The following is a 55,623-nucleotide window of genomic DNA, read 5'->3' on the forward strand; positions in this document are numbered from 1 at the left end:
TTACTATAAACTCGTTTTTTCATGTTTCTAAGATATTTGTTTTGTAACAAACAGTCTTAAATTTTATGTCCGAATAAAGGTAACAACTCCATTATCAATGACTTCCTTTAATTGACCATTTGATTGATAAGAATATTGCAGATCCCCCAGTAAGATCCAGGGCCCATTGGGATAATTCCATGCATAATGACTTTCTAAACTTAACTTATCATTATCGTAGAGATATTCAGTACGCGCATTATTTACCAAACTTCCTCCATTTCGTTTAGTTTCATCCTTTAACAATCCATTGGGGTAGTAAGTATAGTCGGTAGTAGATTGAGGAGTTACGGCCCAGTGGGTATCCTCCCAATTAAAATCTTCCTGTTTGATGATCCAATTTTCAGAGTTGTAATTTTTTTCAATTTTTTTAAATTCTTTCCAAGTATCATCCCATTCATAGGTGATAACCTCTGTATTCAACCCATTGTCATAAAGCAATACATCCTGCCAATCTTTAGTCCAATCACCAATGCTATTAATGCTATAATGGGTAACTTTGATATTCTTTCCATGTGAATCGTACTCATATTCTGTCTTATAATTAGGTTTTGCATCATCACTAAAAAAAATACCATGATCTTGTAATATCTCTGTATTAAGTGTCTTATCTTCATTGTAAGTTCTTATTATTTGATGCCATGGTCGCCAGACTAGTTCATTGTCAATCTCAAGGTATATCTCAGATAAAGAATTCGTAAAATCGGCACCTGGATCATCATAGGTGTATTGAGTCCTGTATTCTAAAAACCAATTAGGGTCTTCCCATAAGTATCCCTCAGTTCGGTCTAATTGATACTCTGGTTGGGCAACTACATTTTGGGGAGACAAAAGCAATACAATAACTGCTGTCCAAAATAAAAATGTAATATTTTTCATGATTCAAAATATTTAAATTAACAACCTAGATTTTTTTTGAACTTTAATATAAAAGTAACTTTAAGTTATAGGATTTACTTTGGTAAGAATCTCAACAGTACATGTATAATTTTTTTAATGATTTAAATTAATTATTGATACAATATCAGTGTATTATTCATGCACATAATATTTTATACTGTTTCAGTAAAACCAGCTCCTGCTAGCGGAGCTGGAATTATTTTATTGTTATATTTCCTAGTTTGCATTAATAGGTTATCTCTCCTTCTCCGGACATAGTCCATGTCCAGTTTTCAAAATCAATGGTTCCTAGCATATAAATGTCACCATAAACATCAGCAAATTGCCCCGTGCCATCGTATATAACATAGTGGTAAGTCCATATGCCGGTAATCTGGTCTTGAACAGCTGATGCTACATAGGTGTATAATTTATCGCCATTGGCAGCAGTTATTATTCCTAACATTGGACTCACACCATCATAGCACCCATGATTCTCTACAGTGTAATAACCTATATGGGAAGCATTTCCTTTTCCAGAAATCGTTAGATAAGGGGCCGGAGCGCATCCATCAACATTAAAATCAAACTCAAAAGGACCTGTTGCATCAAAGAATTTGATAGTTTTTGTGACGTCTTTACCTGGTTTTATTAGTGTTTTACCAAGAGGGTTGCCAATGAAACTATAGTTGGCCAAGGGGGACTGGATTACATCCTGCTGTACATCGCTTTTTACATCGTAGTCTTTGCTACAATTTATCATGATCAATGCCAATACACCAATAAAGGCAATACTTAATAATTTTGTTTTCATGATTCAGAATATTTAAATTAAAAATCTTATTATCTAAAATGTTTCTTTAAAATTAAATCTCTGTAATGAGATTTACTTTGGTGAGAATCTCAAATATTTTGGTAATCTTCTCAAAAGAAAATATATTCTTTACTTAAAGAAGTTCACTTGGAGAGTAGCCAAATTCTTCCCTGAAACTGGTGCTGAAATGAGATAGGTTTTTAAAGCCAGAATCCATAGCTGCTTCTGTTACATTTTTGGTCTGACTTTCTATCATTGCTTTTGCTCTGTGTAAGCGATAAGACCTAATATATTTACCGATAGAATTGTTTGTTAATGCAGAAAATTTTCTATAAAGTTGAGGTCTGCTCATATTGAGGTGTAAGCATATATCTTTAATTCCTAAATTTTCATTCTGTAATTTTTCATCGAGAAGGGTATTGATTTTAGACATAAATAACATCTCCTGCTTGTAATGCATGTTACCCTGTCGGAAAAGGGATTTTATTGAGCCAAGCTTTTTTTGCATTTTACGTCTTGCCTCAAGAAGGTTATTCAGTTTCAGTAATAGTTCTTTTTCGCTAAATGGTTTTATGAGATAGTGATCGGCACCTATTTGAAGTCCTGAAAGTTTTGATTGAAAGTCTCCCTTTGCAGTAAGTACTACAATCGGTATATGGTCTGTCCTGATATCATTTTTGAGATGTCTGGTCATTTCGAAGCCATCCATTTCTGGCATCATGATATCTGTAAGAATTAAATCGGGAATGATTTCTAGTGCTTTTTCAAGTCCATCTTTACCATTAAAAGCGACCTCTAGTATGTAATGATCTCCAAGGATAGTAATGAGGTATTCTACAACATCTTTATTGTCTTCAACAATTAAAAGGATTGGGTTTTCTAAAGATAACTGCGGATTAATTTTTAAGTCTTTGTTTTCGTTATGTGTCGGAATAATGGAATGAATAGTATCCGAGTTGACCATTGAGACTCCGTGGTCCTTTTCCATTCTGGCTTCTTTGTTGACGGGCAAGGTAACGACAAACTCTGACCCTATTCCCACCTTACTTTTGACATTAATATCTCCTTTCATTAATTTTACAAGTTCTTTAGTTAGGGCCAAACCCAAACCGGTGCCTTGTATCTGATCGTATTTGTCAGGAACTTGGTAAAAGCGGTCAAATATATAATTAATAGACTCCTTTGGAATTCCTCTTCCACTATCCCTTACAGAAATGTACAGAATTTCTTGACCTCTTAGGTTATCTCCATAAACACTAACATCAATCTTTCCTCCTCGAGAGGTAAATTTTATTGAGTTCGATAATAGATTTCCAAATACATGCATTAGTTTTTCAGGATCGTAGTCAGCATAAAGAGGCTCATTGTTAATATTGATATGCAGTTCAATATGTTTGTATTCGGCAAGGCTGCTGAAAGTTCCAATAACATATTGTGCAAATTTCTTAATGTCCCCATGAATTAAGTTTAAATGCATGCTTCCAGCTTCTATTTTGGAAATGTCCAACATCTGGTTTACCAATCTTAGTAGTATCTGGCTTTGAACTTTAATTTTATAGGGCCCATTTTGTGGCCACTTATCTTTATTTTGATCCATTTGATCTGCAACACCTGAAATGATTGTTAATGGGGTTCGAAATTCATGGGAAACATTAGTATAAAGTTGGGTTTTCACTTCATCTATTTTCCTGAGTTTTTCTGCTTCAGATTTTTCATATCGGCTTTTGTCTTTCATGAACAATATTACCAAGAAAAGTACACAGGCATTAACCCATACGGCATCAGTTACAAAATAAAACGAATTGACTTCAGGAGTTATATAATCAGGGGTTACTAGATAGGGTTGGAGTACGCCTAAAAGTATGATTGTGGTACAATACAAAACAAACATTCCAATTGTCCAACGTAAATTGCCAGCCAAAACAGATCCCATGGCACAATTTATCCCGATAAAAACAAAGCCCATTGAAGTTGTGAGGCCACCAGTTTGCAACATAACGGCAAACGCTAGAATAACAATAATGCCATAGCTTATGTTTAGAACAAGGTCAAACCGTTTTGAAACACGAAATAGGGGGATAGCTACAATTTGGGTAATAATTAAAGCATAGCCAAACCAAAGGATTGGATATATTTCCCACACATATCCAAGACCAGTCATACATGTTAAACCAATAAAGTTAACTAGCATGTATAACCAAGTCCATCGCTTACGAAGAAGAGCTTCAGGTTCCAGTCGTGGATCAGCCAAGTGACGGTCAATCCAAGCAATTACCTTTTTACTTGTTGTATTTTTCATGCTTTACAGTTTAAAAAATAATGATCCAGGCAATCTTGTATTCTTGTTCTAGTGCTAACATGATTATTTTGAATATCTCAAGGCTAATATTATTTAACAATGTAACTTTATCGAAACACATAAATAATGGATAAACCCAGTAAGATAAACCATTAAAGATATACCAACTATTTATGCTAAGGAATGATAAAAATCAGTTAAGAAAAGAGGTAATTATTTAGGTGTAATGAATTTAATAAACATCAAAAATTTAATTTTTAATATGTCTATAGGGTCCCACCAGACTGTAAGATTACAGAGAGAACTCTAAACAAGTTGATTTTTTTAGCTAAAAACAGTTGTGTTATTTGGTAAATATCCAGTTTTTAACAAAGGTTAAATAGTCTTTTTTATGTTTTTTAAATTACAGTGTATTCAAAATAGATGTGATTAATTGTAAAGGAAAAGGATGAATTTGAAAATGAATATACTTTAAGGTGACCGTTAATCCAATAATTAGGTTTCTTAACTAAAAAAATTATTTTAATTGGTTAAACAGGTTTATATTTCACCCACCATAACATAAGTAGGTTAAGTTCATGGTAGATTTGGGGCAAAAAAGGTGAATTATGTAATTCACCTTTTTTATTTAATTTCAGAACTACCCCAAAAATTAAAGCTTGCCGGTTTCCAACCAGGAATGTACATTGTTTTCATATTAATAATCTTAAAGCCGTTATTTTTTATTAAAGAAGGAATATCTTTATTAAGTGTACATCCTCCACCTAACTTTTTCCAAATTGGATTAATGTAGTTTTGCCATTTTTGAACAGATTTATCTGGAGCTTTACCATGTTCACAAAAGAGTAATTTTCCATTAGGCTTAATTACCCTCCTAATTTCATTGAATGCCTTGGAGACATCAGGGATGCTACATAATGTATATGTAATTACTACGTAATCAAAACTATTATTATCAACTGGAATATTCTCAGCTATCGCCTTAATAAAATTAAACTCAAAAGGGAAGCTTTTTACATCAAATTTGTTCTGATTCCAGATTTCAATCGAAGGGTCAATTGCAGTAAGGTGTTTTACATTGGTTTTGTTATAAAACGGTAAATTTAAGCCTGAACCTATACCTATTTCTAATACATTCCCATGGGCAAGGGGTATTATTTTTTCTCTTTGTTTTCTTGTCGGCTTTTGCCTGCAAGCCCAATCAACTACCTTAGGAAGTATGTGTTTATCATATAGTCCCATTTTATTAAAATACAAAAACATTACTTCATGGGCAAGAGTGTTATTAGAAATGAATTGTTTTATAAGATTATAAATTAAAGATATGTCCTGCCCCGAACCATTGATGGAGAATTGTCAAGGCACTTATATTTGCTAAAGTAGTTTAGAAATAGACTCGATATAAGATTTTCCTAATTAAGGGAACCTTTTGTTATGTTCAAATTTCATAAGATATTTTATACTAGCCATTCAAATTAATGACATGATTAATATCATTTTAAGAAATAAATTAAATGGTTAAATTTTTAGTTTAAAATAGCAAACTTTAGAAACAATGCCTATTAGTTAATGAAAAACTTACGGCAATAAGTCTAAGATTGTATTGTTTAAAAATGTATTAAATAATAACCACTAGGGGATGGAAAAGTCACATTGCATATTCATAATAATCATCATGGTATGTCTAGCTTCCTGGGCTCAACCAGTAAATACCAGTGATCAAATGAAAAGTATTGAAATCAAATTATTTAAAGCCAGTGTTGTTAATGGTCAGGTTAAGAAGGGTGAACCCATTTATAAAATCAAGCCTAGGTACCCCATTAGTGGTGATTTTAATACTGGTAAGATTGAATATGATAGAAATGGACTTATAAAAGACATATATTATCCAAATAATAAAGGGGAATATCATTTAAGGGAAAACTATGACTACAATGAAAATAATCAGGTAGTTAAAGCCAAGATGACGATGCTTGAATTAAATGATAGTATTGTATTAAGAATATCATACGATTCTTTGGGTAGAATTGAAAAAACAAGATGGAATAAACATGCTGTGCCATTAAAAGGGTGGTTGAATAATTTGTTTTATAAATATTGGAGTAAGGATCTTACTGATGAAGATTATCAGAGATACTATCTTTCCAATAATGACAGCCTTAATCATACAATAGAAACTGAATTTGAGGATATAGCTCCATTAAACAATCATCATTTCGAATTACTGGATACAGAGGGTAATGTATTAAAAGAAAAGTATATGTATATAGATACCACCCAATTAGGGCCTTTACATCCAAAAACTATTGATACAATAACGATACAATGGGAATATCAATATATAGACAATGGTCTTTTAAGCGAGGAAAAAAAGAGTATTGAGAAAAAGTCTTTAGAAAAAGGTTTGCCTCCTATTAGATCCTATGACAAAAGGATTATTACTTTGAATTACAAGTATATTGATGACAACAAAGTTAAAGAGGAAATAAAGACGGTTGAACAGATGCCGAGTAAAACAGGATTCTTGAAAATTAAAGGGAGTGTTAAAACCTTTAAAAGAGTACATGATTATTTGGACAATAGTAAAAAACACATGATTTATACATATGATGATAAGGGTGATGTGGAGTATACCATTACAGAAGTTTATAGTATGGATGAAAAATTAGTAGAATATACCAAAGATTGGGGAAAGCGAAAATCAATAGATATGTATAATGAAAAAGGGAATCATACGGTCCATACAGTATATAGAAAAAACAAAAAGATATCAGAATCAACGGCCAAATATACTTATAATGAACATGGGGATTGGGTAGAGTGTGTTCTTTTTGATAGCCAAAAGAATGACCCCTTATATATTATTGCTGAAAGGACCATAGAGTATTATAATTAGAGTTTAGTACCTTATTATCTGAGGTCTACATAGGACTTAACCTTTACATTAAAATGTGTTTTAGACCTCGATGGATATTTTGCTTTAATGCATTATACCCATTATTAACTTCAATCACTTCTTGCATGTCATTGAAGAGATTTTCTAGCTCATTGTTTGAATAATTATATTCATCAATTGAATCTTTTATTTTTTGAATTATTTGATAATCATTATACTTATTCATTTCGCAATTAATTTTATCTAAACTTTCAATTTTAGTTTTATGTTTAATAAATTCTGCTTCTTGATTTGAAAGTTTAAAATCTCCCTTAGCACAATAGGTTAATATATATGCATTTAGCTGATTCTTATTCAATGCATTTTTAAAAGTTTTCATGATGTATTGTCTTAGTTGTTTTATTAATTGAATATAGCCAGGCATAAAATAATTTCTCGGCTCGCTGTTCTTTTTTTATTTCTTTGATAAGGTCTTGTCTTGAGCCTTTTTTTCTATGATAGACAATTTGTTGGTTAGCTGAGTCAAAAATAAAAATGTGTTTGCTGTCTAAGTAGTTACGTATCTTATCTGATAAGTTATAATTCTTACATTCCCTCGCCTCTTCACGTATTGCAATAAGTTCATCTATATATCTATTTTCAAAATCCATAATTTAATTAGTTAGATTATTTAAGAGTTAATTATGCGTTCACCAGTAAAAGCATATTGTTCCCATTTAGGTAAAGGATGAAAAGGGGAAGCTTGTACATCCCTAAACAAACGTTCCAGGATATTAGATCTGTAGAAACTTTGTCCACCTATGGCTTCCATGGCATACGCCACAGTTTTCTTGGTATTTTCACCTACATTGGTTTTATGAGAGAGCATATCAATGGTGATGGCCTCACTAGGGGTAAAATTTAATCCGTTTGCTAGGTAATACATTGCTTTCCATTCGGTTTGAGCACTTAACAGCACATTATTTAGTCTACCAATAAGTGTAGCTATATGCTTTTGGTTTCTATGGTAAGTTTTGCCTTTTGTAATAGCAATTACCTTTGCTTTTTCGGCTATACCTATGTAGGTAGACATTATTAATGGTAATGCTACTGTAAGTACAACGTTCCAAACAGGGTGAAATTCGTTTTTAGGTCTGGATAAGGTTATTGCGGAGTCGGGTATAAATACGTCCTCAAACAAAATGGAATTGGATCCTGTTCCGCGCATTCCCATAACATTCCAATTATCTAATATTGAAACTCCATTTGAGGTCATGGGAACGGTAAAGTGAAGGACGTCCCATGAATTATTTTTGTTTAAGTACGTCCCACTGGTTACCACAATATCACCGCCGGCAGATTGACTGGCAAAATGCTTGGTTCCAGAAAATAAGTATCCTCCGCTGGTTTTTTTTAGGTCACCATTAGAGCTAAGCCAGTCCCTTGCGCCAGTGCTTATGAGTACGAGTTCGTTTTCAGCAACATGACGTAAAAAATCTTGCCCTACACCTTTGTACTTGTATTTCCAGACAGCCGCCGATATTAAGTGTTGATGCATGGAGAAAGCCAAAGCCGTAGAACTGCAATAATATGCTATTGTCTTAATAATTTCGCACATTTCTTTATGTGCTACTCCAGCGCCTCCAAACTCAAAGGGAATTGCAGCAGAAAAGAATTTTAATTCCTTAAGTTTTAAATAGTTGTCTTGAACAAATGTGCCGTCAATATCATGTTTTAAGGCATTACGGGCAAATTCTTCTCCAATCTCATGGATTTTTGTTGTCCAACTTGTTGATCTTAGCGTTGTTTTCATAATACTTTATTATTAATTTGTTAGTATTACAAAGTACGCACATAACAAAAGCCTAAACTTTGCTTAAAAGTTTAAAAAATGGTTTAAGAAGTTCAGAAGGTTAGGAAGTCATATTTTTAGAAAATGAGCTTGGTGTCACGCCGAACTTTGTTTTAAACACCCTACTAAAATGAGAGACATCTTCAAATCCACTTTCAAAAGCGATTTGTGTAATATTTAATGTGTTTTTTAAAATGAGATTTGCAGCGTGTTCAAGCCTCTTGTTTAGCAACCATTTTCCTGGTGTCGTATTATAATGATTAAAAAAATCTCGTTTAAATGTAGATAAACTTCTGTGACATAATTTGGCGTACTCCTCCAGTTTGAGATTAAATGAAAAATTGGTCTCCATTATATGGGTTAATGAAGGTTCCGAATTTAAGGTGACTGTTTTCAAATAAGAAACGAGCAGGTCATTTTCAGAGTGGTATATTATGTTTATAAGAAGCTCTTTAAGCTTTAATCTTAGTATTGGCTCTGGAGGGTCTTTTCTGTCTTTGAAGTAGGGAAACATAGATTGAATAAAGTTTTCTATGTAATCTTTTGAAGGCAGCTTAGTGGCAGTAAATTGATGTACATCCATTGTGTTGCCATTTGGGATGCGATTTATGGTTTCCTCCAGTGAATTTCTAATAATGTCATCAGGTAAAAAGAAGCCTAGCATACAAAAGTCATCTTCAAAATATTGGGTAACAATAGCGGCTCCTTTTTTAACAAATAAGGTTTGGCCGGCCTCCATAACCCATTCGCCTTCAATTGTTTTCCATGTTTTTTTTCCACTTAAAACATGTATTAAATAATCAGATTGTGTATAAACCCCAACATGCTCATCTTCAACCGGGCAAGAGTATTCCACACAAATCAATTCATCTATCATAAATTTATTGAATACTAAACTGTCCCTTATATTTTCAAATAAATTATGCATGGATTTTTATATGATATGAACTTGCATTTTAATATGCCCCTCTAACAAATTTAAATATTATATTTTTAATAGTTAAAAATAGAGGTGTATATGTTAGAGAGGCATAGTCATAAAAAAATCAAAAAATCAAATTAATTATTTATTTCATATCAGTTTCCAGATTTTATATAGCCCCAGCCCTCATTCTGTTTTTTTACAATGTCATCTACTGCATTAGCCACAGTTTTTACACCTTCTAATAGTTGTTCTCTTTTAATATTGAATAATGACATGCTAACTTCACAAGCTGTAAAATTTATATTTTGATTTTCTATATACTTTAATATTTCGTCTGCCACAACAGATTGGTTTTTCATCATCATAGGTACAGCTTCTCCATAGGCTATTATATCAAAGTGGGTGTTTGGATGGCTTTTTGTCATGATTTTAAGTGTTAGAAGTACAGATTGATATACCTTAAAGTTAGTGCTTGTAACATCAATAATTATTTTACTACTTGGTTCTTGTGCAGAAACATTAAATAAAGAAAATATAAATGCTAGACTTAATAATATTTTTTGCATGATTTTAAAGTTTAGATTATTTGAAGCAAAGAAAAATTATAAATAAATGTCAAGTTTTGCTTAAAAGTTCAAAAAATAATCTATGAAGTCCATGTTAAAAAGCGGAGATCAATTGCAGTGCTATTTTTATTAAAAGGCTTGAGTAGTTAAGCCTATGAAAAGCTTTTTTCTTTATAGAAAAATGAGGTGCTTTTTTATGGGTCCTTTTTGCTTAGGAATTTACTTCTTTATTGGATTTAATAATTTGAATAAACTTAATGATAAAAATTATTTTAAGCGTTATTCCAGAAATTATCAAATAGATTGGTTTGATTACAGTTTGATTAGTATTTTTAAGGTATATTCCAGAAAAAAACAGTAATAACCCTATTGCCAAAAACAATATTTCTTTTCCAGGTTTATATTCACCGCTTTTAACTTTGATAATAATATATAAGAATTTAAATGTAACTCCTATTATAATTAAAATTAATCCAAAAGCTTCCACTTGAATTATTTTTTTCAGCAAAATACCTGTAACCAAAAAGATGATTCCAATGAATAATAAGATTTTAGATCGCATAAGTTTAATTTGAATGTAAATATAAATATAAAGTATTTAAGCTTGATAAGCTTTCCATATTTTTGGATAAGTTAAATGTGACTCTATCTTTAACTAATAATTAAATTAGTTTTAATATATAAAAGATATTAAAATGATCATATCTTAATTTTTTATGTAACTTTTGTTACATAAAAAAGTTTTATTAATTATAAATTGTCAGCTAAATTCTCTCCAAGATTTTAATAATGATTAATAGCTAGTGGCATGTGCAATTTGTATGTGCCTTTTTTTTTGTCTTTAAAACGGACTAATCTATAAAATAAAGAGTTTTTTTTAAATGTATTGTACAACATGTATTTTTGCTAAATTGCAGAGAATATACTAATCCTTTATAAATGGTTACTTTAAAACAGTTGGCAAAAGAGTTAAATGTCTCTATTTCTACAGTTTCCAAAGCTTTAAATAATAGTGAGGAGATAGGAGAGGAAACAGTAAGGCGTGTTAAGGAACTTGCCGAATTGTATAATTATTCACCAAACAAAGTAGCATTAAGTTTAAAACAAAATAGGACTAAAACAATAGGGGTTATTATTCCAGATATCCTTAATTATTTTTTGGCAAAAGTATTATTTGGTATAGAACGGGAGGCTACCCAAAGAGGTTATAATATTATGACCTGTATTTCTAACGAATCATTAGAAAAAGAGAAAAAGGCGTTAGAAGTTTTAGCTAATGGAAGTGTAGATGGTTTTATTTTGTGTGTTGCTGAAGAAACACAGATAAAAAATGAAATTAACCATTTTAAAAAAACTATTAACCAAGGATTACCCATTGTCATGTTCGACAGGGTAGCATACGATGTGTTTTGTGACAAAGTAATTGCCGATGATTTTGACGCCACTTATAATGCAACCAAAAATTTGATTTCTGAAAACAGGAAAAAAATAGCTTTTTTTAGTGGAATAGATGATTTAAGTGTTGGTAAGCTTAGGCAACATGGATATAAAAAGGCTATTCTAGAGCAGGGTACCCAAGAAGTATTGGAACTTAAGTTAAAGAAGGAAGACGACTATCAGCATAAAATAATGTCCTTCTTTAAAGAAAACCAAAATGTAGATGGTGTTTTGGCAGCTGATAGCGCTTCTGGTGTTATTGCTATTAATGTGGCTTTATATTTGGGATTACAGGTACCAAAAGATATATCGGTTATTGGTTTTTCAAGTCAATCGGTGTCACAACATTCTATTCCTAAGCTTACTACAATTAGACAACATGCCAAACAGATAGGAGCTAATGCGGCTGACCTGTTGATCAAACGACTAGAGAAAAAGCACGATGAAGTTTTGGAATATAAAACAACCATTGTTAAAACGAGCTTAGTTAATAACCAATCTACTTTAAACAGATAATAGTACAGGATCCTTTTATCGATTAAATGCACTTCATCGATAAAAAATGTATTTCATCGAAAACATTATCAATAAAGAGACTCTTTAACCTATTTTAGTAACGTCTTAACGATGAAAGTGCAATCCCCTCAGTGCTGTTAAGATAAATTAATCCATTTTGACCCTAAGGTCTTTTTCCCTCAAAATTTAAGTAAATGAAATCTGAGCGCTTTTTTGTGTTCGATTTTGAAGTTAATTATTCCATTTTTCCCTCGTTAAAGATTTTGGTTCGCCAAAGGCTTTATCAAGTTTAGTATTTAAAGTTTTTAAATCAATAGAAAAAAGAGTTTAACCTTAAAATCGAATATTTATGAAAGCCCTAAAACTTATATTGTTAGTTACTGTGTTTTTTACAGCACTTACATCTTGTACCAAGCAAGATTTAAACGAGGACGACGTATTAAAATCTCCAGAGACTTTTGATGTTCCATATACTGGAGGTCAAGGAAGTGATTAAGAAAAAATATACAAGTCATAAAATTGAATCCCATGCAATAAAGCGTGGGATTTTTTTGTAATTAAAATAGCTATAGCAATAAATTAAAAAATTATGCTACATTTGATAGTAGTGGTAAATGGCTATAATTATTGAAATATAAAATATTCTATATAACAGTTTTTTTCGGTTTCTTTTTTATAAGTGCCCAGACGGAACGTAATATACTACAAATAGATTCCATCCTAAATCATTTAGACAAAAACAAATCTTTTGACTCAATTTTTATTGCAAGAGAATATTATAAAGTTGGAGAATTATATAGAAAATCGTTGTTGGTAGATACTGCATATTATTATTATCAAACAGCCGAAAAGATTTTTAGAAAAAACAATTACAAGTATGAAACAGCCATAACACTTTATGGTATTGGTGTTTGCCAGTCCAATAATAAAGATTATACAGGTAGTGAGGTTACTTTAATAGAATCCTTAACTATTTTGAATGAATTGCCAATAGATAAAAATGTTATTGAATATAGAGCCTACAATTATAATCAATTAGGAATTGTATTTAATGAACTTGGTCAGTTTGAAGAATCTATAAAGTACCACAATATGGCTTTAGATATTAAGAAAGAACTGGATGGCGATTTCCAAAGAAGTATTGGATTATCAGAAAACAATATAGGTTATGTTTATAAGGAAGCTGGAAAATATGTGTTGGCTAAAGAAGCATTCAATAGAATTTTAGAGGACGAAAGTCTAATTGCCAACCATACAGATATATACGTTTTAGCTTTAGGAAATTATTCCCATACATTATATTTGTTAAAAGAGTTAGATAAATTACCTGATTTATATCTTAAGGCTTTAAAAATTTGTGATAGCACAGGTTTAGAATATAACTCCATTATAATTCATCAGCATTTGGCAGAATACTATAACTATAAAGGTCTAAAAGATTCTGCTTTATATTATGCATACAAGGCTAAAGAAATTTCGGAAAAATATAACAATGATGATTTATTAAAGTCATTATTGATTTTATCGGAAACTGAGGAAAAAGATAAAGCTATCAAATTTTTAAAGGATTATGTTTCACTTAGTGATAGTATACAAAAAGCCGAACGTGCCATTCGTGACAAATTTGCCAGAATACGTTTTGAAACTCAGAAGATAGAACAAGAAAATATACAAATAGCTAAAGAACGTATGTGGCTGTTAATCATATCGGTAGTTGTTATTCTAGCTTCATTATTACTTTATTTGGTGATTCACCAGAGAAATAAAAATAAAGAATTGAGGTTTGTTCAGCAACAACAAGAAGCAAACGAAGAGATATATAACCTCATGCTTTCACAAAATGAAAGTATAGAAGAAGCAAGAACCCAAGAAAAGAAACGGATCTCCGAAGAACTCCATGATGGTGTATTAGGGCGACTGTTTGGCACAAGGTTAAGCCTTGATAGTTTAAATATGGCCACCAGTACGGAAGCTATTAAAAGTAGAGGGCAATATATTGAAGAATTAAAAACCATAGAACAGGATATTAGAAAAGTGTCCCATGAATTGAACACCGATTTTGTGGCAGGTAGCGGTTTTATGGATATTTTAAAAACATTGGTAGAGACACAATGCTTGGCCTACGATGTAGAGTATAAATTGGATTACGATGAAGTAATAAATTGGGATGAAGTGTCTAATATAAAGAAAATCCACATTTATAGAATTGTACAGGAGGCATTACATAATATATATAAACATGCCAATGCTAAACATGTAAAAATTAGCTTTAAATTAAAAAATAATGTAATTTGCTTAGCTGTTGAAGATGATGGTAAAGGGTTTGATGTTAACAAAGCAAAGTCTGGTATAGGTCTTAAAAATATACATTCCAGAATTAAAGGCATTAATGGAAAAATAAAAATCAATTCTGAAATAGCCAAAGGAACCAAAGTAAGTATAGAAGTCCCTATACCCTAACGACAATTATGACCGAAAGAATAAAAATATTAATGATAGATGACCATCCAATGATTATTGAAGGTTATCAAAATACCCTACAGTTTACAAAAACTGAAAATCAAGAATTACGTATAGATATTGCTAACAATTGTGATGAAGCACTGAGGTTTATGGATAAATCCGTAGCCCAAAACGATCCCTACAATGTATTATTTGTTGATATAAGTTTACCACCATCATCCGATGGGACTATGAATTCTGGTGAAGATCTAGCAGAACATGCGCGAAAGATTTTGCCCAGAGCAAAGATCATTATTCTTACTATGTTTAATGAGTCATTTAGAATCCATAACATCATTAAAACTATTGATCCGGAAGGATTTCTTATTAAAAGTGATTTAACTTCTAGTGAATTGGCAAGTGCATTTCAAGCAGTCCTTTACAATCCGCCTTTTTATAGTGGTACGGTAAATAGCCATATTAGAAAAACGATAACCAGTGATATTGTAATTGACGAAAAAAATAGAAAGATTCTACACCTATTATCACAAGGGGTTAAAACCAAAAGCCTAGCCTCGCATTTAGATATGTCCTTGAGTGCTGTTGAAAAAAGAAAGCGACAACTTAAAGATTTGTTTTGTGTTGAAGACGGTCAAGATGAAACCTTGTTAAATGAGGCTAGAAAGCAAGGGTTTGTATAATTTTTTTATTAAGAAACACCTTATTATTACTAGAACTTACAATTATACCGTAATGTGCTTACGGTTTTTCCGCAGCAAAAAGTTAAAACTAATGTTTAGGTTTGTAATATCAACACTACAATTTAATTAATCCCTCAAATTTATTGTTGATAATAGCAATTTACATAGGCCCTGTGGAGGTGAGAGACCCATAGGGCTTCTTCTTTTCTTAGGGATTGATGTATAAGTTAAACAAGAATGGCTATAAAAAGACCTAAGTAAATTATAGCCACAATAAACTTAATGAATGTTGAGGTTAGAAAACCAATAAAAGATCCAAAAGCAGCCTTAAATGCAATTTTGGAATCGTTCCTGTTTATAAGTTCCCCGACAAGAGCGCCTAAAAATGGACCAATGATAATACCACCAGGAATTGGAGCGAACAGCCCAATAATGAGGCCTAGAGTTGTGCCAATCATGCCCAATCTACTACCGCCAAAGCGTTTGGTGCCTATGGCGGGGATTATATAGTCCAATACCCAAATTAGTAATGCAGTAATTAGCGTGATAACCAAAAAAGAGGTATTCATAGGAATACCTTCTGTAAAATGAACAATTAACAATCCCACCCAGCTGGTTAATGGGCCTGGCAAAATGGGAAGAAAACTTCCAATAATTCCAAGAACCATAAATAACGAGGCAACAAAAATTAAAAAAATATCCATAAACAGATTTAAGTTTTACAATGAATAAGACGTTTTTGAATACTAAATGTTACATTTTTAAACTAAAAAATTAGTTTAAACTAATTTTTTAGTTATATTTGTTTAACTAAATGTTTAGTTCAATATTTAAAAAATAAAAAATCATGTTACAACTTACCAAGGCAGAAGAGGAGATCATGCAAATACTTTGGCAGCTAGGCAAAGGCAATGTTAAAGCGATAATAGGGTGCTTACCAGAGCCGAAACCAGCGTACAATACCGTGTCTACCATAGTGAGGATATTGGAAAGTAAAGGTTTTGTCGATCATGAAAAAGAGGGAAAAGGCCATGTATATTTTCCAATAATTAAGCAGCAGGATTACAGTAATCAGTCCTTAAACAAATTAGTGGATAATTACTTTCAAGGCTCTTTTAAGAGTATGGTGTCCTTTTTTGTCAAGAAAAATGATGTTAGCTTAAAAGAATTGGAATCTATTTTAAAAGAAATCAATAAAGAGCAGTAGTCATGGCACATTACATTATTGAAACCATAGCCTTTCAGGTATTTTTCTTGTTGATATACGACCTGTTTTTAAAAGGGGAGACCTTTTTTAATTGGAATAGGTTTTATCTAATTACAACTGCTATTTTGTCTGTTGCGCTGCCGTTTATAAAAGTTGAGAGCTTTAAGAAAATAGTACCCCAAGAGTATGTTATTTCACTTCCGGAAGTTATCTTGGGGTCATCGGCAGCAAATACCAATGCTCCCATTGCGTTGGATGCCGTGGTGATTCAAAATAATGAATACATGTCTTTTTGGGAGATTGTATTTTATGCGGGTATGGGCTTAGCGGCTTTGGTTTTTCTAATAAAGGTTATTAGGATTTTGCTATTAATCCTGAAAAATTCCAAGGTCAATTTTGGTAGGTTAACCCTAGTTAAACTTTTAAATAGTAGTGCTGCTTTTTCCTTTTTTAGATATGTGTTTTTAGGGGAACTATTAAATGAAGACGAAAAGCAATCCATATTAAAGCACGAGGTGGTACATGTGAAACAAATGCACAGTTTGGATCTTTTGTTTTTTGAACTGTTCCGAATTTTGTTTTGGTTTAATCCATTGGTATACATGTACCAAAACAGAGTTACTGCGCTACATGAGTTTATAGCGGATGCCGAAGCGGTAAAGCATGAAAGCAAATCGAAATACTATCAAAACCTCTTGACACAAGTTTTTGAAACGAAAAAAATATCATTCATCAATCCATTTTTTCAACAATCATTAATCAAAAAACGAATCGTTATGTTACAAAAATCAAAATCAAAACAAATTAATCTTTTAAAGTATGCCTTATTGATTCCTATGGTGGCAGGGATACTTGTTTATACGTCCTCTGAAGCTCAAAATAAATCAGTTCGTATTAAACCAGATTTAAGTGAATATACTTATACAGTCAATGTAAACAAAGTCAATTTAGATAAGGCGGCACTTACAAAATCTATAGATTCAAAACAAAAACAGGTGGATTTTTTAAAGTCAAATCCAAATTATGTTGTTTGGGTTGATGAGAATCCAACAATTGGTGAATTCACATATACTTTACACAGTGAAAGTGAACAGGCTCCAAAAGATTATGTGCTGTTAAAAGCATATTCAGATGGGGGTTATAAGTACAAAATGGTTGCTCACAAAAAGTTTCAGTCAAAATTGGAAAAAAAGAATTTAAATGAAAAAGATGTTCCCTTCGCAGTCCTAGATCAAGTTCCTGTGTTTCCTGAATGTGAAAACCTGTCAAAAGAGGAACAAAAAGCATGTGTAACGAATGGGATTGCTAATCACGTGAATAGAAACTTTAATACAGCCTTAGCTATGCAATTAGGTTTAACAGGCAGGCAGCGTATTGACGTCATATTTAAAATAGATACAGAAGGTCATGTTACAGGTATTCGATCAAAGGCTCCCCATCCCAAATTGGAGGAAGAAGCTATTAGGGTCATAAAAACACTGCCTCAAATGACTCCAGGAAAACAAAAAGGAAAAGCAGTTATTGTACCTTATTCATTACCCATTATCTTTCAAGTTCAAGACCAATCGGTTGCTGATGAAACAGTGGTGATTGCTTATGGTCAAACCCCTTCAAAAAATGAGTCCTCTGAAGATATTGAAGTTCCATTTGCTGTAATAGAAGATGTGCCTATTTTTCCTGGCTGTGAAAACTTAGTTACAAATGTGGAGAAAAGACAGTGTATGTCTGAGAAAATCCAAGAATTTGTAGCAAGAAAGTTTAATACAGAATTGGCCAACGATTTAGGCTTAAAGGGTAGACAAAGAATAAACGTTGTATTTAAAATAGATAGATTTGGAGTAGTCAATTTGAATGAAATTAGAGCTAGGGCTCCACACAAAGATTTGGAAGAAGAAGCCATTCGGGTTATTAATGCCTTGCCAAAAATGATTCCTGGAAATCAAAAGGGCAAAGAGGTGACCGTACCCTATTCATTGCCCATTATTTTTGAAGTTGAAGACGACACGCAAATACTGGATGAAGTATCTGTTGTTGGCTATGCCGATGATACTTTGGGAGGTTTGGCTGTACCTTTTGCTATTTTAGATAAGGTACCTACATTTGCAGGTTGTGAAAGCCTATCTCAAGACGAACAAAGAAAGTGCGTATCTAATGAAATTCAGAAGCATGTCAATCGAAATTTCAATACAAATTTAACTAAAAGCTTAGGTTTAAAGGGGCAACAAAGGATCAATGTTGTTTTTAAGATTACAAAGAAAGGTAGTATAGAAATTGAAAAATCAAGAGCTCCTCATCAAGTATTGGAAGAGGAAGCAGTCAGGGTAATAAAAACATTGCCAAAAATGACGCCTGGCGAACATAAAGGTAAAAGAGTAGATGTGCTTTATTCTTTGCCTATCATCTTTCAGGTGCAAGATTAAATATGTTTATTAACTTTAATTTTTTAGATACTGAATTATTTAAAACCGAAGTTCCAACTTCGGTTTTTCTTTTAAATAGGTATTAAAAACCAAAAAAATCGTATTTTTCGGGTATAGATTAATCCATGAAAAAAATCTGTATTTTTTTGGTCTGTCTTGCATGCTTTTCGTGCGAGCGTTTCAAAGTAAAAAAAACAACACCCGAAGCCATTTTAAAGGAAGAATTAAAAACCTTTAATTGGGATGAGGTAGATGCCTATCCTAGTTTTAAAGTTTGTGATTCATCCTTAATAAAGCAGGAACAAAAGCAATGTTTTGAACGTGTATTGCGGGAGCATATTATGACTGTTTTACAAAAGGAGATTATAGTGGTCACCCAAGATATTAATGATACGGTTAGCCTTGATTTTAAGGTGTCTGAAAAAGGCGATTTACAGCTTAATGACATTCAACTGGATTCTATTACCGAAAAGGAAATTCCCAATATAAAAATCTTGCTCCATAAAAGTTTAGACTCCTTGCCAGACATTTTTCCGGCAGTAAAACGTGGACAGCATGTTAAGACCGAATTCAAACTCCCAATTATTATAAATGTTAATTAAGCTATAAATTAAACTTGTAGCCAATTGAGAAATTTATTGGAAAATGCCCGTTGTTTTTTACAAAAACGGAAACAATTTCATTATAAATTAGGGTGATGAAACCCCTCTCTGAAACCTTAATATCACTGCCAATGCCAAAAATAAAAGGCACTCTAAAGGCATTATTTTTTACGGTCATTTCTTCAAGTGTCATGTTTTCATTTTCAACGAGTACCACATGTTTTGAAAATGTGTAGGTCGCTAATTGAAGGTTTATATAAGTGTTAAAAATAGAACAATTGATAAACCGAAATCGATAACCCAAATTTATTATGGTAGATGTATAATTAAAACCATCACTTTTTAAGGTTTTTTCTAGACCAATAAAACCCGATTGTCTAGAATGTTCTTTTTTTTCAAATAGTTCTACTTCTGTGCCAAAACACACCGTTTTAGTATTGTTGATGTTTTCAACTAGAGGATGGTTTGTTAAGCCACCAAAAACGCCTAACCTAATTTGGGTTTCTACTTTGTCTTCGGTATAGGCATAACGTCTTGTTCCCTTTTTATTGTATGCTTTAATGAATTGTTTAAGGCCATATTTGCTGAATGCCACTTGCTCGGTAGACATGTTGGAGTCTTTGGTCAATTCGGTTAATGTATGTCTAAATTCATTAAAATAGGTGCTATCTATATCTCTAGTGTTAATAAGCTCTTGTATGTTATTGTTGCTATCCCTTACAAAAAATCGATAACCTTTATCCAATTTTAAGGTCAACAAATCTAAATCACCTTCAACCTCGGTATTTAAAATTAAAGTTTCACCGTTTATGGTATAATGTTCTTGAGCAATAGAGTAAAAAGTAGGGATTAATAAAAAAATGAGTAAAAGGAAAAGCGTTTTCATTTAAAAGGGCTGTTGGACTCCAATAAAAATAATAAAAATAAACGAGAAAAAGTTATGTTTTAAACGTTCTGTCTTTCCACTTATAAGGTCTAAATAAAGCACTGAATACAATATAAGTACTTATGAACGGATAGATTATAAAGCTTATAAAATAGTTTTTTAAGCAGTCTTTTTGATCGAAAAAGGAAGCCGTTTTATAAATTAAACATAAGTCTATACTAAACTTAATAATAATAAGATATAGTAATGGTTTAAAGCTTAAGTATCCTGCCAGGGAAAGTATTAATAAACTGGGAATCACTATATTCATTAAAAAGACTAGTAGGCCAGTAAGTTTAGCAAAACTATTTCTGTAATGCCTTGTTTTTGAACCCCATCTGATTCGTTGTTCTATATAGCTTTTCCATGATATTTCTGAAAGGGTAGTTACAACAGCTTCTTCACATTTTAAATAATTAACTTTTTTTGGTGAATGCTTCAATGCCTTTTCTAAAAAGAAAATATCATCGCCACTGGCAATATGGGTGTTTCCCTCAAACCCATGAAGCTCATAAAACAATGTCTTTTCATATCCTAAATTAGCTCCATTGCACAAGAATGGTTTTTCAATGCCAAATCCACCTAAAGTGGCACCCTGTAAGCTAAGCATATCCAAAACTTGAAATTGATTTAAAAATGTTCGCCCCAATACCAATTTAACTGGAGCAACAATACATTTACTTTTAGTGTCTTGGATAAATGTATCAAAACTATTCAGCCAATATTTGGGTATCGTGCAATCGGCATCTGTTGTGATAATCCAATCGTGTTTTGAAGCTTCTATGGCTGTTGTAATAGCATCTTTTTTAGGTGATTTCGAAATTCTTTTATTTTTAATAATTGAAATGTTGTAGCAATTGTTTAAGTATTCCTCTATGATTTTAACAGAAGCATCGGTAGAGTCATCATCAACAAAAATAATCTCAAACAGGTGATTTGGATAGGCTAAGGCTTTAATCGACTGTAACAAATAGGGCAAATTATTAGCTTCGTTCCTAAACGGTATAACTACAGTAAAGCTGGTTTTAGGTTCTATGTCTGGCAGGTGAAAGGTGTTTATTTTGTCATGCCCCCAAATAAAAAGTCCAATAAGAATAAGATAGATAATGGTTATGAACAATGCAATATATATCATGATTCCATGTCAATTTTGGGAAGTTTAAATAGAACGATATAATAACAACCAACAACACTTGGCAATGCAAAATTAAGGATCCACATGAGGGATGTTATCGATAAAATAGTTAGACTGTCAACATTCAAAAATGAAAACAGGTAAACGGCAATGCTGCCTTTAATTACAGCATCAAATATAGAAATAGTAGGTATAATAGATGCTAAAAGGTATGTGGATGAAACAATGATCATACACTCTAAATACAAAATATCAATCCCAAAAAGCAATAACAAGGCATAAAATTGAAACGAAAAGATACCATAGCGCATTATGGCATATAAGCCGCCTCTTACCAATACGTCTCTTGGAAAATAGAAAATATAATGTTTAACTTTACTTAGAGGAATACCTCTAATTTTAATAGAGTTCTGTTTAATCCATAAAAATATAAGAACTACTGTTATGCTAATAGAAAAGAAAAGGATTATAAGTTTGAAATAGTTTATTGGTGGATTATACCGATTAATAAAAAATAAGAATCCAATAATGCCAAAAATCAAAGTAGTGCACATTTGTAGCATATTGCTTATAAAGTTAATGAGCATTACGCGCTTTCGTTTATTTTTACTGTAGTAAATCGATTTTATACCATATTCTCCTACTCTATTAGGTGTGAATAGAGAAGCAGTTAATGAACTTAAGCTTTGTTTTAATGCCTCATAGAATGTTATTTTTTGCACATACGACACCAAATTTTGCCATTTTAAAATTTCAAAAAACCAGTTAAAGCTGCTCAAAAGAAATAAAAGAAGACCGTTTTTCAATGAGAGCATCTTGTTCTTGGTTAAAGATTCAATAAAATTTACAAAATCCAATTGATTGTTAGATATTAATTTTTTGTAGATAAAGTAAAATGCAAACAATACAATGCCTAATTTAATGAGCACAAAAAAGAATTGTTTAGCTTTGTAGGGTAGCGTATCCATCGTGTGATGCAAAATAAACTAATATTGTTTTATGACCTCAAATTTTAAGTCTTTCAAACTACAATTATTTTTGTTTGTATTTATTATGGTAGGGTTTAATGGAGGTGCCCAAGATACAAGTACATTTAAGGCGCAAATAGCTTTGGGTGTAAATAACCCTTCTAAAGAAGGGTTCATACAAGGCTTCGAAGCAAAGTCCTATAATTTTCCAACCGTTAATTTAGGTTTGCAATACATGTTTAAGCCAAGGTGGGGCGCTAAGTTGGATTATGGCTTTAGTAGAATGTCAAATGAGGAAAGTGCTCAGGAATTCAAGCTAAACTTTTCTCGAATCAATATACAATTGGTGTATGATGCTTCACGAATTTTTAGTTTTTTACCCTCAGGTATGGGGACTTTTATCCATGCAGGCCCTGGATTTTCTATGGTTAAACCATTAGGTAATTATACTCAAAATGATACGTCTTATTTTAATGTTATGGCAGGGATGGAATTCCATTACGGATTGTCTGATAAGTTGTCTTTGTTTTTGGATGCGTCTTATATTAATGGATTTTGTAAAGATTTTGATCCCATTTCAAATGGTTTCGGATCGTTTAATGGGAATGTGTTAACTCTAACCGTTGGCGCTTCCATTTCATTGAGTGGGTGTTATTATTGTGAATAAAATGGCTAAAGAGCGTATTATTTTAGGAATCGATCCAGGGACGACCATTATGGGGTTTGGACTCATAAAAGTAGATGGAAAAACCATGCGATTTATGCAGCTGAATGAGCTCGATTTAAAAAAATACGACGATCACTATTTGAAGCTTAAGTTGATTTTTGAACGTACCATTGAGCTCATTGAAACCCATCATCCCGATGAAATTGCTATTGAAGCTCCTTTTTATGGAAAAAATGTACAGAGTATGCTCAAGTTGGGACGTGCCCAAGGTGTAGCTATGGCTGCTGGACTTAGCCGACAAGTCCCTATTACCGAGTATTCACCAAAAAAAATAAAAATGGCCATTACTGGCAATGGTAATGCGAGCAAGGAGCAGGTGGCCAAAATGCTACAAAGCTTACTAGGGTTACAAACCCTCCCTAATAATTTGGATGCAACCGATGGTCTGGCCGCTGCGGTTTGCCATTTTTACAATTCAGGGAAGGTTAGTTTGGGTAAAAGTTATTCAGGTTGGGCTGCTTTTGTGAAGCAGAATCCCAAAAAAATTGGTTGAGTCGTTTTTTGTTTAGTGGTTTAACTGTCATTCCTGCAGAAACAGGAATCTATTTATAGTAATATTCAATGGCTTATTTGATGATCATATTTTTAGTTCTATTTACCCTAGAATTATATCAAACAAAGTTTAAAAGGAAACCTAACAAGTATATTTGGTTTTTAATCGTCATGGTTTTTGGTGTTTATGGATATTCTGTTTATTTGGTATTTAAAAGAAGATTAGTTGTTAAAAGACAGTTTAAGCCCGGTTTTACTCACTACAGATCAAAAACTTGAATATTGCGTACGGTACTTAAGACTATATGAGCGGCATTTACATCCATATTCCATTTTGTAAGCAAGCCTGTTACTATTGCGATTTTCACTTTTCCACGTCATTAAAGAAGAAAGAAGAACTTATAGTAGCTCTTATAAAAGAATTAGAGTTGCGAAAAGCGGAATTGCAAGAGCCTGTTGAAACCATTTATTTTGGTGGTGGCACGCCCTCACTATTAACGATTGAGGAATTACGATTTTTAATTGATGAAGTTTATAAGAACTATACGGTTTCTGTAAATCCCGAAATTACCTTAGAAGCTAATCCCGATGATTTAACTAAACAACGACTTAGCGGCTTAGCATCTACACAAATAAACAGATTAAGTATTGGTATTCAATCGTTTTTTGAAGACGATTTAAAAAACATGAACCGAGCCCATAACGCGGAGGAAGCTAAACAATGTTTGGAAGAAGCTGCAAAATATTTCAATAATATAACTATTGATCTTATTTACGGGATTCCAAATATGGATTTGGAAAAATGGAATAAGAATTTGGAACAGGCTTTTAGCTTTGGAATTAATCATATTTCTAGTTATGCCTTAACCGTTGAACCAAAAACAGCCTTGGATAGTTTTATTAAAAAGGGAACTTACCTACCTTTGGATGAGAATTTGGCATTGCTGCACTTTAACCATTTAGTAGAACGGACCACCCAAGAAGGATTTGTACACTATGAAATTTCGAACTTTGGTAAACCAAATTACTTTTCAAAGCATAATACAAGTTATTGGCAAGGGAAACTGTATTTGGGTATTGGGCCTTCGGCACATTCGTTTAACGGATTAGAACGGAGTTGGAATGTTTCGAATAATACGAAATACATTCAAGCAATTCAAAAAGGAGCATTACCGTGTACGGTAGAAAAGCTAACCAAAGTAGATCATTTTAACGAGTATGTCATGACTGGCTTACGAACCATTTGGGGTATATCCTTAGAAAAGATAGAAACCCATTTTGGTACTGATTATCTGCAACATTTAAAGATTTCAGCAAAAAAATATTTAGATGATGGACTGCTTTTCATTTCGATGGAGCATGGCGATAAGAAATCATATAAATACACTCTCAAAACTACACTAAAAGGTAAGTTTTTGGTTGATGGCATTGCTTCAGAACTCTTTATGATTTAGTATATTTGGAAGTAAAACTTCAAATTAAAAATACTGAAAATAAATTCAGCATAAATGATTGCAACAATACAATACAACTCTAGAAAACTTAAAATAGACTTAGAAAAACCTCTGGATATTTCCATGTCATTAAGAGCTTCACAAAAAAATGTTAATGCATGGTATTTGGGTGGACCAAAAATAGAACCTGTAAAAGAGGGTAATTGGACAGCGTCAGTAAGTGAAGGTGCAAGGATTAATTTTAACAATATTTATTTTAATCCACATGCCCATGGCACCCATACCGAGTGTGTTGGCCATATTACTAAAAAGGTTCATTCCATAAATAAAAACCTTAAGCAGTTTTTCTTTTTAGCTGAAGTGATTACAGTTGCCCCAGAAACTTATATGAAAGATAGGGTCATTTCAAAAAAACAGATACAATTCGCATTGGGCAATAAGAAAAGGGATGCTGTGGTTATTAGAACCATTCCAAATACAAAAGAAAAAATATCAAAGCAATATTCAAACACCAATTGGCCTTATTTATTGAGGGAAGCAGTTGATTATTTAGTTCAAAAAGGAATTAAACATCTTTTAATTGACATGCCCAGTATTGATAAGGAAAAAGATGGTGGCGAGTTATTGGCTCATAATACGTTTTGGAATACCAACGGAAAATTGAGAATGGATGCCACCATAACCGAATTTATTTATGTGTCCAATAAAATTGCTGATGGTGAGTATCTATTGAATTTACAAATAGCTCCTTTTGAGAACGATGCAACACCAAGTAAACCCATATTATATAAAATTGAAGATTAATGCTTGCGAATATAGAACAACTTCGGGAGTATTGCATTAATAAGAAAGGAGTTACAGAATAATTTCCTTTTGATGTGGACATCTTAATGTTTAAGATGTTGGCAAAATGTTTGTAATTACACCTTCGGATCAATGGGAAAAAGGAGATACTTCAGTATCTGATAAGTGTGATCCAGAATACATATTCGAACTACGAGAACAGTTCCATAGTATTTATGCTGGTCCCATGAGAGTAATAAACATTGGAATACACTTACTATCTATAGAAGTGAGCTTTTAATTAATTTTATTATGGAATTAATTGATCATTCTTACGATATGGCTGTTAAGTGAATGACCAAAACCTTAGGAACAAGTTAAACAGTATGTAAGATAATTCAAAAATTTATCGTATATTTAAATTCTCCTCTAGATTAATTGATGATAGTGCATGATGTACGCCTTTGAAAAGACAAGGTAAACACCCCCATAATCTAACAGCAAAGTTTTAATTTTTTATACTATACTAACTTTAATTTTTTACAGATTATGAAAACTACTAATCAATTTCTTTCAGCAATGTTAATTATGCTTTTACTGGCAATGCCAATGTTTACTTTTGCTCAGGACGAAGAGCCCAAACGCCCTGAGTATATTACCGTAACAAAATCGTATTGGAATAAGAATTATAAGGGCACTCCAGAAGAATGGACAGCTACTGAGAAAGAATACAAGGAAAAGGTGACCAAAAAAAATGAATATATTATGGGAGCTAATTATTTTATGCATCTTTTCACAGCTAACAGTAACGAAGTAATTTATGTGCAATCCTATCCTAATTGGGAAGCCATTGATAAAGCAGCTGCTAGAAATGCTGAACTTGAAAAAGAAGCCTGGCCAGATGAGGAAGAACGTAAGGCCTTTTTAAAGAAACTTAACTCGGCGTATTCCATTTTCCATTCTGATGAAATATACGCTACGCTTCCTGGTGCCAAACATTTTGAAGGTGAAATAACCGATGATACGGTTATGTATTTACGCCAAAACACTATGGCGTTTCCTGAAGAAGGAACAATGGAAGAATGGACAACATTAAATAAGAAAGTCTTTGAAAATGTTATCCTTAAGAACGAGTACGCTAAAGCCTATTATCCTAGTATGCATGCATGGGGATCAGACAGAAGACATTTTAATCAGGCTATGTATGCAGACTCAATGTGTGATTTGGAGAAAATGTTTGAAAGGTATCAGGAATTGATAAAAGAAGCGCTTACTGAAGATGAGCGTAAAGCTTATAATAAATACTTTAAAAGCCATGGAGATTATCTTTATGCGCCTCTTAAGCTATAAGATGGAAATATAATTTTAAAAAGGGTGCCCTAGGGTACCCTTTTTGTTTTTTGAAGTTCCTGTTTTTAAGTGTATTATTGCAAAAATTAAAATATGGGTGTTTTACAAACCTTAAAGGAAAGAAGCAACACTACTTGTGAGTTGTGTGGGACTTCAGAAGGTCTAAGGCAATATACTATTCCTCCATCGTTAAATGAAAATGTAGATAATGATGTATTGTTATGCAATACTTGTTTTGATCAGGTTGAAGGTCATGCCGAAATGGATCCAAACCACTGGCGTTGTTTAAACGAAAGTATGTGGAGTGAGCATGTGGCGGTTCAAATTATGGCTTGGCGTATGTTGCAAAGACTTCGTAACGAAGGATGGCCAAAAGATTTATTGGATATGATGTATTTAAATGATGATGCTCTGGCGTTGGCAAGTGCCACAGGAGAAGATAAAGATTCAAGTGAACAAATCATCCATAGGGATTTTAACGGAGTTGAATTAAAAACTGGTGATGCCGTTGTTTTGATAAAGGATTTAAAAGTTAAGGGGACCAGTATGGTTGCCAAACAGGGAACTGTTGTAAAAAATATTCGTTTGGATTATAATAACGAAAAATATATTGAAGGTAAAGTAGGAACACAACAGATAGTTATTGTTACAGATTATGTTAAAAAAACTTAGTTTTTGTTATTCTTCTTTTTAAGAAAACCAAATCCTAAAGGAAACATAAAAAATAAGAACATATACCTTCCGGTTGCTATACCATAGATAGTAATACCAGCAAGAATTACCATGAGTAAAATTTTAAGGCTATAATTCATGTCACTAAAATAATTTACTAATTTCAAACATTAAATATACTTTAAAAGGTTAGGCGTTAGATTAATATTTGGGAGCTTTAACAAAGCTACTCCAACAATTTTATTAATCTCTACATTTGCACGTTCGAATATACATTTTGTAAATATTGTTTTAAATTACATTTGCTCCAATTTTGGATGAGGTCTTGAAAAAGATTTGTTCGTCCCAAACATGTGTTTGATAAATAAGTGCCTTTAGCTAAAAGAGGGGTATTTAAGCCTTTAGAATTATGAGGGAAGAAGATGTTTGGAGATTTTTATTTTGAAAAAAGATATAATAAGAAATCAAATTGAAGCATTCAAAATTTTACTAACAAGATGTATCTGCTATAATCTTCCATTCACCATCTATTTTTTTGAGTATAATCATAAAAATACCATTGGCATCACCAACCTCACGTTTTAAAAAGAATTCACCCAAAACAAAATAAGACTTATCTTCAATTGACGAAATACTGTTAATTTTAAAGCTAAGCGTACCCGTATGTGCTTTTGAGGGATATCCTTTTTTATATCGTATCAAAGTATTTTTCCAACCCAAGGTAATGCCATTGGGGCTATAAAACTTGAGTGAATCACTTTTCCAATAACTTTCCATAAATTCTTCCATGTTGTTATTGTTCCAGGCCATTATTTGTTTTTCCAAAACGGTTTTAATGGCTTTAACATCATGTTTACTGTTTTGAGTATTACCAGACAGATAACCCATAAGACAAATAAGTAAGAATAAAGCACGCATAATGTTTCATTGTAATTAATTAAGCTAAATATACAAAACAAGAATTTTTAACAAGCGTAATTTTGCTAAACATTGAGGTTGAACAATACCCATTAGGTTTAATTATATATTTTTATTAATTGATGTATTTAAAGTTTAAGAGAAATTTAGTCTTCTTATTAACCATTAGTTTTATTGTATTCTTATGGTTAATTTTGGGATCTTAAATAAAAATTTTATGAGTGTCCCAAAAATAAATTTATGTCTATTTTTATTAATGATGTTAAGCTGTTCTAAAGAGCCAATAACTCAAGTTAATGAAGAAGTCAATTTGCCAATTGAAGAACCAGAAACTTTCAACTATACCTCTGCTTCTAAATACAATTTAAATATCGTTTATTTTATTCCAAAGGATGTCCCTAAACGGATAGATTCCCATAAAAGATTAAGTGAGGTTTTTTTGCACGGACAAGAGTTTTTTAAAAAAAATATGAAAGACTATGGTTTTGGAGAGAAAACGTTTAATTTATTGGAAGATAAAGATAAGAATCGTGTAAAAATAATATATTTAGAGGGTAAGCAAAACACATCCGAATACCCCTACTCAGGTGGAGCAGGAAAAGTGATGGATGAAATAAATACCTACTTTACGGCTAACCCAAATGAAAAAAGTAGTGATCATATAATAGTTATTATGCCCGTAAAAGATATTGATTTTCCAAATGTGCCATTTTATGGTATAGGGCGTTGGTGTTTTGCTTTAGATTATGATGAGATGGATGTAAAATATTTTGGGGGGACATCAAAATTAAGTACTAATGCTACTAAATGGATTGGAGGCTTATTACACGAATTGGGGCATGGTTTAAATTTGCCGCATAATAGTCAAAAAGTATCAGATCATCAAAATATAACCAAAGGAACAGCTTTGATGGGGGGCGGTAATTATACCTATGGTAGTACTCCTACTTTTTTAACTGAGGCAAGTTGTGCCATACTTAATAACAATCAAGTTTTTAATAATGTTGACAATGATTTTTATAACGGTGCAACAGCTCAAATTAAAAGTATTCAAGGAAGTTTTGAAAATGAGGCTTTGGTAATATCTGGAGCATTCGATTCGGATATTCCAGTGAATTATATAGGTTTTTATAATGATCCAGCAGATGATAATGCTGATTATGATGCAGTAACTTGGGCGTCACCGGTAAATAACAATAGTTTTAATATTACCATGCCTATAAGTGAATTTTATAAAAAAGGAGATACTGAATATATTCTACGCTTAAGAATGTGCCATGTCAATGGGGATATTTCAACATTTACCTACTCTTATAAGTTTGTTGACAATATACCAGTAATAGCATTTGGGGATAAAAATTATTTAGATAGTTCTACATGGGAAATTGTTTATTACAGTTCTCAAGAAGACAAAGGGGGGGAGGGGACCAATGGATTAGCTTCACAAATTATTGATGGCGATGATTCTACCTATTGGCATTCATGTTGGATAAATTGTAACGCCTCATACCCACATACTTTAGTTGTAGATGCCAACGAAACAATAACTGCAAAAGGGTTTTCTTTTTTACAAAGAAATGGGAGCAGAAAAGTAAAAGATGTAGAAATATTAATAAGTTCAGACAATAATGAATGGGAAAGCAAAGGTGATTTTACCTTAAAAAATATTAATACTATTCACCATATTGATTTAGCTGAAGAAACTTCATTTAGATATTTTAAAATTATTGCAAAATCTGCATTTGACGGACAACAGTTTGCAGCCTTGGCAGAGGTTAAATGTTTTTAAAAATACTTATAAAATCTTTACTTGTTTATTGTAAAAGGCTTCTTGTTGTTGTTTAATTAACTTGCGTGCCATACTCTTTTTGTAATTGTATAATTCTTCTTCTTTGTTAAGATCGTGATAAACCTTATCGTTAAGTATGTTATCTGTATATAACAAAGCTTGACGTTGATGCAAATTTTGCATGACCCAATTTTTTAAGTCTTCTTCTCTTTCATTATATTTTATATCGAATTCCCCTTTTGGAGATAATAATTTAGTAATAACAGGTGAAGTTTCAATAGCCAAAAACAAAAGAAATATAAAAAAGGATGGCAACCATGGCAATCTACCTAATGCGTTTATACGTGCCATCAAACCATCAAAATTATTAATAATGTACTGGGTACTCGTAATTTGGTTTTTCAAATTACCCTGAAGTTCTGCTATTTGATTTTCAAGAGCAGTAATTTTTGCTTTATTATCAATTTTTAGTTGTTGTAATTCAGCAAGAACTACGTCGTGCTTTTCACGTTTTTCTTTATAAACAGGGCCTTTGCCCAAGAGCTTAGTGCCTTCGCGGCCCTCGGCTTCGGCTATGTAGGTGTCGTAGAGTGTGTTTACTTCTGCTTCTTTAGAGATGATTTCATTTTGAAGTGTAGTTATGTCATTTTTAAGAGCGGTAATGTTTGGGTTAAACTGTTCCTCAATTTGATTCTTGTTAGCTAAAGTCATGTTGTTTTTTTCTGTTAGCAGGACTTGGTCGATTTCTTTTTCAAATATTTTTAATTCTAGAGGTTTAGAGATTACAGCAGCGATAATGATTGCCAAAACAATCCGTGGCGAGGCTTGTATAAGTTCATCAATTACATTTCCTGTTTTTTTAATGGTAGATACAATATAGCGGTCCAAGTTAAAAATGAGCAGGCCCCATATAAAACCAAATAATATGGAAGTAAATAGGTTGTCAAAAACAGTGTATAGGGCATAGCTGGCAGCAATAAAGGCCATAAGAGCGGTAAAGAAAACAGTGGCGCCAATACCAGCGTATTTAATTTGTTCGCCTTGGGAACAGTCCTCTAAAAGCTGTGTGTCACTGCCAGAGCAGATGATAAAAAAGCGTTTTAACATAACATGGTGATTTTGATTGATGCTTCGGCTGTGCTCAGCACAGGTTGATTACATATTAGAACGCAAAAAGTGTGAGAATGTTACATGTTTTGTGTGAAAAGCTCATGCTATTATATATATTACTGTGATTTTGTGTTAATCCTTATGCAACTTTTGTAACATTCTGTATGGTAGAATTACACTAATTTTAACGTATAAAACTAGAAATCATGACCACAACAGTAGTAATAGGAGGGAACTTTGCAGGTATGACCGCAGCCCTCGAGTTAAAAAGAAAAGGTAAAAAAGAACATAAGGTTATTATGGTGGATAAATCACCATTGTTTTTATTTATTCCTTCTCTTATTTGGGTGCCTTTTGGTAGGCGTGAGATAAAGGATATTTCTTTTAGAAAAGATACCATCTTAAAAAAGAAAGGTGTTGAATTTATGCATGCAGAAGCCCTTCGTGTTGATACTGAAAAACAAATTGTACTTACTGATAAGGGTGAAGTTAATTATGATCATTTAGTTATCGCAACAGGACCGAAAGTGAAATTTGATGTGGCACCGGGGATTAAGGAATATGCCCATTATATTGGTACGCCCAATGGCGCTATGAAAACACGGGCCGCTTTAGAGGCTTTTAAAAATGAACCTGGCGATATTGTTATTGGAGCCACCCAAAATGCAGGATGTATGGGTGCTGCTTATGAATTTTTGTTTAACGTTGAAAAATGGCTACGCGAACAACATATTAGAAAAAAAGTGAATTTGTATTGGATTACCCCAGAAACGTTTTTAGGGCATTTTGGTATTGACGGTATGACAGGAGGTGAAACCATGCTCAAGTCCTTTATGAAAATGTTCAATATTCATTATAGAACAGAAGTAGGTATAAAAGAGGTGCAAAAGGATAAGGTTGTTTTAAGTACCGATGAAGTTATTAATAGTAAGTTTACCATGTTGATGCCACCTTTTGTAGGTGTTGATTTTGTAACGAAATCGGAAGGATTAAAGGCTACGCCAGCAGGTTATATTCCGGTAACGGATGATTACAGACATACCGAACTCCCTAATGTTTGGGCAGCAGGTATTGCAGTAGATGTTAAGTTGCCTTTTACACCAGGGAAAGTGCCTTTCTCTTCACCTAAAACGGGATATCCATCTGATGAAACTGGGAAAATTGTTGCCGAAAATATTTATCGAGTTTCTCAAGGAAAAACTAAACTAAAGCAAAAGGCTTGGGGTAAAATACCAGGTATTTGTGTGATGGACGCAGGTAAAAAAGAAGTTATTATTTTGAGTAATAGCCTGTTTAAACCACGTAATTTTGCTATCATGATTCCGAATGTGATTTTTGATTTTTCTAAGGTGTTATTTGAAAAGTATTTTCTTTGGAAAACAAAGCATGGGTACTCTCAATTACCCTAGTGTGGTTTGATTGAAAACAAGGGACTATTTATATAAAAAGTGTTGTTATTTTGATAGTTCCTTGTTTTTTTCTCTAGAGCGTACACTTTCAATGATTACCGTCGACAATATAATGAGTCCCCCCCAAAAAGTATTCCAACTGGGTAATTCATTTAAAAATACAAAGGCAATGAATATGCCTAAAATGGGCTGAATGCTACTTATAATACTAGCAGTACTTACAGAAAAATGCCTTAAACTGTTAACTAGTAAGGTGTGGCCAATAGCTGTTGTGATGACTGCAAGAATAATAACGTAAGGGTATTGGGTTTCCATGCCGGAAGTATCCAAAAAAAGTAAGGCGGGACACAAAACAATGCTAATAATGGTTATTTGGTAGAGCATGATTGAAGTTGCATTATAGCGGGCCACCATTTGTTTGGAAATAACATTGCGAATAGCATAAAACAAAGCCGATAATAACCCGAATAAAATTCCTTTCACATAAGTATTTTCTAGGTTAAATTCTGGAGATAGGATATAAATGCCAATAAGAACTATAATACCTAAAACTATGTATACAGGATCAAATTTTACTTTAATGAACAAAGGCTCTATTAAAGCGGTAATAATAGGGTATACAAACAAGGAAAGCATTCCAATAGCTACATTCGATAGTTTTAATGCGTAGAAATAAGTGATCCAATGTGTTGCCAAAAACAAACCAGTTATTACAAAAAGCGAAAGGTCTTTTTTGGATTGCAGTTTTACACTGATTTTTTTATACCTACAAAACCCATATAGTAGAAATGATGCCATTACGGAGCGCCACCAAATAATAACAGGAATAGACATATCTATAAATCGTCCCAAAGTACCAGATGTACTAATGAATAACATAGCTAATAAAAGTAGTAATAGATGGTTCAAATGGTTGCTTTGCATGCTTTTGAAATGTTAGTGATTAAGAATTTATTGAATCTCTTTACTTTGGTAGCTTTGAGAATTTTCGTAACAAAGGAAAAGTGACTACCGAAAGTTCGACCCCACCATTAAAGTTGGGCACACCAAAATCATTTGGAAAGCTCTGCGAAATTTTTATAGAAATAAGGAATGGTTTCTATACCTTTTAAAAAGTTCCATATGCCAAAATGTTCATTAGGGGAATGTATGGCGTCACTGTCGAGACCGAATCCCATTAAAATGGTCTTGCTTTTTAGCTCTTGCTCAAAAAGGGATACAATGGGTATGCTACCCCCACTACGTTGTGGGATTGGTGTTTTGCCAAAGGTGTGTTGGTAAGCTTTACTTGCAGCTGTATAGCCAATACTATTTATGGGTGTAACATATCCCTGTCCACCATGGTGTGGTGTTACCTTAACTTTAACTCCCTTTGGAGCTATTGTTTCGAAATGGGTTTTAAACAGCATTGTGATTTCTTTCCAATCTTGGTGTGGCACCAGTCGCATGGATATTTTTGCAAAGGCTTTGCTGGCTATAACTGTTTTGGCACCTTCACCTGTGTAGCCACCCCAAATACCATTAACATCTAGTGTTGGGCGTATAGATGTGCGTTCGTTGGTGGAATAACCGGTTTCGCCATAAACTGCATCAATAGCTAAAACATTTTTATAATGTTCTAAATTGAAAGGCGCTTTGGCCATTTCTTTTCTTTCTGAAATGGAAAGTTCTTCGACTTTATCATAAAACCCAGGAATAGTAATGTGATTGTTTTCATCGTGTAGAGATGTAATCATTTTAGCTAAGATATTAATAGGGTTGGCTACAGCACCTCCATACAATCCCGAGTGTAGGTCGCGATTAGGACCTGTGACTTCTACTTCAACATAGCTCAAACCACGTAAACCAGTGGTGATAGAAGGAGTATCGTTGGAAATCATGCCCGTATCAGAAATAAGAATGATATCATTTCTTAATTTCTCTTTGTTGTTTTTTACGAAAACAGATAAATTTGGACTACCTACCTCTTCTTCACCTTCAATCATAAACTTAACGTTGCAAGGCAATTGGTTGGTTGTTGTCATATATTCAAGAGCTTTTACATGCATGTACATTTGGCCTTTGTCATCGGAAGCGCCACGGGCAAAAATAGCGCCTTCAGGATGTTTGTCTGTTGTTTTGATTATAGGTTCAAAAGGTGAGGAATCCCATAATTCTATAGGGTCTGCAGGTTGTACATCATAATGGCCGTAAACCAATATGGTTGGTAGGTTTGGATCAATTAGTTTTTCACCATAAACAATGGGATGACCAGCGGTGTTACATATTTCAACTGTGTTGCAACCTGCTTTTTCCAAACTTTCTTTAATGGCTTCGGCTGTTTTTAAAACATCATTTTTATAAGCTGAATCGGCACTTATAGATGGTATTTTGAGTAATTCGATAAGCTCATTTATAAATCTATCTTTATTATCGTTTAGGTAAGAATTTATGTTTTGCATAATTGTTTTTTGGATTGGTATCAAAAATACTAAAAATAGGAATGAAGTAGTTTGCAATTTAAAAATCTTGTTTATATTTGCAGTCCTTTAGCGGGCGTGGTGGAATTGGTAGACACGCTAGACTTAGGATTTAACCAAATAAAAGTTCTTAAAATTTTGAAAAAGCGGGCGTGGTGGAATTGGTAGACACGCCAGACTTAGGATCTGGTGCCGCGAGGTGTGGGAGTTCGAGTCTCCCCGCCCGCACTTTTTCACTTAGATATTTTTAATTAAAAGCTTCTCAATATTGAGAGGCTTTTTTTGTTTGGGTACAACATAGGTACAACATTTTGCTGTTTCCCTGTATGCAATTTGGATTAATACTCGATGTACCTGCCAATGTTTAAGTTGAGCAGTGTACTTGGATAAACAAATAGAGAAAAGCATCTCATGGATAATCAAAAAACCAACTATGTATTATTGGTCAACGCAGGGGCAATGGAATTATATGAAACATCCATAGAACACTTGATGCTATCGAGTAATTATGATTTTTTGGTTTATCCGTTTACTGATTGGAACGAAGTCATAAATGACCTGGAAGAATGGGAACATTATAGGATTATAGATGAAACTACCTATAAGATATTGCACAGAAACCTTTGTATTAAGATTAGGGAACTTTTAAAATATTTTTAGAGTAAAGCAACTCAAATATAAGGTGGTTATTATTGAATTGTGAACAATGTATTATTACTTTCAATTATATTTAAAGTCTTTTCGGTACATTTATATAATAGAAAGCTTAAACCGCTCTCGTTGATGTCTTAATTAGTGTCCTATTTGGAAAATTAAGATTTAATATACTGGTAAACAATGGGTTGAATGAGGTTTTTTGAATCCTGTCATCCCGACAAAATAGTATATCAATCTAAATTAAAAACCTGTTAATCGTATGATTTACAGGTTTTTGTGTTTTTTAGCATATTAAAAGAATGCAAACAATCCCGTTAAAAAAGTCAACAAATCGGATAACAAAAATAATATTATAAACAGCAATATTATGGTAATCAATAAATTTAAATACCACCCATCAACTTATAATTAAGCTTATTGGAATCGAGTCCCAACAGTAAAAAAAGAATAGGTTCAATTTTAGTTTTAAGGGTTTTTCGAAGTATTTTAAATGCCTTGTTTATTTGAGTTTCAACGGTTCTTATGGAGACATCCATAAACTCCGAGATTTCAATATTGGTCAACCCTTCTTTTCTGCTTAAAACAAAAGTTTCCTTACATTTTGGTGGTAAACTCTCAATGGCTTGATTTACCAATTCAATTTGTTTGGTCAAATCATACCTTTCGTCTTCAACAAGTTCTTCTAAAGCCTTAAAATGTTTTGCTTCAATAGAAAGCATTCTTTTGTTTTTTCTCCATTGGTCTATAAAACCATTATAAACGGCCCGGTTTAAAAAACTTCTCATTGACTTAACAGATTGTACTTTCTCCCTATCTTCCCAAAGCTTAACAAAAACATCCTGCACAATATCTTTTGCGCCTTCATAATCATTGGACAAACTATAAGCGTACAAGCAAAGTGAATGATGGTATTTATCCATCAAGAAAACCAACGCCTTATGGTTGCCTTTTTGGAGTTCGTTTTTTAAAATTATAGTATCAGATAAGTCCAAAGCCAAGGTGATTTGATAAAAAAGTTTGCATAAAAATATAAAAAAAGTAAAAACAGCGTACGTATTTTACAAACTTCATACGTCTTTAGTTAAAATTAGCATTACAGAATACTTTGAAATTAGATGAAAACATAGAACATATAATCATTAAATACTTTTCAAAATCAGCTTCTTTTGAAGAATTGATTGAATTGACGGAATGGCTCAATGACGAATCCAATTACGATGTTTTTTCAGAATTTGTTAAAACCAACTATCTAATAGATGCAAATATGCTTGATTTCGATATTGATACTGAAAAGGGAAAAATACTAAAAAGAATAAAGTCAAAAGAAAAATTTATCCGAAACAAAAAGCTGAAAAGCATTTTTAAATATGCCGCAATACTAATAATTTTTATTAGCGTAGGGTCTTATTTCTATGTTACAAATAACAGCTTTATTGAAGCAGGTGAAGAGATAGCAACTGAAACCCAAGCTATAATAAAACCTGGTTCAGACAAAGCTACCCTAACCTTGGGCGATGGCTCGGTGGTAGAACTGGAAAAAGGAAGCACAATCACAACCCAAAACGCAAACAGTAATGGAGAAAAGATTGTCTATCAACCAACAGTTGGAAACCAGAAACCAAGAACCAATGTATTGACCATCCCAAGAGGTGGACAGTTTCATGTAGTTTTGGCCGATGGTACAGAAGTTTGGTTAAACTCAGAAAGCCAATTAAAATATCCTGTAACTTTCATTGAAGGCCAAACAAGGCAAGTGGAACTTGTTTACGGTGAAGCCTATTTTGATGTATCTCCGAGTACAGAACACCAAGGTGCTAAATTTAAAGTATTTAATCAATCTCAGGAAGTTGAGGTGCTGGGTACGGAGTTCAATATTAAGGCCTATAAGGACGAAACTAATATCTATACAACCTTGGTTGAAGGGAAAGTATTGGTTAATTCAGAAGGAAACAACCAAACTTTAAAACCATCACAACAATCCAATCTAAGCATTTTAGATAAAATCATATCTGTAAAGGCAGTTAATGTCCAAAATGAAATAGCATGGAAAGATGGGGTGTTTATTTTTAAGAACAAACCTTTGAGAGATATTATGAAGACAATATCCAGATGGTACGATGTTGTTGTGGTTTTTGAAAATGAAGACCTTGCAGAGATTCCGTTTAGGGGAGTTTTGGGCAAAGATCAGGAAATCGAAGAAATATTATCGGTAATAAAAACATTTAGCGTTATTGAACAGTACCAAATAAATGGTAAGACAATTATATTGAAATAATGTACAGCAAATTAATGTGAGAGCATAGCCGTTGAACACGTTCTCAGTTTTATAATTAGGATTAAATCAATTAATTATTAAAATTTAAACGTGTGAAAAATCATTGGATCTATTTACTTGCTTTTAGCAAGATTGTATATATATAGTTTAATAAAAAATAAAAGCACATATGAAGAAAAGATAACTCTGGAAATTCAAAAAGGAAGGTTGGGCATAAACCTGACAAGTAAACAACCCAACTCCCCCTTAATTACTAATCAATTAAATGTTTAATCAATTAATGAACCAAATTTATGAAAATTAATTCAAAGAAATTCCTATTAAGTTTTAGGAATAAGTTTTTAATGAGAATTATGAAAATTATCATTTTATTATGCTTTACTTCGGTTTTTAGTTTTACGACAATTGATGTTTTGTCACAGAATACTACTATTAGGGTAGATTTGGAAAAAAACTTTAGTATCGATGAAGTTTTTGATCTTATCACACAGCAAACAGATTATAAGTTCATTTATCAAGAGGGCCTTTTTGATAATTATCCCAAGGTTTTATTAAAAAGGGGTAACATAAATGCGAATGAACTATTGAACAGGTGTTTGGCAAGTGGAAATTTCAATCTTCAAATTTCAAAAACCAATACCATTTTGGTAGAGGTTAAGGAAGGAAATTTAAATAAACTCAATATACCTCAAGAACAAGGACATAAGGTAACCGGGATGGTTACTGATAGTAATGGCCAACCCTTGCCAGGTACCAATATATTAGAAAAAGGAACTTCTAATGGTACTCAAACCGATTTTGATGGGAAATTTACCATTAACGTAACCAGTGAGAATGTTGTATTAGTGTTTTCATATATAGGTTTTTTAACGCAAGAAGTAGATGTTACAGGAAAGACTAGCATAAATATTACACTTAAGGAAAGTACCAATAGCTTAGATGAAGTGGTAGTTGTAGGATACGGCTCTGTTAAAAAGTCAGACCTAACCAGTGCAATAGCTACTGTAAAAGGGGAAGATTTAGAAAATAGAGTAATTACTAGGTTAGATCAGGCATTAGAGGGGCAATTATCTGGTGTTACAGTACAACAAGCAAGTGGTATCCCTGGTGCAGCTCCTAGAATTACTGTTAGAGGTGTTGGTTCTATTAATGCAGGGAACAATCCTTTATATGTAATAGATGGATTTCCTGTAGAGAATGCAAACTTAATGGCAAACATTAATGCTAGTGATATTCAGTCAATTGAAGTTTTAAAAGATGCGGCCTCAGCAGCTATATATGGTTCAAGGGGGGCTAATGGTGTGGTGCTTATTACCACCAAAAAAGGTGACTCGGGAAAAACTAGATTCACTTTTGATACCTTTTACGGGGTTCAATCACCTGAAAAACTCTTAAAGTTTATGAATGCATACGAACAGGGGTTAATGGAAACAGAAGTAAGGAATAGATTATGGGTTGAAGCCGGAGGAAATGCATCCGATCCAAATGATGTTCGTCCTCCTAACCGGAGAGTTGATCCGGAATGGATAAGCGGAAATTTCCCGAATTATGATAAAAATGACTATCTTTTTTCAAAAAGTGCTCCAATTCAAAACTATACTTTAACTGCTACGGGAGGAAATGACCGTTCAAAGTATTTCATGTCCATAAATTATTTAGACCAGGAAGGTATTACTAGAAATACTGAGTTTAATAGAATAGCTATTAGGACAAACTTAGAGACTAAAGTGTTTGACGATAAACTGAAAATAGGGTTAAATTTAAATCCAAGCCGATCAGTTTATTCCAGTAATGGGGCCGAAGGAAAAGACAGTAATACAAACTGGATGCTTTGGGCAGGACCCTTAGTTAAAACTGATGAGTTCTATTACGATTACGAAACCAATCAAATAAAGAACGATTATTCGGCATATTACAATATGCATCCAGCAATTGGACCTCGATTTATGATAATTGACAATATAAAACCAACGCGTGAACATGTTCAGGTGGTGGCTAATAGTTTTATTGAGCTGAATATACTTGATGGATTAAGTTTTAAAACAAGCGGGGGCATTTTATATGGTTTCGACAAAAGTAAGACGTTCGTTGGTTTGATTCCGGGGCAAGGTAACATTTCAAGAAGCCTTTCTTCGTCAATCGGAAAAAACTGGCTATGGGAGAATACCTTAAATTATTCGAAAACAATTGATAAGCATTCATTTAACGTTTTGGCAGGATATAGTAGTCAAAAAGTATATTCTGAAAGTTTTAATATATCTGGAAGGGGATATGATAATGAATTATCTCAAACCCTTAATAATGCAACTGATATTTATGGATGGGGTGAAAGTGCCTCTGAGTGGTCAATGATTTCGATGTTTGGTCGACTTACCTATAACTTTGATAGCCGTTATCTGTTTACAGCTGCAATACGTAGAGATGCAAGTTCGCGCTTTGGAGCTAACAACAAGTGGGGTGTTTTTCCATCTTTATCGGCTGCATGGAATTTGCATAAAGAAAATTTCCTGAAAGATAGCGAATTGATATCAAGTCTTAAGTTAAGATATAGCTGGGGTGAAACCGGTAATAACCGAATAGGCAACTATGCTTCAATTGCAGGAGTATCGGCTTCCAACGCGGTGCTTGGTGTTGATGAAAGTATTGTAAGTGGTTATCGTACATCTGGCCTTGGAAATCCTGATTTAGGTTGGGAAAAGACTGAGGCAACCAATGTTGGTCTTGATATAGGGTTTTGGAATGACCGATTAAGTTTAACTGCTGAATACTACAACAATAAAACAAATGATTTACTTTTTAATGTTCCTATACCTTTAGTAACAGGTTTTGGCGGCCAGTTAAAAAATCTGGGCTCGGTTCGTAATAAAGGATTTGAATTCGATATTAGTTCGCGTAATATTATTAATGGATCATTTAAATGGAATACCCGGTTAAACTTTTATACCAATAAGAATGAAGTTCTGAAAGTGGGGCCAGAAGGAGCACCAATAATTACAGGTAATGGATTTACGAATGCCAGTTATACAGGTATTGGCCATCCTATTGGCGCTTTTTATATGCACAAACAAATTGGAATTTTCCAGAATCAGGCCGAGGTAGATGCATCTGCAACCTGGGGAACGCAAAAACCGGGTGATGTAAAATTGGCAGATATCAATAATGATGGTAAGATTGATATGGATGACCGTACTTTTGTAGGGCAACCACAACCCAAATATAACTTTGGTATTACCAATGAGTTTACTTACAAAAATTTTGATTTGAGCATATTTATCAATGGTGCCGGTGGAAATAAAGTGTTTTTTGCTCAGGGACGTTATTACGATAAAGGTTTTACGCCATTAGGTTTAGGACTTGCTATGACCGCCAACTGGAATAACCGCTGGCGTTCGGAACAAGAACCGGGAGATGGCAAAACACCTAGTATATTTAATGGCTGGAGTGGAGCAAACGGTGATTTTGCAACTACACGCTGGTTGTATGATGGCGATTTTTGGAGAATTAAGAATATTTCCTTAGGCTATACACTTCCTGAAAATATTACTCAAAGCATGAAATTACAAAAGCTAAGGCTATATGTTACTGGAGATAATTTATTCTTAAAAACAGATTACATTGGATATAATCCTGAAGTAAATATAAGCAGTGGAGACAATTATCTTGTTTCTGGATACGACTATGGTTCTACACCATTATCGAGAAAAATAATATTTGGATTAAATGTAACATTTTAAATAGGAATTGAAATGAAAAATATAATTAAAATAACGTTTATAACTTTAATGTTTTTTGGAACATTTTCATGTAGTGATGATTTTGTTGATCTGGCTCCGATTACTTACGCTAATGAAGCGGATTTTTATAAGACTGATGGTGATTTTGAGGCCGCCATTGTAAGTGTATATAATGGATTTAAGTCTCCGGCCACTCAAATTCCTTTTAATATGGAATATAGGGCTGATAATTTAAAATTTAGCAATTACACATATCAGGAGTTATCTACAAATGTTTTAGGCGCCAATACAGGAAGCTTTTTGTGGGGAATGTATTCCAGCCTGATTTACCCTACCAATAATATTCTTGATAGATTAGAAGTTACTGAAGGAATTACAAGTTCTGTTAAAGATGTTGTTAGCGGCGAAGCATTATTTTTTAGGGGCTATGCTTATTATTGGTTAACCCTGGGGTTTGGAAGGGTGCCAATTGTTACTTCTGTTATCACCTCTGATGAAGCATTAGAACTGGGGCTTTCTTCTGAAGATGAGGTGCTAGCACAAGCTGTTGCCGACTTTCAGAAGGCAGCAAGTTTGCTTCCGGCAACGTCTTCTGTTTTTGGTAAGTTAGACAAATATGATGCCATGGCTTTTCAGGCAAAAGCTTTAATGCTTCAAAATAACTGGAGTGCAGCAGTTCCTGTTTTACAGGAAATTTATAACAATAGTGGACATCAATTGGAACCGGTATGGACAGATATGTGGACAACCGCTGCTGAGAAAACCAGCAAAGAATTTATGTTTCAGGTAATTTATAGCGAACTTGCAAATAACAATAGTTTTGCACAGCAACTTTTATATATTAGAGGAGATAATACAACACAAGAGGTATTTATGTACAAGCCGGGCTTGTTTGAATCGTTTGAAGACGGTGATATTAGGCGCGATGAAACCCTGGGTTTTGATATTGATGGAATTGCTGAAAACAGGAAGTATGATTTTGGAAAGGTTGGAAACATCTGGACACAGGATATTCAGGTGCTAAGATTCACAGAAATTCAATTGCTCTATGCCGAAGCTATTTCAATGGCAGCAGGTTCTGTACAACAGCAGTCATTAGATTTGATCAATGAAATTAGAAACAGGGCAGGATTAGGTGATCTTGTAATGGCTGATGTCCCTAATATGAATGCTTTTATTGAAGCTGTTTTAGCTGAACGAAGAGCTGAGTTTGTATTTGAAGGGAAAAGGTATGCTGACTTAAAACGACATAACTTACTGGTTTCGAAACTAAATGCAATTGGTTATAGTTTTGATGATAGTTATAATTATTTGCCAATACCTCAAAATGAAAAAGATAAAGTGCCGGATGGTCTTTATGATAATTAATATTTTTTTCTGAAATAATATACAACCCCGGAGTGCGAGGAATTAATTTTGCACTCCGGTTTTACATTGAATTACACAGTATAACCTAAAGCACTTTTTTTAATAAAAGAATTGACCAACTTAATCAAAAAACACTTGAAATGAATAGTTTATTACATGGATGGGTTCAAACCATGTTGTATCTGTTACACATAGTAATTTTTATTTTTCCTATATCACCATCATATGCTCAAGGTATAAGAGAGCATTATGAAATAGAATCATCAGATATTCGATTAACAGTTACATCAAAAGGAGAAATCAATTCTATTTTCAATAAAAAAAGTAAAGGAAATATTCCTCTTAAGGGAAATACTGTTTTTGTGGGTTGTTCATTGGAGGTTCTTTCCGTTGAAGAAGAGAACAAAACCCTTGTTGTAAAAAAGAAAATAGTTAATGATGATGCCCAAATACTTTATACCACAGAGGTATTTAGTTTTGAAGATAATTTATTGAGATGGGAACTGAAAATTTTACCTGAAGGCAATGCCCCATGGAGCACCCCTGTGCAAACCATTTGGTCAATAAGCCAACCCGGTTTAAAATACTGGACCACTTGGGGCGACCCACGTCCGGAAAAACAAGACGTTCATTTATCACAGGCAGCTGACGAAAAGATATTGAATGGCGAGGTGGTTCTTACCGACAATAAATTGCCAACGAACGTTTGGGCTGATCCTTTGGTTACTCAACCGCTGTTTCCGCGAAAATTGATTTATGGAGGTTCTATTTATGGAGATTCAGAGAAGGATGATAATTTTGACCCATGGGTTAATTTTTATCCAGGTAGTCGTCGTAATTACTTTGCTGTACCTGTAATAGGCTTGTATAACGAAAAACAAAACATCGGCGTTTCGTTGGGGTTCTCTCCAGAAAACATAGGGATGGAAGCGTGTTTAGAAGTTAACAATGAAAATCAGCTCATTTTTTCAAGATACAATAACCGTTTCACCCCGGGAAAGGAGTTGAGTTTCTCTACCTATATAAACCTACATGAAGCAGACTGGAGGGCTTCAATGGCTTGGTATGTAGATAAGTTTAAAGACTGGTTTAACCCGGTAAATCCCAATGTCCATGAATTTAGTGGAACTTCTTCCTATTCATTCGAAACAGGCGATTTCGATGTGGACAAGATGAAACAAATGGCCTATAAGACCAACTGGGATGCCACATTTCCCTTTCCTTACATGGGATTGTTTTTGCCTGATGTAAACCATGATGAAGGCTGGTTGAGTTGGCGAGGCGAATATTTAACTTTCAAAAAAATAGACGATTACTACAAGCAAATGCAGGAGAAGGGGTTTCGTGTTTTGAGCTATTTTAATGTTACCGAATTCGGGAGCAATATCCTGGAAAAGGGAAAATATAACATGAGGTTGCCAGAACGTAAGCAATGGGTAAATTCCAATACTTACCTCTATAAACAACTTGAGCCGGCAGTGCTTTACTATCCGCATGACACTACCTATACGAATTATATCTATTCCTGGGACAGGAGTATTGTTGTTGATCCCGGTGAGCCCGTGTATGCAAACCACCTGGTTGAACAGATAAACCGCTACATCGAAAAACTCCCCCATTTCGAGGGTATAACCATCGACAGGTTGGACTGGACAAGGCACTACAATACTCGCAGGGATGATGGGGTATCCTGGTTTAACGATGCTCCTGCTAGGTCTTTGCATGTGTCATGGAATTCTATTATCAATAAAATTGCACCAATACTTCATGATAAAAATAAGGTTCTTTTTATAAATAACCATGTAAAACGATTGGACGACATAAAACAAGTTGATGGGATTTTTGATGAATTTGGCGATGTAGCTGCGTCCATCAATACCAATGCTTTTCTATGTGTTAATAAGCCGCTGTTAGGCTGGTGCCATAATAAAGCAGCTATCGGTGACGATTTTGATGCATTTATGCAGAAACACCTTCATCTGGGCATGTACCCTATGGCTCCATTCCCTGCGAACGACCATGCTTTACTGCCCGATGAAGAAGTGGACCAGTTGTACCTGGATTATGGCGAACTGTTCAAAGTAATGAAAGGCAAGAACTGGGTATTGGAGCCGGGAGTTATTAAGGTGGAAGGAAACAAAGCAAAAGCCAATATATTTAAAACCGATTCAGGGATCATAATTCCGGTAACCTTTGGAAAAGATGATTTTGTTACCCTTAAAGTTAAAGGCATTACAAATAATGATAAGGTTGAAATAATACATCCGGGAGAAAGAGAATGGAAAACAATTAAAAAGAGCAGAGGAAGGTTGAAAATTCCTTTGGAAAGAGGGTGTGCAATGGTGAGGATTCATTCTCCATAACGTTATTTAGAGGTGTGGATAAGTTATTAATTTTTCTATGTTGCTCATGCCTTAAGCTTAAAGAATTTGCTGTAGCTTACTTGGTCAGAGGGCAGATTGATAGGCCTGTTCTCTAAAGGTTTTTATACAACCTTTACCTAATGATGGTGATTTTATAAATTTGATATTCGAAACTTTAAAATATAAAAAATATAAATTTACCTCTTTGGAAAAATGATGAAGAATTATTCAGCATAGCAAGACAAGAATTATTTGTAGCCTTAGTAGGTGACATCTTGGATCAACTTGGGTATGTAAAACAATTTATCGGTCAAGAAATAAAACCCGTGGCAGACGACATGATTGTTATAGGAAGAGCCAAAACAATTGTTGAATGTGATGTGGAAAAAATTCCTCAAAGTATTATTACCAATAATAAAAAGGTAGCAAAACCATTTGGTTTAATGTTTGAAGCATTAGATAGTTTGAAAGAAAATGAAGTATATATCTGTGATGGAGGATCTTTGGAATATGCGCAATGGGGAGGTTTAATGAGTACCCGTGCTATGTGTTTAAAAGGGGCTGGTGCTGTTGTTAACAGCTATCACCGCGATACAAACGAAATATTAAGATTGAAATTCCCGACCTTTAGTCGTGGATCTTATGCACAAGATCAAGGCCCTAGAGGAAAAGTAATTGATTATGATTGCCCCATTACTTTTAACGGAATTAGGGTGCATCCGGGAGATGTTGTTTATGGAGATAGAGACGGTGTGGTTATTGTGCCTAAGGACATGGTTGTACCTGCCTTTACAGGAGCTATTGAAAAAGCAAGAGGAGAAAAAGAGGTGTTGAAAGCATTACAGGGAGGTATGAGTACTGAAGATGCTTTTGAACATTTTGGTATTATGTAATATATTTTTAGCCATTAAAAAAATAAAAAATGATTTACGAATTAAGAACATATACATGCTATCCGGGAACGGTTTCTAAAGTTTTGGAAATGTGGGAAAAAGAGGGAAAAGCGATGTTGGATCCTTACTTTAAAATGGTAGGGCAATGGACTACTGAAACGGGCACTGTTAATCAAATAATTACTATATGGGAGTTTAAGGACATGAACCATAGACAGGAAATGAGAAATGCATTATTAGCACATCCTGGCTTTCTGGAATACTTAGCAGAATGCAGACAGTATTATATAACTCAAACAGCAGAATTTTTATCAGCAACAGCTTTAAGCCCAATAAGATAAGTAATATGGTTGTTTTGAGAGGTATAACATGGAAGAACCCACGAGGATATAATCCATTAATAGAAGCGTCTAAAAAATATAATAAGAAATTCCCAGGCATTGAAATCATTTGGGAACAATATCCCTGGTACGAATTTGAGGAAAGAATATTAGATAATTTTAAAAATGGTACAGGTATTTATGACCTCATCATGTTCGATCACCCTTGGACGGGCACACTTTGCAACAATAAATGGTTGTTGCCTTGGGACGAATATTTATCAAGTTCGTACATGGATGAACTAAAGCAAAGGGTTGTTGCACCATCTGTAGAATCATATAATTTCAATGGCAAACAATGGGCATTACCATTGGATGCTGCCTCACATTGTGCTTTGTACCAAAAAACAGTTGGAGCAGACGTAGCTTTACCAACAAAATGGGAAGAAATCAAGGAATGGGCGATTCAAACACAAGCAAAAGGGTTTGAAACACCGTTGGTTTTATCACTTCAAGGCGTATTGGGTTCTTGCTTGTTTTTGTCTATGATGGCAGCCTATGGTAAACCGGCTTTTCACGATCTAAGCAAAGAGAATATTGATGAGGATGCAGCTAAAAGTGTATTGTTACTGTTAAAAGATTTACAACAATTTTGTCCTGAAGAATCCTCAAAATGGGGTCCGTGGGATATTTATGATAAATTTTGTGAAAATGAACAATATTTATATTCACCATCAATATTTGGATATGTAAACTATTTGGGGCCAAACCATGCAGGTAAAAACCTATACATCACACAAGTGCCAATGTTTAATCATAACAAAAGTCCAAAAGCTATTATAGGAGGTGTAGGGCTTGGTTTAGCGTATTCCTGCAAGAACATTCCGGAGGCTGTTGATTATGGGGTTTATTTAATGTCGGACGAAGTCCAAAAAGAAATTTTCCCTCTACATTATGGGCAGCCAGCAGTAAAGGCGGTTTGGGAGGATAGTCAAATTAATGCAGAAGTGAACAATTTCTATAAGGGGCTACAACCTAATATGGAGAACGGGTACATAAGGCCTCAATACGATGGTTTCCATGAAGTAGAATTGGCGATCGGGAATAGTCTTCAAAAATGGTGGGATGACCAGGCGGGTTTAAAAGAGACATTGATACAATTAAAGGCCATTAAATTATAAATGAAACCGAGATGTATGTTAGAGAAGTAAAAGAAGAAGCTCCGGGAGTGTATCGTTTTTCTCAGCCAATGGGAATTCGGATTGTGCATTTTTATGCGATAAAAGAAGCTGATGGGTGGACATTGATAGATTGTGGTTTGTCAAATTCGGTAGCCTCCTGGATTGCGGATGGAGAGTTAAAAGGAAAGATTAATAGGCTCATTATTACGCATGCCGATGCAGATCACCTCGGTAGTGGAGCTTGGTTAAAAGAAAATTATCCAAGCATAGAAATATGTTGTCATGCAAATGATAAAAGGTACTCAGAAGATCATAGACTATTGGTTAAAAATAGATACGATGTTGCTAGACCAGAATTTGGATTTGGATACTCTCAAGAAGTTTTAGATATTTTATTGGATGTTTGTGGAGAGGACTTTGAAGTAGATCGTATGCTTGAGGATCAAGAAACTATTTTGATCAACGGGGATGAATGGCAAATAGAGTTACTTCCGGGCCATAGTCCAGGTCATATTGGAATTTCAAGAAAAAAAGACGGTATCTACATATTGGGAGATGCTTTTTTATCAGACGGGCCACCAAGCATAGATGGAAAACCTTCAATGCCACCAACACATGAAAATATAGTTTTGTATTTAAACTCAATAAAAAAAGCTAGGTCTTTCAATGTAAGTAAGTGCTTTACAGGGCATTGGTCGCTACTTAATCAAGAGGAATTTATTGCCTTTTTAGATAAAAGTGAAGAAGTTGTTTTTCGGGATTTAAAAATTATGACTTCTATTTTAGAAAAAGGAGAAAGGTCTTTTGAAGAGATTCTCACAGAATTATGTGAGCAAGTTTCCACATGGGATGCAACAGAAAACACCCATTATTTGTATGCAGTTAATGGGTATATTAAATATTTAGAAGCCACAAAAAAAATTGCGGTTACACCAAATCAAAAAATAAAATTAAAACAAGAATAGGTCAGAAATGAGATTATTAGATAATGAAATAGCAATTGTAACAGGAGGAGGTCAAGGACTTGGACTTAGTACAGCAACCTATTTAGCCGAGCATGGTGCTAAAGTGGCCATTCTTGATCTAGATGCAACAAATGCAGCTAAGCAAGCTGAGAGTCTATCAGGGGTAGGGCACATAGGTATCCGATGTGACGTAACAAACGGAGAAGAAAGAATTGCAGCAATTAAGAAAGTACTAGATACTTTTGGGACAATCGATATTTTGGTAAATAATGCTGGTATTCAGTATCATAGTGAAGCCGAAAATATGCCAGAAGAGAAATGGTTGAATGTTGTAAATGTAAATTTGAATTCTGTAATGTTTATGTCTAGAGATGTATCTCATACCATGATAAAGAATAAAAAAGGAAGTATCATAAACATAGGAAGTATTGCTTCTTTTCAGGCAATGCCTGGTCGTACCGTTTATTCAGCAACCAAAACAGCGGTCTTAGGTTTGAGTAGAAATCTGGCAGTAGATTGGGGGCAATACAATATTAGGGTGAACACTGTTTGTCCAGGGTATCACGATACACCATTGTTAAGAGCTTACATAGATAACGGAAAATTAGATCCGGAAGTCATCAAAGGTAGAATTCCTATGAGACGCTTGGGCTTAGCAAATGATATAGGCAAAGCGGTTGTTTTCTTTGCTTCTGAGCTTTCAGAATATGTAACAGGGCAAGCTATAATGGTTGATGGGGGTTACACAACTTACGGTGCTGCTGCTGCGATTGTATAAACACGATAATTATTAAAATGAAAAACACAATAACCAAGATTGAATCATTTTATGTGCGTGTTCCGCTTGGAAGACCTTTAAAATTAGGGGCTATTGAAATTCCCGATAGACATTATGTCATTGTTCGTATTTACGACGAAGCAGGAAACGTTGGAACTTCTTACGGACTTTCAAGAAATGCACCTGTAGCAGAAGTTGTACATAACAATATCATACCAATATGGAAAGGCAAAAGTTTAGATAATCATGAGGAATTATACAATTTAACAACAAAGGCAAATGTTTGCCTGGGTACTAACGGTATCTTTTTTAGGGCATTGAGTTTATTTGATTGTGCTTTGTATGATTTATTGGCTATTAGAGCAAAACAACCCTTATACAAATATTTAGGCGGCGAGTCTAAAGCCATACCAACAATGTTGGTTGGTGGGTATCCAACATCTAACGAAACAGAAGAAACTTTAGCTGCTGAGATGGAATTATACGCGACTTATAACCCAGCAGGAGTAAAAATAGCAAGTACAACAGATGCTTTTAAAGATGGAGAACGATTAAGAATTTGTAGAAAATATTTACCTAAGTCGATTCCGTTAATGATCGACTGTGTTTGGGGACAAACAGATGCAAAAACATATGCTATTGAAGTCCAGAAATGGGAAGATTTAAATATGAAATGGATAGAAGATCCTTTTTTAACAGATGATTACGAGAATATTCGATATTTAAGTGAGAATACAAAAATAGACATAGCCGTTGGGGATGAGCAATCAGGGTACTTAAATATGCTGAGGTTGATGGATCAAGGGAAAATTAATGTTTTACGGTTGGATGCAACAGTTTGTGGTGGTGTGAGAACCTTTATAAAAATAGCCAAAGCGGCTTATCAAAGAGGCATCCCAGTCGCTTGCCATGTATTTCACCAATTGCACTTGCATTTGGCTTGTGCAGTGCCTGGAGTGGAAATTATAGAATATATGTTGCCAGAAAGTGATATTGAATCCTACCAACGTTTATGGGATAATGATCTAGTATTGGAGAACGGAACATTTACGCCTACAGAAAATCCAGGCGTAGGAACCGCTTGGAACGAAGAATTTATAATACGGTATAAAGAATAAGAAAATGGATACAAATAGGCACAGCGGAAAAGTTGTTGTAGTTACAGGAGGTAGTTCTGGCATTGGAAAGGAAATAGCAAGAACCTTTTTAAGTCAAGGTGCTTTTGTGGAATTGGTTGGGCTTGATGAAGGGGAACTTATTGAAACTCAAAAAGAATTCGGTGAGAAGTGTGGTTATAAAGTTCATGATGTTACAAATACAGAGTATGCAAAAAATGTTATTGAGTCTATTTACAATAAACATGATAGAATAGATGTATTGGTCAATAACGCAGGAATTCATCAGAAGAAGTCAACCGAAGAGATGTCAGTAGCTGAATTTAATAAAATGCTGAACGTGCATGTTACTGGAGCTTTTTCATTAGTGAGTGAAGTACTACCCATTATGAAGAAACAAAATTCAGGAAACATCATTTTTATGGCCTCTATGGCGGCGATTATAGGATTGCCAGAAGTAATTTCTTATGCGGCAGCAAAAAGTGCTTATGTAGGCATGGTACGATCTTTAACATCAGAGGTTGCTGGTTGGAACATTCGGGTGAATGCCATTGCACCAGGTTGGATAGATACCCCTTTGCTCAGAAAAGCATTGGCAGATAATAAAGATAGAGCACAAAAAATACTGGAAAGGACTCCTATGAATAAATTTGGTGACTCTGAAGATATAGCAAATGCAACAAGCTTTTTATGTTCTGAAGAAGCAAAATTTATTACCGGTGTACTACTTCCAGTTGACGGAGGTGCTTCCATAGGGTTTTAAAAATTTAAATAGTATAAAGGTATATGGCACTACAAATTGATTTAAAGGATAAAGTAGCCCTGGTTACAGGTATTAGTAAAGGTATAGGGGCAGGTATAGCCTCCGTTTTACTTGAGGCTGGTTGTTATATTTCCGGATGTGCAAGAAGTGAAGGGAATACATATGAATATTTTAATATTGAAAAAAAAGCTGAAAGTTTAGGACGTCCAATCCATTTTATGAAAACAGATGTGACTAATATAGGTGAGCTAAAGGCTATGGTTCAAGGAACGATAGATAGATTTGGAACGTTGGATATTTTAATCTCTAATGCTGGGGTAGGTGTTTTTGAAGGACTGGAAAATTGCTCTGAAGATAAATGGAACTATAATTTAGATTTGAATTTAAACTCGCATTGGCGTCTGGCTAAATTATGCAAACCATACTTGGAGAAAAGTGATGTGGGAAATATTGTGATTATTGGTTCAAATCATGGATTCTCTACCATACCAGGATGTTCGCCTTATAGTGTAACAAAAACAGCTTTAAGAGGATTAGTGCAAAGTATGGCAATCGAATGGGGGCCTTCCATTAGGGCTAACTGTATTGCGCCAGGATTTATTGACACAGAGCAAAACAAAAAATGGTTCGAAAGTTTTCCCGATGCAGATGCAGAACGAACAAGAACAGAGAAATTACATCCAGTTAAAAGAATAGGAACACCAGAAGAAATAGGAGGTTTTTGTACCTTTTTATCTTCTCAGTATGCCAGATTTATAACTGGAGCAACATATCTGGTAGATGGAGGCCGATCTGCTGTTATGCAAGATGATTAAATCCAATTTGACCTAGCAAGCAGAATGAATCTGGAGTGTAAAATAAAAAAGAGCAAATTTGGACAGAGCCCTGCAGGAGATCTGATATATTGCTATGAATTAAAACATGCTAATGGACTCATTGCAAAGGTCATTAATTTTGGTGGTATCCTTACTGAACTTTATGTGCCTGACAAGTTTGGAAAGTATGCAAATGTTGTTCTCGGATTTCAAGATGTTCATTCTTACTTAAAAGAAAATATTTATGCCGGAGCCATAATAGGGAGGGTTGCAGGAAGATTGACAAAAGGTAAATTTAATGATGGAAAGAAAACTTACCAATTAACCCAAAATGAAGGTGAGACTCATTTGCATGGAGGTATAAAAGGTTTCGATAAAAGCCTTTGGGGTTCAAAGATTGTTACAAAAAATAAAAGTGAGGTTTTAGAATTAACTTATCATAGCCCAAATGGAGAAGAAGGTTATCCAGGAAACGTATCAATGAAAGTAACTTATTCCTTGACAAAAGAAAATGGGATTCGTATTGAATATGAAGCAACAACAGATGAATTAACACCGCTATGCCCTACAAACCATTCTTATTTTAATTTGGCAGGAGAAGGCAAAGGAACTATTCTCAATCATTTGTTGACAATCGATTCTGAATTGATTGCAGAAGTAGACCAAAATTATTTACCAACAGGAAATCTTAAAAAAACAGTAGCAGATATAACCGATTATAAAAAAGCTGCTCCAATTGAAAGAATGGCAAAAATAGCCACATACGCTCATGGGGAAATGTATTTATTAGACAATTTTACAAAAGATCTTAAAAAAGTTGCTTCGTTACAAGAACCTAAAAGTGGACGTACCATGAATGTATTTACAGATGCCATTGGAATGCAATTGTATACGGGATTATTTTTAAATACAACTAGCAAGGGAAGATCTGGGGCTGCTTACAAACCTTTTTCAGGAGTATGTTTTGAATGTCAAGGATTTTCAGATGCTCCAAACCACAAAACATTTGCATCTATATTTTTGCATCCAGACGAATGTTTTAAACAAGTAACAGAATATCGTTTTGAAAACAATTTTGATTTTTAAAAACAAAATAAAACCTAAGCATTTAAACCTTTTCAAAAAGTATAAGAAAATGAGCAAATCAAATCAACTAAATTTTAAATATATTTTAACGATATCCATGATCTCTGCTCTCGGCGGATTGCTTTTTGGCTATGACTGGGTTGTAATTGGAGGAGCAAAGCCCTTCTACGAACGTTTTTTTGATATTGCAGATATTCCGAGTTTGCAAGGATGGGCAATGTCAAGTGCTTTAATAGGTTGTATTATTGGTGCTACATCAGCGGGAAAGATCACTGAACGTTTAGGACGTAAAAGACCATTAGGCATTGCTGCTTTCTTATTCATAATATCTGCGGCAGGCACTGGTTGGTTCAATGATTTTAACCTGTTTATTGGCTTTCGTATTTTAGGTGGGTTAGGTATAGGATTAGCATCTACTATTTCTCCTATGTATATTGCAGAAGTATCTCCATCTGTATATAGAGGTAGACTGGTTTCTCTTAACCAATTGGCTATTGTTGTTGGTATTCTTGCCGCACAAATTCTTAATTATATTATTGCAGAGCCCGTTCCAGTAAGCATGACGGATGTGGAGATCGTAAACTCATGGAATGGGCAAACTGGATGGAGATGGATGTTTTGGGTAGAATTAATTCCAGCCTCTTTATTTTTTCTCCTGATTTTTATCATTCCGGAAAGTCCAAGATGGCTAACTAAAAACAACCAAAAAAATAGGTCTTTAAAAGTGTTAGGAGATATTGGAGGAAAAAAATATGCTCTTAAAATACAAGAGGAAATTCAAGAAACACTTTCTGAATCAAATAAATCTATTAGCATAAAAGAACTCCTACAACGAAAAAATAAACGTTTGATTATAATAGGAATTTGTCTTGCCTTTTTGGTGCAATGGTGTGGTATAACCATTGTATTTAATTATGCTGAAGAAGTTTTTACCAGTGCTGGTTATGGTGTAAGTGACTCTTTGTTTAATATTATTTTAACAGGTGTTGTAAATTTAGTATTTACAATAATTGCTATACAAATAATTGACAAATGGGGTAGACGAAACCTTTGGTTGCTTGGCTCTATAGGTCTTTGCATAACATTTTTATTTATAGGAGGTTTTTACTTTTTTGGATTCAAAGGATTCTCGTTAGTTGTCTTAATTGTAACAGCCATTGCCATTTTTGCACTTACATTGGCACCAGTGTTTTGGGTTCTTGTGTCAGAGATTTTTCCAAATCGAATAAGAGGTGCAGCTGCTTCTATTACTGTTACTTCCATGTGGATTGCCAGTTTTTTAATTACATATAGTTTCCCTGTATTAAATAATGCCTTGGGAGCACATGGTATTTTCTGGTTGTATGGTGGAATTTGTGTACTGTGCTTTTTCTATGTAAGATTTAAGATTCCGGAAACCAAGGGGAAAAGTCTGGAAGAAATTGAATTTTATTGGGAATCAAAGTATAATTAAGTTGAGTTATTAATTTAAAATCCGTATTTTAATGCTTTAAAACATTAAGATATGGAACAATATGAAGGTAAAAATATACTAAACTTTGTAAA

The 55,623-nt window shown here is 33.7% G+C and carries 51 protein-coding genes and 1 tRNA gene; 33 read left to right on the top strand and 19 right to left on the bottom strand.

From position 1 onward, the window contains the following. Window positions 1-63: 63 nt before the first annotated feature. From K7G79_RS12020 to K7G79_RS12035, 4 genes are all read right to left on the bottom strand, one after another. Entirely contained in the window at window positions 64-918 is an 855-nt protein-coding gene (locus K7G79_RS12020; protein WP_223551835.1) for a hypothetical protein, read from the bottom strand. 247 nt (window positions 919-1,165) lie between these two features. Beyond that, a complete protein-coding gene (locus tag K7G79_RS12025; RefSeq protein ID WP_223551836.1) occupies window positions 1,166-1,732 on the bottom strand; it encodes a hypothetical protein in 567 nt (188 codons plus the stop codon). A gap of 133 nt (window positions 1,733-1,865) precedes the next feature. Further along, on the bottom strand, window positions 1,866-4,031 hold the full coding sequence (locus K7G79_RS12030) for an ATP-binding protein (RefSeq protein ID WP_223551837.1): 2,166 nt from the start codon (window positions 4,029-4,031) through the stop codon (window positions 1,866-1,868). Window positions 4,032-4,655: 624 nt separating this feature from the next. Beyond that, the gene (locus K7G79_RS12035) at window positions 4,656-5,288 is read right to left on the bottom strand and encodes a class I SAM-dependent methyltransferase (RefSeq protein ID WP_223551838.1); all 633 of its coding nucleotides are present in this window, start codon (window positions 5,286-5,288) and stop codon (window positions 4,656-4,658) included. Window positions 5,289-5,670: 382 nt separating this feature from the next. On the opposite strand from K7G79_RS12035, the gene K7G79_RS12040 reads away from it, so the two are divergent. Further along, window positions 5,671-6,927, top strand: coding sequence for a hypothetical protein (locus K7G79_RS12040; protein WP_223551839.1), 1,257 nt, complete (start codon window positions 5,671-5,673; stop codon window positions 6,925-6,927). Between the two features lie 43 nt (window positions 6,928-6,970). On the opposite strand, the gene K7G79_RS12045 is transcribed toward K7G79_RS12040, so the two are convergent. From K7G79_RS12045 to K7G79_RS12070, 6 genes are all read right to left on the bottom strand, one after another. Beyond that, window positions 6,971-7,306, bottom strand: coding sequence for a hypothetical protein (locus K7G79_RS12045; protein ID WP_223551840.1), 336 nt, complete (start codon window positions 7,304-7,306; stop codon window positions 6,971-6,973). Continuing rightward, window positions 7,293-7,577 (bottom strand): hypothetical protein, encoded by a 285-nt coding sequence (locus K7G79_RS12050; protein WP_223551841.1) that lies wholly within the window; start codon window positions 7,575-7,577, stop codon window positions 7,293-7,295. Before K7G79_RS12050 ends, K7G79_RS12045 begins: the two co-directional genes overlap by 14 nt. 20 nt (window positions 7,578-7,597) lie before the next feature. Then, window positions 7,598-8,719 (bottom strand): acyl-CoA dehydrogenase family protein, encoded by a 1,122-nt coding sequence (locus K7G79_RS12055; protein ID WP_223551842.1) that lies wholly within the window; start codon window positions 8,717-8,719, stop codon window positions 7,598-7,600. Window positions 8,720-8,819: 100 nt separating this feature from the next. Continuing rightward, entirely contained in the window at window positions 8,820-9,686 is an 867-nt protein-coding gene (locus K7G79_RS12060) for an AraC family transcriptional regulator (RefSeq protein ID WP_223551843.1), read from the bottom strand. A 149-nt stretch (window positions 9,687-9,835) separates the two neighbouring features. Further along, window positions 9,836-10,249 (bottom strand): DsrE/DsrF/DrsH-like family protein, encoded by a 414-nt coding sequence (locus K7G79_RS12065; RefSeq protein WP_223551844.1) that lies wholly within the window; start codon window positions 10,247-10,249, stop codon window positions 9,836-9,838. A gap of 211 nt (window positions 10,250-10,460) precedes the next feature. Continuing rightward, window positions 10,461-10,811, bottom strand: coding sequence for a hypothetical protein (locus tag K7G79_RS12070; protein WP_223551845.1), 351 nt, complete (start codon window positions 10,809-10,811; stop codon window positions 10,461-10,463). 377 nt (window positions 10,812-11,188) lie between these two features. Here K7G79_RS12070 and K7G79_RS12075 point away from each other — a divergent pair, with 377 nt between their 5' ends. The 4 genes from K7G79_RS12075 to K7G79_RS12090 all read left to right on the top strand — a co-directional run bounded on the left by K7G79_RS12075 (window position 11,189) and on the right by K7G79_RS12090 (window position 15,345). Then, a complete protein-coding gene (locus K7G79_RS12075) occupies window positions 11,189-12,202 on the top strand; it encodes a LacI family DNA-binding transcriptional regulator (protein ID WP_223551846.1) in 1,014 nt (337 codons plus the stop codon). Between the two features lie 349 nt (window positions 12,203-12,551). Continuing rightward, window positions 12,552-12,698 carry a hypothetical protein gene (locus tag K7G79_RS12080; protein WP_223551847.1) on the top strand — a complete coding sequence of 49 codons (147 nt, stop codon included), beginning with the start codon at window positions 12,552-12,554 and terminating at the stop codon, window positions 12,696-12,698. Between the two features lie 131 nt (window positions 12,699-12,829). After that, window positions 12,830-14,662, top strand: a complete 1,833-nt coding sequence (locus K7G79_RS12085) for a sensor histidine kinase (protein ID WP_223551848.1) — start codon at window positions 12,830-12,832, stop codon at window positions 14,660-14,662. 8 nt (window positions 14,663-14,670) lie between these two features. Then, on the top strand, window positions 14,671-15,345 hold the full coding sequence (locus K7G79_RS12090; RefSeq protein WP_223551849.1) for a response regulator: 675 nt from the start codon (window positions 14,671-14,673) through the stop codon (window positions 15,343-15,345). A 227-nt stretch (window positions 15,346-15,572) separates the two neighbouring features. Here the strand turns inward: K7G79_RS12090 and K7G79_RS12095 are convergent, their stop codons facing one another. Then, window positions 15,573-16,049, bottom strand: coding sequence for a DUF456 domain-containing protein (locus tag K7G79_RS12095; RefSeq protein WP_223551850.1), 477 nt, complete (start codon window positions 16,047-16,049; stop codon window positions 15,573-15,575). A 143-nt stretch (window positions 16,050-16,192) separates the two neighbouring features. Between K7G79_RS12095 and K7G79_RS12100 the strand changes: the two genes are divergently transcribed. The 3 genes from K7G79_RS12100 to K7G79_RS12110 all read left to right on the top strand — a co-directional run bounded on the left by K7G79_RS12100 (window position 16,193) and on the right by K7G79_RS12110 (window position 19,574). After that, complete coding sequence (locus tag K7G79_RS12100) at window positions 16,193-16,552, top strand: BlaI/MecI/CopY family transcriptional regulator (protein WP_223551851.1); 360 nt, start codon at window positions 16,193-16,195, stop codon at window positions 16,550-16,552. A gap of 2 nt (window positions 16,553-16,554) precedes the next feature. Further along, window positions 16,555-18,972, top strand: coding sequence for a M56 family metallopeptidase (locus K7G79_RS12105; protein WP_223551852.1), 2,418 nt, complete (start codon window positions 16,555-16,557; stop codon window positions 18,970-18,972). Window positions 18,973-19,097: 125 nt separating this feature from the next. Then, window positions 19,098-19,574 carry a hypothetical protein gene (locus tag K7G79_RS12110; protein WP_223551853.1) on the top strand — a complete coding sequence of 159 codons (477 nt, stop codon included), beginning with the start codon at window positions 19,098-19,100 and terminating at the stop codon, window positions 19,572-19,574. A gap of 1 nt (window position 19,575) precedes the next feature. Here the strand turns inward: K7G79_RS12110 and K7G79_RS12115 are convergent, their stop codons facing one another. From K7G79_RS12115 to K7G79_RS12125, 3 genes are read right to left on the bottom strand one after another with little or no spacing between them, the layout of a single operon-like run. Next, on the bottom strand, window positions 19,576-20,460 hold the full coding sequence (locus K7G79_RS12115) for a hypothetical protein (RefSeq protein WP_223551854.1): 885 nt from the start codon (window positions 20,458-20,460) through the stop codon (window positions 19,576-19,578). A 52-nt stretch (window positions 20,461-20,512) separates the two neighbouring features. Next, window positions 20,513-21,634, bottom strand: coding sequence for a glycosyltransferase (locus tag K7G79_RS12120; protein ID WP_223551855.1), 1,122 nt, complete (start codon window positions 21,632-21,634; stop codon window positions 20,513-20,515). Next, window positions 21,631-22,449 (bottom strand): hypothetical protein, encoded by an 819-nt coding sequence (locus K7G79_RS12125; RefSeq protein ID WP_370634221.1) that lies wholly within the window; start codon window positions 22,447-22,449, stop codon window positions 21,631-21,633. Before K7G79_RS12125 ends, K7G79_RS12120 begins: the two co-directional genes overlap by 4 nt. 184 nt (window positions 22,450-22,633) lie before the next feature. Here K7G79_RS12125 and K7G79_RS12130 point away from each other — a divergent pair, with 184 nt between their 5' ends. The 7 genes from K7G79_RS12130 (at window position 22,634) to K7G79_RS12160 (ending at window position 28,080) form a co-directional block, all read left to right on the top strand. Beyond that, the gene (locus K7G79_RS12130; protein ID WP_223551856.1) at window positions 22,634-23,269 is read left to right on the top strand and encodes an outer membrane beta-barrel protein; all 636 of its coding nucleotides are present in this window, start codon (window positions 22,634-22,636) and stop codon (window positions 23,267-23,269) included. 1 nt (window position 23,270) lies between these two features. Further along, on the top strand, window positions 23,271-23,822 hold the full coding sequence (gene ruvC, locus K7G79_RS12135; RefSeq protein ID WP_223551857.1) for a crossover junction endodeoxyribonuclease RuvC: 552 nt from the start codon (window positions 23,271-23,273) through the stop codon (window positions 23,820-23,822). 304 nt (window positions 23,823-24,126) lie between these two features. Then, entirely contained in the window at window positions 24,127-25,275 is a 1,149-nt protein-coding gene (hemW, locus tag K7G79_RS12140) for a radical SAM family heme chaperone HemW (protein WP_223551858.1), read from the top strand. A gap of 54 nt (window positions 25,276-25,329) precedes the next feature. After that, window positions 25,330-26,079 carry a cyclase family protein gene (locus K7G79_RS12145; protein ID WP_223551859.1) on the top strand — a complete coding sequence of 250 codons (750 nt, stop codon included), beginning with the start codon at window positions 25,330-25,332 and terminating at the stop codon, window positions 26,077-26,079. A 106-nt stretch (window positions 26,080-26,185) separates the two neighbouring features. After that, the gene (locus K7G79_RS14810; RefSeq protein WP_370634222.1) at window positions 26,186-26,359 is read left to right on the top strand and encodes a hypothetical protein; all 174 of its coding nucleotides are present in this window, start codon (window positions 26,186-26,188) and stop codon (window positions 26,357-26,359) included. A 248-nt stretch (window positions 26,360-26,607) separates the two neighbouring features. Continuing rightward, window positions 26,608-27,408 (top strand): hypothetical protein, encoded by an 801-nt coding sequence (locus K7G79_RS12155; protein ID WP_223551860.1) that lies wholly within the window; start codon window positions 26,608-26,610, stop codon window positions 27,406-27,408. Window positions 27,409-27,501: 93 nt separating this feature from the next. Further along, the gene (locus K7G79_RS12160) at window positions 27,502-28,080 is read left to right on the top strand and encodes an alkylphosphonate utilization protein (RefSeq protein WP_223551861.1); all 579 of its coding nucleotides are present in this window, start codon (window positions 27,502-27,504) and stop codon (window positions 28,078-28,080) included. A gap of 489 nt (window positions 28,081-28,569) precedes the next feature. Here K7G79_RS12160 and K7G79_RS12165 read toward each other — a convergent pair whose 3' ends face one another. Then, complete coding sequence (locus K7G79_RS12165; protein ID WP_223551862.1) at window positions 28,570-28,998, bottom strand: DUF4440 domain-containing protein; 429 nt, start codon at window positions 28,996-28,998, stop codon at window positions 28,570-28,572. A gap of 217 nt (window positions 28,999-29,215) precedes the next feature. On the opposite strand from K7G79_RS12165, the gene K7G79_RS12170 reads away from it, so the two are divergent. Continuing rightward, a complete protein-coding gene (locus K7G79_RS12170; RefSeq protein ID WP_223551863.1) occupies window positions 29,216-30,787 on the top strand; it encodes a discoidin domain-containing protein in 1,572 nt (523 codons plus the stop codon). 6 nt (window positions 30,788-30,793) lie between these two features. On the opposite strand, the gene K7G79_RS12175 is transcribed toward K7G79_RS12170, so the two are convergent. Beyond that, window positions 30,794-31,894, bottom strand: a complete 1,101-nt coding sequence (locus K7G79_RS12175) for a DUF4407 domain-containing protein (RefSeq protein WP_223551864.1) — start codon at window positions 31,892-31,894, stop codon at window positions 30,794-30,796. 209 nt (window positions 31,895-32,103) lie between these two features. Here K7G79_RS12175 and K7G79_RS12180 point away from each other — a divergent pair, with 209 nt between their 5' ends. Further along, window positions 32,104-33,306, top strand: coding sequence for an NAD(P)/FAD-dependent oxidoreductase (locus tag K7G79_RS12180; protein ID WP_223551865.1), 1,203 nt, complete (start codon window positions 32,104-32,106; stop codon window positions 33,304-33,306). Window positions 33,307-33,351: 45 nt separating this feature from the next. Here the strand turns inward: K7G79_RS12180 and K7G79_RS12185 are convergent, their stop codons facing one another. Together K7G79_RS12185 and K7G79_RS12190 are read right to left on the bottom strand one after the other, a co-directional pair. Next, entirely contained in the window at window positions 33,352-34,230 is an 879-nt protein-coding gene (locus K7G79_RS12185) for a DMT family transporter (protein WP_223551866.1), read from the bottom strand. A gap of 128 nt (window positions 34,231-34,358) precedes the next feature. Next, window positions 34,359-35,747 carry a dipeptidase gene (locus K7G79_RS12190; protein ID WP_223551867.1) on the bottom strand — a complete coding sequence of 463 codons (1,389 nt, stop codon included), beginning with the start codon at window positions 35,745-35,747 and terminating at the stop codon, window positions 34,359-34,361. A gap of 164 nt (window positions 35,748-35,911) precedes the next feature. Between K7G79_RS12190 and K7G79_RS12195 the strand changes: the two genes are divergently transcribed. Further along, a tRNA-Leu gene (locus K7G79_RS12195) sits at window positions 35,912-35,993 on the top strand. Between the two features lie 183 nt (window positions 35,994-36,176). After that, window positions 36,177-36,425 (top strand): hypothetical protein, encoded by a 249-nt coding sequence (locus tag K7G79_RS12200; protein ID WP_223551868.1) that lies wholly within the window; start codon window positions 36,177-36,179, stop codon window positions 36,423-36,425. 380 nt (window positions 36,426-36,805) lie between these two features. Here K7G79_RS12200 and K7G79_RS12205 read toward each other — a convergent pair whose 3' ends face one another. Continuing rightward, complete coding sequence (locus tag K7G79_RS12205) at window positions 36,806-37,414, bottom strand: RNA polymerase sigma factor (RefSeq protein WP_223551869.1); 609 nt, start codon at window positions 37,412-37,414, stop codon at window positions 36,806-36,808. Between the two features lie 113 nt (window positions 37,415-37,527). On the opposite strand from K7G79_RS12205, the gene K7G79_RS12210 reads away from it, so the two are divergent. The 14 genes from K7G79_RS12210 to K7G79_RS12275 all read left to right on the top strand — a co-directional run bounded on the left by K7G79_RS12210 (window position 37,528) and on the right by K7G79_RS12275 (window position 55,531). Then, window positions 37,528-38,697: a FecR family protein gene (locus K7G79_RS12210; RefSeq protein ID WP_223551870.1), complete on the top strand. Its 1,170-nt coding sequence runs from the start codon at window positions 37,528-37,530 to the stop codon at window positions 38,695-38,697. 353 nt (window positions 38,698-39,050) lie between these two features. Further along, window positions 39,051-42,431 carry a TonB-dependent receptor gene (locus tag K7G79_RS12215; RefSeq protein WP_223551871.1) on the top strand — a complete coding sequence of 1,127 codons (3,381 nt, stop codon included), beginning with the start codon at window positions 39,051-39,053 and terminating at the stop codon, window positions 42,429-42,431. A gap of 12 nt (window positions 42,432-42,443) precedes the next feature. Further along, the gene (locus K7G79_RS12220; protein WP_223551872.1) at window positions 42,444-43,799 is read left to right on the top strand and encodes a RagB/SusD family nutrient uptake outer membrane protein; all 1,356 of its coding nucleotides are present in this window, start codon (window positions 42,444-42,446) and stop codon (window positions 43,797-43,799) included. 140 nt (window positions 43,800-43,939) lie between these two features. Continuing rightward, window positions 43,940-46,162, top strand: a complete 2,223-nt coding sequence (locus tag K7G79_RS12225; RefSeq protein ID WP_223551873.1) for a hypothetical protein — start codon at window positions 43,940-43,942, stop codon at window positions 46,160-46,162. Window positions 46,163-46,395: 233 nt separating this feature from the next. Next, window positions 46,396-47,055, top strand: coding sequence for an RraA family protein (locus K7G79_RS12230; RefSeq protein ID WP_370634223.1), 660 nt, complete (start codon window positions 46,396-46,398; stop codon window positions 47,053-47,055). 29 nt (window positions 47,056-47,084) lie between these two features. Further along, a complete protein-coding gene (locus K7G79_RS12235; RefSeq protein WP_223551875.1) occupies window positions 47,085-47,396 on the top strand; it encodes an NIPSNAP family protein in 312 nt (103 codons plus the stop codon). Between the two features lie 5 nt (window positions 47,397-47,401). Further along, the gene (locus K7G79_RS12240; RefSeq protein WP_223551876.1) at window positions 47,402-48,556 is read left to right on the top strand and encodes an ABC transporter substrate-binding protein; all 1,155 of its coding nucleotides are present in this window, start codon (window positions 47,402-47,404) and stop codon (window positions 48,554-48,556) included. 11 nt (window positions 48,557-48,567) lie between these two features. Continuing rightward, window positions 48,568-49,521 (top strand): MBL fold metallo-hydrolase, encoded by a 954-nt coding sequence (locus K7G79_RS12245; RefSeq protein WP_223551877.1) that lies wholly within the window; start codon window positions 48,568-48,570, stop codon window positions 49,519-49,521. Between the two features lie 7 nt (window positions 49,522-49,528). Continuing rightward, window positions 49,529-50,299, top strand: coding sequence for an SDR family NAD(P)-dependent oxidoreductase (locus K7G79_RS12250; protein ID WP_223551878.1), 771 nt, complete (start codon window positions 49,529-49,531; stop codon window positions 50,297-50,299). Between the two features lie 17 nt (window positions 50,300-50,316). Then, window positions 50,317-51,417, top strand: coding sequence for a mandelate racemase/muconate lactonizing enzyme family protein (locus tag K7G79_RS12255; RefSeq protein ID WP_223551879.1), 1,101 nt, complete (start codon window positions 50,317-50,319; stop codon window positions 51,415-51,417). Between the two features lie 4 nt (window positions 51,418-51,421). Next, a complete protein-coding gene (locus K7G79_RS12260; RefSeq protein WP_223551880.1) occupies window positions 51,422-52,177 on the top strand; it encodes an SDR family NAD(P)-dependent oxidoreductase in 756 nt (251 codons plus the stop codon). Window positions 52,178-52,200: 23 nt separating this feature from the next. Continuing rightward, window positions 52,201-52,992 carry an SDR family NAD(P)-dependent oxidoreductase gene (locus tag K7G79_RS12265; RefSeq protein WP_223551881.1) on the top strand — a complete coding sequence of 264 codons (792 nt, stop codon included), beginning with the start codon at window positions 52,201-52,203 and terminating at the stop codon, window positions 52,990-52,992. A gap of 24 nt (window positions 52,993-53,016) precedes the next feature. After that, window positions 53,017-54,078 carry an aldose epimerase family protein gene (locus K7G79_RS12270; RefSeq protein ID WP_223551882.1) on the top strand — a complete coding sequence of 354 codons (1,062 nt, stop codon included), beginning with the start codon at window positions 53,017-53,019 and terminating at the stop codon, window positions 54,076-54,078. A gap of 49 nt (window positions 54,079-54,127) precedes the next feature. After that, window positions 54,128-55,531, top strand: coding sequence for a sugar porter family MFS transporter (locus K7G79_RS12275; protein WP_223551883.1), 1,404 nt, complete (start codon window positions 54,128-54,130; stop codon window positions 55,529-55,531). Window positions 55,532-55,623: the final 92 nt, after the last annotated feature.

Source organism: Aestuariivivens sp. NBU2969 (assembly GCF_019931125.1).
Taxonomy (GTDB): domain Bacteria; phylum Bacteroidota; class Bacteroidia; order Flavobacteriales; family Flavobacteriaceae; genus Aestuariivivens; species Aestuariivivens marinum.

Bases quoted from the DNA above. Each gene is read 5' to 3' on its own strand.
- K7G79_RS12145 (WP_223551859.1), top strand. From the start codon at position 25,330: ATGATTGCAACAATACAATACAACTCTAGAAAACTTAAAATAGACTTA.
- K7G79_RS12070 (WP_223551845.1), bottom strand. From the start codon at position 10,811: ATGCGATCTAAAATCTTATTATTCATTGGAATCATCTTTTTGGTTACA.
- K7G79_RS14810 (WP_370634222.1), top strand. From the start codon at position 26,186: ATGTTTGTAATTACACCTTCGGATCAATGGGAAAAAGGAGATACTTCA.
- K7G79_RS12075 (WP_223551846.1), top strand. From the start codon at position 11,189: ATGGTTACTTTAAAACAGTTGGCAAAAGAGTTAAATGTCTCTATTTCT.
- K7G79_RS12065 (WP_223551844.1), bottom strand. From the start codon at position 10,249: ATGCAAAAAATATTATTAAGTCTAGCATTTATATTTTCTTTATTTAAT.
- K7G79_RS12255 (WP_223551879.1), top strand. From the start codon at position 50,317: ATGAAAAACACAATAACCAAGATTGAATCATTTTATGTGCGTGTTCCG.
- K7G79_RS12245 (WP_223551877.1), top strand. From the start codon at position 48,568: ATGTATGTTAGAGAAGTAAAAGAAGAAGCTCCGGGAGTGTATCGTTTT.
- K7G79_RS12220 (WP_223551872.1), top strand. From the start codon at position 42,444: ATGAAAAATATAATTAAAATAACGTTTATAACTTTAATGTTTTTTGGA.
- K7G79_RS12160 (WP_223551861.1), top strand. From the start codon at position 27,502: ATGGGTGTTTTACAAACCTTAAAGGAAAGAAGCAACACTACTTGTGAG.
- K7G79_RS12130 (WP_223551856.1), top strand. From the start codon at position 22,634: ATGACCTCAAATTTTAAGTCTTTCAAACTACAATTATTTTTGTTTGTA.
- K7G79_RS12265 (WP_223551881.1), top strand. From the start codon at position 52,201: ATGGCACTACAAATTGATTTAAAGGATAAAGTAGCCCTGGTTACAGGT.
- K7G79_RS12025 (WP_223551836.1), bottom strand. From the start codon at position 1,732: ATGAAAACAAAATTATTAAGTATTGCCTTTATTGGTGTATTGGCATTG.
- hemW (WP_223551858.1), top strand. From the start codon at position 24,127: ATGAGCGGCATTTACATCCATATTCCATTTTGTAAGCAAGCCTGTTAC.
- K7G79_RS12115 (WP_223551854.1), bottom strand. From the start codon at position 20,460: ATGAAAACGCTTTTCCTTTTACTCATTTTTTTATTAATCCCTACTTTT.
- K7G79_RS12055 (WP_223551842.1), bottom strand. From the start codon at position 8,719: ATGAAAACAACGCTAAGATCAACAAGTTGGACAACAAAAATCCATGAG.
- K7G79_RS12095 (WP_223551850.1), bottom strand. From the start codon at position 16,049: ATGGATATTTTTTTAATTTTTGTTGCCTCGTTATTTATGGTTCTTGGA.
- K7G79_RS12235 (WP_223551875.1), top strand. From the start codon at position 47,085: ATGATTTACGAATTAAGAACATATACATGCTATCCGGGAACGGTTTCT.
- K7G79_RS12225 (WP_223551873.1), top strand. From the start codon at position 43,940: ATGAATAGTTTATTACATGGATGGGTTCAAACCATGTTGTATCTGTTA.
- K7G79_RS12100 (WP_223551851.1), top strand. From the start codon at position 16,193: ATGTTACAACTTACCAAGGCAGAAGAGGAGATCATGCAAATACTTTGG.
- K7G79_RS12170 (WP_223551863.1), top strand. From the start codon at position 29,216: ATGAGTGTCCCAAAAATAAATTTATGTCTATTTTTATTAATGATGTTA.
- K7G79_RS12200 (WP_223551868.1), top strand. From the start codon at position 36,177: ATGGATAATCAAAAAACCAACTATGTATTATTGGTCAACGCAGGGGCA.
- K7G79_RS12155 (WP_223551860.1), top strand. From the start codon at position 26,608: ATGAAAACTACTAATCAATTTCTTTCAGCAATGTTAATTATGCTTTTA.
- K7G79_RS12250 (WP_223551878.1), top strand. From the start codon at position 49,529: ATGAGATTATTAGATAATGAAATAGCAATTGTAACAGGAGGAGGTCAA.
- K7G79_RS12270 (WP_223551882.1), top strand. From the start codon at position 53,017: ATGAATCTGGAGTGTAAAATAAAAAAGAGCAAATTTGGACAGAGCCCT.
- K7G79_RS12020 (WP_223551835.1), bottom strand. From the start codon at position 918: ATGAAAAATATTACATTTTTATTTTGGACAGCAGTTATTGTATTGCTT.
- K7G79_RS12275 (WP_223551883.1), top strand. From the start codon at position 54,128: ATGAGCAAATCAAATCAACTAAATTTTAAATATATTTTAACGATATCC.
- K7G79_RS12240 (WP_223551876.1), top strand. From the start codon at position 47,402: ATGGTTGTTTTGAGAGGTATAACATGGAAGAACCCACGAGGATATAAT.
- ruvC (WP_223551857.1), top strand. From the start codon at position 23,271: ATGGCTAAAGAGCGTATTATTTTAGGAATCGATCCAGGGACGACCATT.
- K7G79_RS12165 (WP_223551862.1), bottom strand. From the start codon at position 28,998: ATGCGTGCTTTATTCTTACTTATTTGTCTTATGGGTTATCTGTCTGGT.
- K7G79_RS12060 (WP_223551843.1), bottom strand. From the start codon at position 9,686: ATGCATAATTTATTTGAAAATATAAGGGACAGTTTAGTATTCAATAAA.
- K7G79_RS12050 (WP_223551841.1), bottom strand. From the start codon at position 7,577: ATGGATTTTGAAAATAGATATATAGATGAACTTATTGCAATACGTGAA.
- K7G79_RS12040 (WP_223551839.1), top strand. From the start codon at position 5,671: ATGGAAAAGTCACATTGCATATTCATAATAATCATCATGGTATGTCTA.
- K7G79_RS12185 (WP_223551866.1), bottom strand. From the start codon at position 34,230: ATGCAAAGCAACCATTTGAACCATCTATTACTACTTTTATTAGCTATG.
- K7G79_RS12030 (WP_223551837.1), bottom strand. From the start codon at position 4,031: ATGAAAAATACAACAAGTAAAAAGGTAATTGCTTGGATTGACCGTCAC.
- K7G79_RS12260 (WP_223551880.1), top strand. From the start codon at position 51,422: ATGGATACAAATAGGCACAGCGGAAAAGTTGTTGTAGTTACAGGAGGT.
- K7G79_RS12125 (WP_370634221.1), bottom strand. From the start codon at position 22,449: ATGCTCTCATTGAAAAACGGTCTTCTTTTATTTCTTTTGAGCAGCTTT.
- K7G79_RS12045 (WP_223551840.1), bottom strand. From the start codon at position 7,306: ATGAAAACTTTTAAAAATGCATTGAATAAGAATCAGCTAAATGCATAT.
- K7G79_RS12175 (WP_223551864.1), bottom strand. From the start codon at position 31,894: ATGTTAAAACGCTTTTTTATCATCTGCTCTGGCAGTGACACACAGCTT.
- K7G79_RS12215 (WP_223551871.1), top strand. From the start codon at position 39,051: ATGAAAATTATCATTTTATTATGCTTTACTTCGGTTTTTAGTTTTACG.
- K7G79_RS12090 (WP_223551849.1), top strand. From the start codon at position 14,671: ATGACCGAAAGAATAAAAATATTAATGATAGATGACCATCCAATGATT.
- K7G79_RS12190 (WP_223551867.1), bottom strand. From the start codon at position 35,747: ATGCAAAACATAAATTCTTACCTAAACGATAATAAAGATAGATTTATA.
- K7G79_RS12105 (WP_223551852.1), top strand. From the start codon at position 16,555: ATGGCACATTACATTATTGAAACCATAGCCTTTCAGGTATTTTTCTTG.
- K7G79_RS12110 (WP_223551853.1), top strand. From the start codon at position 19,098: ATGAAAAAAATCTGTATTTTTTTGGTCTGTCTTGCATGCTTTTCGTGC.
- K7G79_RS12080 (WP_223551847.1), top strand. From the start codon at position 12,552: ATGAAAGCCCTAAAACTTATATTGTTAGTTACTGTGTTTTTTACAGCA.
- K7G79_RS12120 (WP_223551855.1), bottom strand. From the start codon at position 21,634: ATGATATATATTGCATTGTTCATAACCATTATCTATCTTATTCTTATT.
- K7G79_RS12180 (WP_223551865.1), top strand. From the start codon at position 32,104: ATGACCACAACAGTAGTAATAGGAGGGAACTTTGCAGGTATGACCGCA.